Annotated in this window: 51 protein-coding genes, 1 pseudogene and 2 riboswitches (1 of these 54 cut by a window edge); of the genes and pseudogenes, 36 read left to right on the top strand and 16 right to left on the bottom strand. The window is 74.6% G+C overall.

All coding sequences use genetic code 11. The features are described from left to right. From carB to ACFO4E_RS06470, 10 genes are all read left to right on the top strand, one after another. Nucleotides 1-2,032, top strand: partial view of a carbamoyl-phosphate synthase large subunit gene (gene carB / locus ACFO4E_RS06515; RefSeq protein ID WP_378572115.1) — the 3' portion only. It extends 1,271 nt beyond the left edge of the window; the window shows 2,032 of its 3,303 coding nt (coding positions 1,272-3,303); its start codon lies beyond the left edge, outside the window; its stop codon occupies nt 2,030-2,032. 96 nt (nt 2,033-2,128) lie between these two features. Further along, nucleotides 2,129-3,025 (top strand): dihydroorotate dehydrogenase electron transfer subunit, encoded by an 897-nt coding sequence (locus ACFO4E_RS06510; RefSeq protein WP_378572114.1) that lies wholly within the window; start codon nt 2,129-2,131, stop codon nt 3,023-3,025. A gap of 35 nt (nt 3,026-3,060) precedes the next feature. Next, nucleotides 3,061-4,008 (top strand): dihydroorotate dehydrogenase, encoded by a 948-nt coding sequence (locus ACFO4E_RS06505; protein WP_378572113.1) that lies wholly within the window; start codon nt 3,061-3,063, stop codon nt 4,006-4,008. Between the two features lie 251 nt (nt 4,009-4,259). Beyond that, the gene (gene pyrF, locus ACFO4E_RS06500; RefSeq protein WP_378572112.1) at nt 4,260-4,961 is read left to right on the top strand and encodes an orotidine-5'-phosphate decarboxylase; all 702 of its coding nucleotides are present in this window, start codon (nt 4,260-4,262) and stop codon (nt 4,959-4,961) included. Nucleotides 4,962-5,284: 323 nt separating this feature from the next. Further along, nucleotides 5,285-5,605, top strand: coding sequence for an integration host factor, actinobacterial type (gene mihF / locus ACFO4E_RS06495; RefSeq protein WP_378536730.1), 321 nt, complete (start codon nt 5,285-5,287; stop codon nt 5,603-5,605). 353 nt (nt 5,606-5,958) lie between these two features. Beyond that, nucleotides 5,959-6,555 (top strand): guanylate kinase, encoded by a 597-nt coding sequence (gene gmk / locus ACFO4E_RS06490; RefSeq protein WP_378572111.1) that lies wholly within the window; start codon nt 5,959-5,961, stop codon nt 6,553-6,555. A gap of 91 nt (nt 6,556-6,646) precedes the next feature. Then, nucleotides 6,647-6,913: a DNA-directed RNA polymerase subunit omega gene (gene rpoZ, locus ACFO4E_RS06485; RefSeq protein ID WP_378536727.1), complete on the top strand. Its 267-nt coding sequence runs from the start codon at nt 6,647-6,649 to the stop codon at nt 6,911-6,913. A gap of 46 nt (nt 6,914-6,959) precedes the next feature. Further along, entirely contained in the window at nt 6,960-8,186 is a 1,227-nt protein-coding gene (gene coaBC / locus ACFO4E_RS06480) for a bifunctional phosphopantothenoylcysteine decarboxylase/phosphopantothenate--cysteine ligase CoaBC (RefSeq protein ID WP_378572110.1), read from the top strand. 348 nt (nt 8,187-8,534) lie between these two features. Further along, complete coding sequence (gene metK / locus ACFO4E_RS06475) at nt 8,535-9,728, top strand: methionine adenosyltransferase (RefSeq protein WP_378572109.1); 1,194 nt, start codon at nt 8,535-8,537, stop codon at nt 9,726-9,728. 203 nt (nt 9,729-9,931) lie between these two features. Beyond that, nucleotides 9,932-11,464: an OFA family MFS transporter gene (locus tag ACFO4E_RS06470; RefSeq protein WP_378572270.1), complete on the top strand. Its 1,533-nt coding sequence runs from the start codon at nt 9,932-9,934 to the stop codon at nt 11,462-11,464. A 35-nt stretch (nt 11,465-11,499) separates the two neighbouring features. Here the strand turns inward: ACFO4E_RS06470 and ACFO4E_RS06465 are convergent, their stop codons facing one another. The 5 genes from ACFO4E_RS06465 to ACFO4E_RS06445 form a co-directional block, all read right to left on the bottom strand. Next, a complete protein-coding gene (locus tag ACFO4E_RS06465) occupies nt 11,500-12,708 on the bottom strand; it encodes a DUF418 domain-containing protein (RefSeq protein ID WP_378572108.1) in 1,209 nt (402 codons plus the stop codon). A 226-nt stretch (nt 12,709-12,934) separates the two neighbouring features. Further along, complete coding sequence (locus ACFO4E_RS06460; protein ID WP_378572107.1) at nt 12,935-13,402, bottom strand: nitroreductase/quinone reductase family protein; 468 nt, start codon at nt 13,400-13,402, stop codon at nt 12,935-12,937. 162 nt (nt 13,403-13,564) lie between these two features. Beyond that, nucleotides 13,565-14,755 carry an acyl-CoA dehydrogenase family protein gene (locus tag ACFO4E_RS06455; protein ID WP_378572106.1) on the bottom strand — a complete coding sequence of 397 codons (1,191 nt, stop codon included), beginning with the start codon at nt 14,753-14,755 and terminating at the stop codon, nt 13,565-13,567. 88 nt (nt 14,756-14,843) lie between these two features. Next, entirely contained in the window at nt 14,844-16,115 is a 1,272-nt protein-coding gene (locus ACFO4E_RS06450) for a CaiB/BaiF CoA transferase family protein (RefSeq protein ID WP_378572105.1), read from the bottom strand. 51 nt (nt 16,116-16,166) lie between these two features. Next, nucleotides 16,167-16,541 carry a DUF3870 domain-containing protein gene (locus ACFO4E_RS06445; RefSeq protein ID WP_378572104.1) on the bottom strand — a complete coding sequence of 125 codons (375 nt, stop codon included), beginning with the start codon at nt 16,539-16,541 and terminating at the stop codon, nt 16,167-16,169. Nucleotides 16,542-16,816: 275 nt separating this feature from the next. Continuing rightward, nucleotides 16,817-16,942: riboswitch (SAM riboswitch) on the top strand. A 71-nt stretch (nt 16,943-17,013) separates the two neighbouring features. Between ACFO4E_RS06445 and ACFO4E_RS06440 the strand changes: the two genes are divergently transcribed. The 3 genes from ACFO4E_RS06440 (at nt 17,014) to ACFO4E_RS06430 (ending at nt 19,980) form a co-directional block, all read left to right on the top strand. Next, nucleotides 17,014-18,369 carry an aminotransferase class V-fold PLP-dependent enzyme gene (locus ACFO4E_RS06440; RefSeq protein WP_378572103.1) on the top strand — a complete coding sequence of 452 codons (1,356 nt, stop codon included), beginning with the start codon at nt 17,014-17,016 and terminating at the stop codon, nt 18,367-18,369. Nucleotides 18,370-18,578: 209 nt separating this feature from the next. Continuing rightward, a complete protein-coding gene (locus ACFO4E_RS06435; RefSeq protein WP_378572102.1) occupies nt 18,579-19,361 on the top strand; it encodes an SAM-dependent methyltransferase in 783 nt (260 codons plus the stop codon). A gap of 58 nt (nt 19,362-19,419) precedes the next feature. Next, nucleotides 19,420-19,980, top strand: coding sequence for a DinB family protein (locus ACFO4E_RS06430; RefSeq protein ID WP_378572101.1), 561 nt, complete (start codon nt 19,420-19,422; stop codon nt 19,978-19,980). A gap of 164 nt (nt 19,981-20,144) precedes the next feature. Here the strand turns inward: ACFO4E_RS06430 and ACFO4E_RS06425 are convergent, their stop codons facing one another. Further along, nucleotides 20,145-20,936 (bottom strand): nucleotidyltransferase domain-containing protein, encoded by a 792-nt coding sequence (locus tag ACFO4E_RS06425; RefSeq protein WP_378572100.1) that lies wholly within the window; start codon nt 20,934-20,936, stop codon nt 20,145-20,147. Between the two features lie 342 nt (nt 20,937-21,278). Here ACFO4E_RS06425 and ACFO4E_RS06420 point away from each other — a divergent pair, with 342 nt between their 5' ends. Then, nucleotides 21,279-21,443, top strand: coding sequence for a hypothetical protein (locus ACFO4E_RS06420; protein ID WP_378572099.1), 165 nt, complete (start codon nt 21,279-21,281; stop codon nt 21,441-21,443). 64 nt (nt 21,444-21,507) lie between these two features. On the opposite strand, the gene ACFO4E_RS06415 is transcribed toward ACFO4E_RS06420, so the two are convergent. Beyond that, complete coding sequence (locus tag ACFO4E_RS06415) at nt 21,508-24,051, bottom strand: primosomal protein N' (protein WP_378572098.1); 2,544 nt, start codon at nt 24,049-24,051, stop codon at nt 21,508-21,510. Between the two features lie 523 nt (nt 24,052-24,574). Between ACFO4E_RS06415 and fmt the strand changes: the two genes are divergently transcribed. The 12 genes from fmt (at nt 24,575) to ACFO4E_RS06355 (ending at nt 36,406) form a co-directional block, all read left to right on the top strand. Continuing rightward, nucleotides 24,575-25,504, top strand: a complete 930-nt coding sequence (gene fmt / locus ACFO4E_RS06410; protein ID WP_378572097.1) for a methionyl-tRNA formyltransferase — start codon at nt 24,575-24,577, stop codon at nt 25,502-25,504. A gap of 532 nt (nt 25,505-26,036) precedes the next feature. Beyond that, nucleotides 26,037-27,491, top strand: a complete 1,455-nt coding sequence (locus ACFO4E_RS06405; protein ID WP_378572096.1) for an RsmB/NOP family class I SAM-dependent RNA methyltransferase — start codon at nt 26,037-26,039, stop codon at nt 27,489-27,491. Nucleotides 27,492-27,706: 215 nt separating this feature from the next. Continuing rightward, nucleotides 27,707-28,378: a ribulose-phosphate 3-epimerase gene (rpe, locus tag ACFO4E_RS06400; RefSeq protein WP_378572095.1), complete on the top strand. Its 672-nt coding sequence runs from the start codon at nt 27,707-27,709 to the stop codon at nt 28,376-28,378. A gap of 224 nt (nt 28,379-28,602) precedes the next feature. Then, nucleotides 28,603-29,601 carry a phosphatase PAP2 family protein gene (locus ACFO4E_RS06395; RefSeq protein WP_378572094.1) on the top strand — a complete coding sequence of 333 codons (999 nt, stop codon included), beginning with the start codon at nt 28,603-28,605 and terminating at the stop codon, nt 29,599-29,601. Nucleotides 29,602-29,666: 65 nt separating this feature from the next. Then, nucleotides 29,667-29,797, top strand: a riboswitch (FMN riboswitch). 110 nt (nt 29,798-29,907) lie between these two features. Next, nucleotides 29,908-30,522 carry a riboflavin synthase gene (locus tag ACFO4E_RS06390; RefSeq protein WP_378572093.1) on the top strand — a complete coding sequence of 205 codons (615 nt, stop codon included), beginning with the start codon at nt 29,908-29,910 and terminating at the stop codon, nt 30,520-30,522. Further along, nucleotides 30,522-31,190, top strand: a complete 669-nt coding sequence (locus tag ACFO4E_RS06385; protein ID WP_378572092.1) for a nicotinamide mononucleotide transporter family protein — start codon at nt 30,522-30,524, stop codon at nt 31,188-31,190. The genes ACFO4E_RS06390 and ACFO4E_RS06385 overlap by 1 nt, the downstream gene beginning before the upstream one ends. A gap of 185 nt (nt 31,191-31,375) precedes the next feature. Continuing rightward, nucleotides 31,376-32,668: a bifunctional 3,4-dihydroxy-2-butanone-4-phosphate synthase/GTP cyclohydrolase II gene (locus tag ACFO4E_RS06380; RefSeq protein WP_378572091.1), complete on the top strand. Its 1,293-nt coding sequence runs from the start codon at nt 31,376-31,378 to the stop codon at nt 32,666-32,668. A 30-nt stretch (nt 32,669-32,698) separates the two neighbouring features. Next, nucleotides 32,699-33,193 carry a 6,7-dimethyl-8-ribityllumazine synthase gene (gene ribH / locus ACFO4E_RS06375; RefSeq protein ID WP_378572090.1) on the top strand — a complete coding sequence of 165 codons (495 nt, stop codon included), beginning with the start codon at nt 32,699-32,701 and terminating at the stop codon, nt 33,191-33,193. Nucleotides 33,194-33,290: 97 nt separating this feature from the next. After that, complete coding sequence (locus ACFO4E_RS06370; RefSeq protein WP_378572269.1) at nt 33,291-33,716, top strand: PH domain-containing protein; 426 nt, start codon at nt 33,291-33,293, stop codon at nt 33,714-33,716. Nucleotides 33,717-33,829: 113 nt separating this feature from the next. Next, a complete protein-coding gene (locus ACFO4E_RS06365; RefSeq protein WP_378572089.1) occupies nt 33,830-33,952 on the top strand; it encodes a hypothetical protein in 123 nt (40 codons plus the stop codon). Between the two features lie 519 nt (nt 33,953-34,471). After that, nucleotides 34,472-35,617, top strand: a complete 1,146-nt coding sequence (locus tag ACFO4E_RS06360) for an XdhC family protein (protein ID WP_378572088.1) — start codon at nt 34,472-34,474, stop codon at nt 35,615-35,617. Between the two features lie 165 nt (nt 35,618-35,782). Further along, the gene (locus ACFO4E_RS06355; RefSeq protein ID WP_378572087.1) at nt 35,783-36,406 is read left to right on the top strand and encodes a nucleotidyltransferase family protein; all 624 of its coding nucleotides are present in this window, start codon (nt 35,783-35,785) and stop codon (nt 36,404-36,406) included. A 68-nt stretch (nt 36,407-36,474) separates the two neighbouring features. Here ACFO4E_RS06355 and ACFO4E_RS06350 read toward each other — a convergent pair whose 3' ends face one another. From ACFO4E_RS06350 to ACFO4E_RS06335, 4 genes are all read right to left on the bottom strand, one after another. Then, nucleotides 36,475-37,386, bottom strand: coding sequence for an aldose 1-epimerase family protein (locus ACFO4E_RS06350; RefSeq protein ID WP_378572086.1), 912 nt, complete (start codon nt 37,384-37,386; stop codon nt 36,475-36,477). A gap of 336 nt (nt 37,387-37,722) precedes the next feature. Next, nucleotides 37,723-40,377 carry a protein kinase domain-containing protein gene (locus ACFO4E_RS06345; protein WP_378572085.1) on the bottom strand — a complete coding sequence of 885 codons (2,655 nt, stop codon included), beginning with the start codon at nt 40,375-40,377 and terminating at the stop codon, nt 37,723-37,725. A gap of 378 nt (nt 40,378-40,755) precedes the next feature. Further along, nucleotides 40,756-41,019: a DUF2470 domain-containing protein gene (locus ACFO4E_RS06340; protein ID WP_378572268.1), complete on the bottom strand. Its 264-nt coding sequence runs from the start codon at nt 41,017-41,019 to the stop codon at nt 40,756-40,758. 270 nt (nt 41,020-41,289) lie between these two features. Beyond that, nucleotides 41,290-41,832 (bottom strand): YceI family protein, encoded by a 543-nt coding sequence (locus ACFO4E_RS06335; protein ID WP_378572084.1) that lies wholly within the window; start codon nt 41,830-41,832, stop codon nt 41,290-41,292. Between the two features lie 251 nt (nt 41,833-42,083). Between ACFO4E_RS06335 and ACFO4E_RS06330 the strand changes: the two genes are divergently transcribed. After that, nucleotides 42,084-42,788 (top strand): SseB family protein, encoded by a 705-nt coding sequence (locus ACFO4E_RS06330; RefSeq protein WP_378572083.1) that lies wholly within the window; start codon nt 42,084-42,086, stop codon nt 42,786-42,788. Between the two features lie 64 nt (nt 42,789-42,852). Further along, nucleotides 42,853-43,698 carry a prepilin peptidase gene (locus tag ACFO4E_RS06325; RefSeq protein WP_378572082.1) on the top strand — a complete coding sequence of 282 codons (846 nt, stop codon included), beginning with the start codon at nt 42,853-42,855 and terminating at the stop codon, nt 43,696-43,698. Between the two features lie 171 nt (nt 43,699-43,869). On the opposite strand, the pseudogene ACFO4E_RS06320 reads toward ACFO4E_RS06325, so the two are convergent. Continuing rightward, nucleotides 43,870-44,223: pseudogene (locus ACFO4E_RS06320) on the bottom strand (DedA family protein); the annotation flags it as partial. A 208-nt stretch (nt 44,224-44,431) separates the two neighbouring features. On the opposite strand from ACFO4E_RS06320, the gene aroC reads away from it, so the two are divergent. From aroC to ACFO4E_RS06290, 6 genes are all read left to right on the top strand, one after another. After that, complete coding sequence (gene aroC / locus ACFO4E_RS06315) at nt 44,432-45,610, top strand: chorismate synthase (protein ID WP_378572081.1); 1,179 nt, start codon at nt 44,432-44,434, stop codon at nt 45,608-45,610. A 99-nt stretch (nt 45,611-45,709) separates the two neighbouring features. Further along, nucleotides 45,710-46,234, top strand: a complete 525-nt coding sequence (locus tag ACFO4E_RS06310; RefSeq protein WP_378572080.1) for a shikimate kinase — start codon at nt 45,710-45,712, stop codon at nt 46,232-46,234. After that, nucleotides 46,231-47,325, top strand: a complete 1,095-nt coding sequence (aroB, locus tag ACFO4E_RS06305) for a 3-dehydroquinate synthase (RefSeq protein ID WP_378572079.1) — start codon at nt 46,231-46,233, stop codon at nt 47,323-47,325. The genes ACFO4E_RS06310 and aroB overlap by 4 nt, the downstream gene beginning before the upstream one ends. Before the next feature lie 129 nt (nt 47,326-47,454). Beyond that, a complete protein-coding gene (gene efp, locus ACFO4E_RS06300) occupies nt 47,455-48,021 on the top strand; it encodes an elongation factor P (RefSeq protein WP_378572078.1) in 567 nt (188 codons plus the stop codon). Nucleotides 48,022-48,064: 43 nt separating this feature from the next. Further along, nucleotides 48,065-48,478, top strand: a complete 414-nt coding sequence (gene nusB, locus ACFO4E_RS06295) for a transcription antitermination factor NusB (RefSeq protein ID WP_378572077.1) — start codon at nt 48,065-48,067, stop codon at nt 48,476-48,478. A 55-nt stretch (nt 48,479-48,533) separates the two neighbouring features. After that, on the top strand, nt 48,534-49,325 hold the full coding sequence (locus tag ACFO4E_RS06290; protein WP_378572076.1) for a methyltransferase domain-containing protein: 792 nt from the start codon (nt 48,534-48,536) through the stop codon (nt 49,323-49,325). 17 nt (nt 49,326-49,342) lie between these two features. Here ACFO4E_RS06290 and ACFO4E_RS06285 read toward each other — a convergent pair whose 3' ends face one another. Further along, the gene (locus ACFO4E_RS06285) at nt 49,343-49,771 is read right to left on the bottom strand and encodes a protein-tyrosine phosphatase family protein (RefSeq protein WP_378572075.1); all 429 of its coding nucleotides are present in this window, start codon (nt 49,769-49,771) and stop codon (nt 49,343-49,345) included. Between the two features lie 148 nt (nt 49,772-49,919). Here ACFO4E_RS06285 and dinB point away from each other — a divergent pair, with 148 nt between their 5' ends. Together dinB and ACFO4E_RS06275 are read left to right on the top strand one after the other, a co-directional pair. Then, nucleotides 49,920-51,191, top strand: coding sequence for a DNA polymerase IV (gene dinB, locus ACFO4E_RS06280; RefSeq protein ID WP_378572074.1), 1,272 nt, complete (start codon nt 49,920-49,922; stop codon nt 51,189-51,191). 359 nt (nt 51,192-51,550) lie between these two features. Next, nucleotides 51,551-51,946 carry a DUF3040 domain-containing protein gene (locus ACFO4E_RS06275; RefSeq protein ID WP_378572073.1) on the top strand — a complete coding sequence of 132 codons (396 nt, stop codon included), beginning with the start codon at nt 51,551-51,553 and terminating at the stop codon, nt 51,944-51,946. Between the two features lie 229 nt (nt 51,947-52,175). On the opposite strand, the gene ACFO4E_RS06270 is transcribed toward ACFO4E_RS06275, so the two are convergent. The 3 genes from ACFO4E_RS06270 to ACFO4E_RS06260 are packed head-to-tail and all read right to left on the bottom strand — an operon-like array spanning nt 52,176 to nt 56,762. Beyond that, complete coding sequence (locus tag ACFO4E_RS06270) at nt 52,176-54,512, bottom strand: transglutaminase TgpA family protein (protein WP_378572072.1); 2,337 nt, start codon at nt 54,510-54,512, stop codon at nt 52,176-52,178. Then, entirely contained in the window at nt 54,509-55,744 is a 1,236-nt protein-coding gene (locus tag ACFO4E_RS06265) for a DUF58 domain-containing protein (RefSeq protein ID WP_378572071.1), read from the bottom strand. The genes ACFO4E_RS06270 and ACFO4E_RS06265 overlap by 4 nt, the downstream gene beginning before the upstream one ends. Before the next feature lie 25 nt (nt 55,745-55,769). Beyond that, nucleotides 55,770-56,762, bottom strand: coding sequence for an AAA family ATPase (locus ACFO4E_RS06260; RefSeq protein WP_378572070.1), 993 nt, complete (start codon nt 56,760-56,762; stop codon nt 55,770-55,772). Nucleotides 56,763-56,800 lie beyond the last annotated feature (38 nt).

Genomic DNA, 56,800 nt, shown 5'->3' with positions numbered 1-56,800 from the left:
GCGGGTGCCCACCGAGGTCCGGCTGCGCCTGGTCCAGCAGGCGCTGCGCGCCGGGGCGACGGTGCGCGAACTGCACGAGTCCACCCGGATCGACCCGTGGTTCCTCGACCAGCTGCTGCTGCTGGAGGAGACCGCGCGCACCCTGGCCGCCGCTCCGGAGCCGACCGCCGACCTGCTGCGGTCGGCCAAGCGCCTGGGCTTCTCCGACATCCAGATCGGCGAGATCACCGGCCGCACCGAGGACGACGTCCGCGCCCTGCGCCACACCCTGGACATCCACCCCGTCTACCTCACGGTCGACACCTGTGCCGCGGAGTTCGCCGCCCGCACGCCCTACCTGTACTCCAGCTACGACGAGGAGACCGAGGTCCCGCAGGGCACCCGGCCCAAGGTGCTCATCCTCGGCTCGGGCCCCAACCGCATCGGCCAGGGCGTGGAGTTCGACTACAGCTGCGTGCACGCCTCCTTCGCGCTGTCGGAGGCCGGCTACGAGACCGTCATGGTCAACTGCAACCCCGAGACCGTCTCCACCGACTACGACACCAGCGACCGGCTCTACTTCGAGCCGCTCACCCTGGAGGACGTGCTGGAGGTGGTCCGCGCCGAGCAGCTCAGCGGGCCGCTGGCCGGGGTGATCGTCCAGCTGGGCGGGCAGACCCCGCTCGGGCTGGCCCGCCGCCTCAAGGAGGCCGGCGTGCCCATCGTGGGCACCAGCCCCGAGGCCATCGACCTCGCCGAGGACCGCGGCGAGTTCGGCAAGGTCCTGGCCGACGCCGGGCTGCCCGCGCCCAAGCACGGGACCGCCTACTCCTTCGCCGACGCCAAGCGGGTCGCCGACGAGATCGGCTACCCGGTCATGGTGCGCCCCTCCTACGTGCTGGGCGGGCGCGGCATGGAGATCGTCTACAACGACGACATGCTCGCCGGATACATCGAGCGCAACGCCCAGGTCAGCCCCGAGCACCCGGTGCTGATCGACCGCTTCCTCGACGACGCCATCGAGATCGACGTCGACGCCATCTACGACGGCACCGACCTCTACCTGGGCGGCATCATGGAGCACATCGAGGAGGCCGGCATCCACTCCGGCGACTCCGCGTGCGCCCTGCCGGCCATCACCCTCGGCAACGAGGACTTCGAGCGCATCCGCCACTCCACCGAGGGCATCGCCCGCGGCACCGGCGTGCGCGGGCTGCTCAACGTGCAGTACGCGCTCGCCTCGGGCGTCCTCTACGTCCTGGAGGCCAACCCGCGCGCCTCGCGCACCGTGCCGTTCGTCTCCAAGGCGACGGCGGTCCCGCTGGCCAAGGCGGCCGCCCGCGTGATGCTCGGCACCACCATCCGCGAGCTGCGCGCCGAAGGACTCCTGCCCGCCGAGGGCGACGGCGGCACGCTGCCCATGGACGCCCCCGTCTCGGTCAAGGAGGCGGTGCTGCCGTTCAACCGGTTCATCGACCGCAAGGGCGAGGGCGTCGACACCGTCCTGGGCCCCGAGATGCGCTCCACGGGCGAGGTCATGGGCCTGGACTCCGCGTTCGGCGCCGCCTACGCCAAGTCCCAGCTGGCGGCCTACGGGTCGCTGCCGACCTCGGGATCGGTGTTCGTCTCGGTCGCCAACCGCGACAAGCGCTCCATGGTGTTCCCGGTCAAGCGCCTGGCCGACCTGGGCTTCGAGATCCTGGCCACCGAGGGCACCGCCTGGGTATTGCGGCGCAACGGAGTGGCCGCCAGGGTCGTGCGCAAACTCAGCGACGGGCCCGGGACCGACGGCGAACCGACTATCGTGCAACTGATCCACGACGGCGAGGTGGACCTGATCGTCAACACGCCGTTCGGCAGCGCCGGCCAGGCCGGCCCGCGGCTGGACGGCTACGAGATCCGCACCGCCGCCGTGGTGCGCGGCGTGCCCAGTGTGACGACCGTGCAGGGACTGGCCGCGGCCGTCCAGGGCATCGAGTCCCTGGTCCGCGGTGACATCGGCGTGCGCTCCCTCCAGGAGCACGCCGCGGCCCTGCGCGGCGCGTCGGGCTGAGCGCACGCGCGACCATGCACGCCGACGGCGGCGGGCCGGCACCGGCCGGCCCGCCGCCGGGGCCGACGTACGACGTGATCGAGGCGGGACCCGCGGGTGAGTGATTTCGGGCCGGTGCAGATGCGGAGCCCCGTGCTGACCGTGCGCCGCGTGGACGCGTACTACGCCATCACGGTCGTCGCGCCGGGCATCGCCGAGCGGTTCCGGTCCGGGCAGTTCGTGTCGGTGTCGGTCGGCGGGGAGCACTCCGGCATGCTGCTGCGGCGCCCCTTCGCCATCCACGACGTCAAGCCCGACTACGGCGGCACCGTCGAGTTCCTGTTCTCGGTGCGCGGCCCCGGGACCGCCTGGCTGGCCGAGCGCCGATCGCGCGACCTGCTCGACCTGGTGGGCCCGCTGGGCCGGCCCTTCCCGCTGCCGCGCGACCCCGTCAACTGCGTCCTGGCCGGGGGCGGGTCCGGCAGCGCCCCGCTGTTCCCGCTGGCGCAGTCGCTGCGCCGGCGCGGCTGCCGGGTCGACTTCGTCCTGGGCGCGGCGTCGGCCGACCGCGTCTTCAGCGCCATCACGGCGCGCCGGGTCGCCGAGACCGCCACGTTCACGACCGACGACGGCTCGTTCGGCGTGCGCGGGCGCGTCACCGACGCGCTGGGCGGGGTGATCGAGGACGCCCGCTCCGACGTCGTCTACGCCTGCGGGCCGATGCCGATGCTGCGCGAGGTCACCGCCGTGGGCGCCGCCCACGGGATCCCGGTGCAGGTGTCGGTGGAGGAGACCATGGCCTGCGGCACCGGGATCTGCATGAGCTGCGTGATCCCGGTCGTGGGCGACGACGGCATCACCCGCATGGTGCGCTCCTGCGTCGACGGCCCGGTCTTCCGGGGCGAGCGGGTGCGCTTCGACGACGTCGGCACCATCCCCTTCGACGCCCTCGGCGCCCCCGGCTGGAAGGCGCGCGCCGACAAGGACGGCATCGCCGACCGCGAGGCCGGCTGAGCGGTGCCGCCGATCACGATGGAGGGCATGCCCCGATGACCCCGGACCTGCGGACCCGGCTGAGCCACGTGGAACTCGACAACCCCGTCATGACCGCCGCGGGGTGCGCCGGGACGGGCCGCGAGCTGGCGCAGTTCTTCGACATCGCCCGCATCGGCGCGGTGATCACCAAATCGGTCATGCTGGAACCCCGGGCCGGGCGGCCCGCCCCGCGCATGGCCGAGACCCCCAGCGGGATGCTCAGCGCGATCGGCCTCCAGGGGCCCGGCGTCGAGGTCTTCCTCCAGCGCGACCTGCCGTGGCTGCTGTCGCGCGGGGGGCGCGCGGTCGCCTCGGTCGCCGGCGGGAGCGCCGCCGAGTACGCCGAGCTGGCCCGCCGCCTCTCGGCCGTGCCCGGGGTGCGGATGATCGAGGTCAACCTCTCCTGCCCCGACCCCGCGGCCCAGGGCCGGCACTTCACCGACGACCCGGCCGGGGCGGCGGCCATCGTGCACGCGGTGCGCTCGCACGCCCGCTCCGACATCCCCGTCTTCGCCAAGCTCGCCGCCGACGTGCCCGACCTGATCGGCCTGGCGGAGGCCTGCGTGGAGGCGCGGGCCGACGGCCTGTCCATGATCAACAGCATGCGGGGCATGGCCATCGACCCCCGCACGCTGCGCCCGGCCGTCGCCGGCGGCATGGGCGGGGTGTCGGGGCCGGCGATCCGGCCGATCGCCGTGGGGTGCGTCTACGAGGTCCACGCGGCCCTGCCCGAGGTCCCCATCATCGGGATGGGCGGCGTGCGCACCGGCGCCGACGCCCTGGAGTTCCTGGCCGCGGGCGCCTCGGCCGTCGCCGTGGGCACCGTGAACTTCTCCGACCCCTCGGCGTGCGTGCGCGTCCTGCGCGAGCTGGAGGAGCTCCTCGTCGAGCGCGGCGCCTCGGTCGGCGATCTGATCGGCGCCGCGCACCGCCCCATGGGGGCTGCGCTGGGGCGACACTGATCCGGCGCGCTCAGGCGGCCTGTAACGGGCCGTCGCCTCTCCGGTGCCCGTGTCCTGCCCGGCGGCCTGAACGGGTCGCTGCGTGCGACTGGGGGCCGCGGGGAGACATCGTGCCGCCACATGCATGAACCGGCCGCAAAGGGGAATCGCAGGTTGCAGTGTGTCCATGCCGATCATGTGCGAGCCACCCCACCGGCGGCCCGGACATGCCCGCTCATCACATCGACACGTCACACGTAAGGAGACCGATCGTGGCCGCGCCCATCGCCGTCGCCATCGACGCGCCCGACATCGAGACCGCGGCCCGCTGGGCCTCGGCCGTCGCCCCCCACGTCAGCACCGTCAAGGTGGGGCTGGAGCTGTACCTCCGCTACGGCCCCGAAGTGGTCGCCACGCTGCGCGGCGGCACCAAGGTCTCCGTCTTCCTCGACCTCAAGCTGCACGACATCCCGGCCACGGTGGCCGGCGCCGCGCGCAACATCGCCCGGCTCAAACCGTCGATCCTCACCGTGCACGCCGCGGGCGGGCGCGACATGATCGCGGCCGCCGTGGAGGCCGCGCCCGACACCGCCATCGCCGCCGTGACGGTGCTCACGTCCCTCGACGACGCCGCACTGGAGGGCGTGGGGATGCGCGGGCCGTCCCTGGACGCCGCGCGGCGCCTGGCGGTCCTGGCGGTCGAGGCCGGCGCCAAGGCGCTCGTCTGCTCGCCGCAGGAGGCCGCGTCGCTGCGCGCCGAGGTGGGCCCCGGCATCACGCTGATCACTCCCGGCGTGCGCCCGGCGGGCGCGGACAAGGGGGACCAGGCGCGCGTCGCGACGCCCGAGCAGGCGCTCGCGGCAGGGGCCGACCTGCTCGTGATCGGGCGGCCGATCACCCGCGCGGCCGACCCCGGCGCGGCGGCGGCGTCCATCGCGGCGGCGTTGCGCCGGGCGGAGTCGGCGTCGGCGTGAGAAGTGTTTTTCCTCGCCTGACGTGACCGATTTCGGACTTATAAAGGTGTCGGAAAGTGATGACCCGAAATTCGACGAAGGACGGCCGCGGTGACCTGCGCGGCCCGCGCGATGTGCTCTTTTGCGGTCGCCGCCGGAGTGCGTTCAACAGGGTCCAACGTCCTGAATTTGCCACCTCTCCGCAATCGGATGATGACAGAGTGTAATTAGTTGGATGAAATAGCGTTTGAAAGGCCACTTTGCGTTGCCGAACGGGGTCGGAACCTACTAACTTGCGCAGGCGTCCGCCCTCTACATACGAGAGAAAACCGAGGTGACCCGGCGTGGCCCTTCCTCCCCTCACACCTGAACAGCGCGCCGCGGCTCTGGAGAAAGCCGCGAAGGCCAGAAAAGAGCGCGCGGAAGTCAAGAACCGGCTGAAGCACGGTGGCGTGTCCCTCTCCGAGGTGCTCGCCGACGGTCAGGCCGACGACGTCATCGGCAAGATGAAGGTCTCGGCTCTGCTCGAATCGCTCCCCGGCGTCGGCAAGGTCCGCGCCAAGCAGATCATGGAGCGGCTGAACATCGCCGAGTCCCGCCGTGTCCGGGGCCTGGGCGCCAACCAGCGCGCGGCCCTGGAGCGCGAGTTCGGCGGCGGCGAATAGCCGGTACGGCCGGCACCGGCGGCGCCGCCTCCCCCATTTGAGGCGGCGCCCGCCGCGAGCGGCGGACCCCCGGACCGGGCGCCTTCACGGGCGCCCGGTCCGGGGCCCGGCCGCCGCCACACGACGTCCCGGCGGGCCGCGCACGCGGCCGGCCGGTGACGGTGCGGACACACGGCCGCGGTGCGACCGGTGCGACCCCCACGGGGCGGACCACCGGCCGCACCGCGGCTCAGTGGTATAAAAGACCGACCATCCCGGGCCCGGCCCCGCCGGAGACCGCGCCCGCGGGCGCCTCCGGCCGCCGCCCCGGGAGGCCCGTCCGTCCCGCGCCGTCCCGAGAGTCTGATCCGCACGTGTCCACTGCCTCCGGCACCGGGGCCGACCCCGTCGGCCCGGCCACACGGCTCATCGTCCTGTCCGGCCCATCGGGCGTGGGCAAGAGCACGGTCGTCCGGGAGATCCGCGACCACCACCCCGAGGTGTGGCTGTCGGTCTCGGCGACCACCCGCCCCCCGCGCCCCGGCGAGACCGACGGCGTCGAGTACCACTTCACCGACGACGACGGGTTCGACCGGCTGATCGCAGAGGGCGAGCTCCTCGAATGGGCCGAGTTCGCCGGCAACCGCTACGGCACCCCCCGGCGCCCCGTCGAGGACCGCCTGAGGACCGGGCGTCCCGTGCTGCTGGAGATCGACCTCCAGGGCGCGCGGCAGGTCCGCGAGAACATGCCGGGGGCGCTGCTGGTCTTCCTCGCCCCGCCGTCGTGGGAGGAGCTGGTCCGCCGCCTCACCGGGCGCGGTACCGAGGCCCCCGATGTCATCCAGCGCCGCCTGGAGGCCGCCCGCGTCGAACTCGCCGCCGAGAAGGAGTTCGACACCACGCTCGTCAACACATCCGTGCAGGATGTGCGGGACGAACTGCTAGCGTTGGTCCGCGCACCGCAGGTGTGAGGCCCGGCGTTCCCGGTCGCATATGCTCGGGAGCGCGAACAACCATCCCGCAGGCCCGCCGCAGGGCCCACGACCCACCAGGGGGACCCACGTGGCTGGCACCAGGCCCGTCGCCGAAGGCATCACCAACCCGCCCATCGACGACCTCCTCGAATGCGTCGACAGCAAGTACAGCCTGGTCACCATGGCCTCCAAGCGGGCCCGGCAGATCAACGCCTACTACGCCCAGCTGGGCGAGGGCCTGCTCGAATACGTCGGCCCGCTCGTCGAGACCCAGGTGCAGGAGAAGGCGCTGTCCATCGCGTTGCGCGAGGTCAAGTCGGGGCTGCTGACCGCGGAGCCCTACGAGGGTTCCTGAGGGGCGGACCGCGGGCGCCCCGCGCCCGTTGGCTAGAGTCCCTTTTGTGAACACTGACCACTCGCCCGAGGTCGTGCTGGGAGTCGGCGCGGGCATCGCCGCCTACAAGGTGTGCGAGCTGCTCCGCCGCTTCACCGAGTCCGGGCACCGCGTCCAGGTCGTCCCGACCGCCGACGCCCTGCGCTTCGTGGGCGAGCCCACGTGGGCGGCCCTGTCCGGGCGCCCGGTCGCCACCGGCGTGTGGGACCGTGTCCACGACGTTCCGCACGTGCGCATCGGCCAGGCGGCCGACCTCGTGTTCGTCGCCCCGGCGACCGCCGACCTTCTCGCCAAGGCGGCGCACGGGCTCGCCGACGACCTGCTCACGAACACGCTGCTCACCGCGCGATGTCCGGTGGTCTTCGCCCCCGCGATGCACACCGAGATGTGGGAGCACCCGGCCACCCGCACCAACGTCGCCACCCTGCGCTCGCGGGGGGCGATCGTGCTCGACCCGGCGGTGGGCCGGCTCACCGGGGCCGACACCGGCCGGGGCCGGCTCCCCGACCCCGACCACCTCTTCGCCGCGGCCCGGCGCGTCCTGGCGCGCGGGCGGGCCCCCGCGGACCTGGCCGGGCGGCGGGTGCTCGTCTCCGCCGGCGGCACCCGCGAGCCCATCGACCCGGTCCGCTTCATCGGCAACCGCTCGTCGGGCCGCCAGGGCTACGCGCTCGCCGCCACCGCCCTCGCCCGCGGCGCCGAGGTCGTGCTCGTGTCGGCCAACGTCGGACTGCCCGACCCCGCTGGCGCCGATGTGCGCCGAGTGGGCTCCGCGCTGGAGCTGCGCGAGGCCGTGCTCGCCGAACGGGCCAAGGCCGACGTCATCGTGATGGCCGCCGCCGTCGCCGACTTCCGGCCGGCGGCCAGCGCCGCGGGCAAGATCAAGAAGACCGGTGCCGGGCCCGCCCCCGTGGAGCTGGTCGAGAACCCCGACATCCTGCTGGAGCTCAGCCGCGAGCGCGCCCGCGCGGGCCAGGTGGTGGTGGGCTTCGCCGCCGAGACCGACCACGTCCTGGAGTACGGCCGCGCCAAGCTCGAACGCAAGGGCTGCGACCTGCTGGTCGTCAACCAGGTGGGCGACGGCCGGGCGTTCGGGACCGAGGACAACCAGGCGGTGGTGCTGGGCGCCGACGGCTCGGCCACCGAGATCCCCAACGGTCCCAAGGAGGACCTGGCCGACCGTGTCTGGGATCTCGTCGTACCGCGCCTGGCGTCCGACGATACCGATCGGTAGTGTTGCGCCATCAGCGACCCGGTTTCGCTGTACGCTACGGAATTCCCAGTACAGGGCCATGATCGGCACACGGCTGGAAATTGTCATGTGTCGTGCGTCACATTGTGCCCGCGGGCGTTCTGAAGAGGGCGTCTGCGGTCGCGCGGCGGCGCGGCGCCGCCCGGGCGAAGGCCGGGTCGCGAGGGCCGTACCATCGCTCTTCGAGTGCTGCCAGAGGCAGCCCACTACAGTGGAACAGCAAGAACCAACCGCGTCGGACGGTGTTCGCCGCAGGAGCCTCCCGTGCCCCTCGGTGCCGGGCCGCGCCGACAACTGTCAGCCAGCAGCCGCTGCAAGGAGTCCCTCAACGTGTCTCGTCGCCTTTTCACCTCCGAGTCGGTCACCGAAGGCCACCCCGACAAAATGGCCGACCAGATCAGTGACGCGATCCTCGACGCGATGCTCAAGGACGACCCGGCCAGCCGGGTCGCCGTCGAGACCCTGATCACCACCGGACAGGTGCACGTCGCCGGTGAGGTCACCACGCAGACCTACGTCGACATCCCCGCCATCATCCGCGACAAGATCCTGGCCATCGGCTACGACTCCTCCGCCAAGGGCTTCGACGGCGCCTCCTGCGGGGTGTCCGTCTCCATCGGCTCGCAGTCGCCCGACATCGCCCAAGGCGTCGACACCGCCTACGAGGCCCGCGTCGAGAACGAGGACGACCACCTCGACCGCCAGGGCGCCGGCGACCAGGGCCTGATGTTCGGCTACGCCAACCGCGAGACCCCCGAGCTGATGCCCCTGCCCATCAAGCTCGCCCACGCCCTGGCGCAGCGGCTTTCGGCGGTCCGCCGCGACGGCACCGTGCCCTACCTGCGCCCCGACGGCAAGACCCAGGTCACCGTCGAATACGACGGCCAGGTCCCGGTCCGGCTCGACACCGTCGTCGTCTCCAGCCAGCACGCACCCGACATCGACCTCAACGAGCTCCTGACCCCCGACATCAAGGAGCACGTGATCGAGCCGGTCGTGGCCAGCTACGGCCTCGACTCCGACAACTACCGGCTGCTCGTGAACCCCACCGGCCGCTTCGAGATCGGCGGGCCCATGGGCGACGCCGGGCTCACCGGCCGCAAGATCATCGTCGACACCTACGGCGGCTACGCCCGCCACGGCGGCGGCGCCTTCTCCGGCAAGGACCCGTCCAAGGTCGACCGCTCCGCCGCCTACGCCACGCGCTGGGTCGCCAAGAACATCGTCGCCGCAGGGCTGGCCGACCGCGCCGAGGTGCAGGTCGCCTACGCCATCGGCAAGGCCCACCCGGTCGGCGTGTTCATCGAGACCTTCGGCACCGAGCAGGTGGCCCCCGACGTCATCGAGAAGGCCGTCCTGGAGGTCTTCGACCTCCGCCCGGCCGCGATCGTGCGCGACCTCCAGCTGCTGCGCCCGATCTACTCCGGCACGGCCGCCTACGGCCACTTCGGCCGCGAGGAGCCCGAGTTCACCTGGGAGCAGACCGACCGCGCCCAGGCCCTGAAGTCCGCCGTCGGCGCCTGACCGGCCGCCGGGCCGACACCGCGACGGCCGCGCCCCGCAGGGGGCGCGGCCGTTTCACCTTTCCCGGCCGACGGCCCGAGCGGATCTGATTCGATCTTCCCAGTGGCGTGCGTCTCATGGCATGCTGTCGCGTGGCTACTGCATACGGTATGTCCGCATCGGTCGTCCGGCGGTGGCCGTAGGGAGGAGACCTCTTGTCCGCGCTGGCCGTACTGGACCGCGAGCGCTCCGTCGCATCGTGGGGATACAACCGGTGGCTGATCCCACCCGCCGCGCTGGCCGTGCACCTGTCGATCGGGCAGGCCTACGCCACCAGCGTCTACAAGAACTCGCTCGTGGCGCATTTCGACGTGGGCCAGACGGAGATCGGCGTCATCTTCTCCATCGCCATCGTCATGCTCGGCCTGTCGGCCGCCGTGGGCGGCACCTGGGTGGAGCGCAACGGCCCGCGCAAGGCGATGCTCGTCTCGGCCGTGTGCTGGAGCACGGGGTTCCTCATCGGCGCCCTGGGGATCGCCACGGGGCAGCTGTGGCTGCTCTACCTCGGCTACGGCGTGATCGGCGGCATCGGCCTGGGCATCGGCTACATCTCCCCGGTCTCCACCCTGATCAAGTGGTTCCCCGACCGCCCGGGGCTCGCCACCGGCATGGCGATCATGGGGTTCGGCGGCGGCGCCCTGGTCGCCACCCCGGTCTCCGACCAGCTCATGGGGTTCTACGACCCCTCCTACGACTCCGCGGTGGCCGGATCGGTCGCCTCCGGCGGAGCGCTGGTCGGGCTCTTCGTGACCCTGGGCCTGGGCTACCTGGTGCTGATGACCATGGGCGTGCTGCTCATCCGGGTGCCCCCGGAGGGCTGGCGGCCCGCCGGGTTCGACCCCGAAACCGTGCGCCGCGCCCCGATGATCACCACCGCGAGCGTGTCGGCCGCCACGGCCATCCGCACCCCGCAGTTCTGGCTGCTGTGGGTGGTGCTCTTCAGCAACGTCACCGCGGGCATCGGGCTGCTGGAGCACGCCAGCCCGCTCATCCAGGACTTCTTCCGCGACGGCACGGCCACCGCGGTCACCGCGGTCGCCGCGGGCGGGTTCGTCGGCATGCTGTCGCTGTTCAACATGGCCGGGCGGTTCGGCTGGTCGACCGCCTCCGACCGCATCGGCCGCAAGCCCGTCTACATCGTCTTCCTGGGCGCGGGCGCGATCTGCTACACGCTGCTGGCCACGGTCGGCGGCACCTCCACGGTGCTGTTCGTGGTCCTGGCCTGCGTCATCCTGTCGTTCTACGGCGGCGGCTTCGCGACCGTGCCCGCCTACCTGCGGGACCTGTTCGGCACCTACCAGGTGGGGGCCATCCACGGCCGGCTGCTCACCGCCTGGTCGGCGGCCGGGATCGCCGGGCCGCTCATCGTCAACGGATTCCTGGACGCCGAGGGCGAGCCGGGGACCCTGACCCAGAGCGCCTACCAGGCCCCGCTGTTCACCATGGTGGCGATCCTGGCGGTCGGCTTCGCCGCCAACCTCGCGATCCGCCCGGTCGCGGCGCGGTTCCACGAGCCCGAGGGCACCGCGGCCGCGCCCGGACCGGACCTCCGGGCACCCGGGACCGGGCCCCAGGCCCCCGGCGGGGGCACCCGCCGCATCCCGTGGCTGGTCCTGTCCTGGGCGGTGGTCGCACTGCTGCTGGGATACGCGGTCATCCGCGTCGCGCTGACCGCCGCCCGGCTGTTCACCGGCTGACCGCGGCCGGGGGCGGACCGCCCCCGGCGGGGCGTTCAGCGCTCCGGGAGCTTGGCGAGCGTCCACTTCTGCACGGCCTCCGAGGGGCCGTGCCGGAAGCGGCGCAGCCACAGCGTCGACGCCGTCAGCAGCACCAGGCAGACCGCGGCCCAGAGGCCCAGAACCCACCAGGGGCCGGTGCCGGCCAGCGTCGACGCCAGTCCCAGGCCGAACCCGTAGCAGGCGAGCACGCACAGCACGTTCTGCAGCACGTAGCCGCTCAGCGCCGTGCGGCCCAGCGACGACAGGGAGGTGACCAGCACCCCCGGGCGCCGCACCCGGTCCAGCGCCCAGCCGATGAGCCCGATGAGCCCGAGCGCCACCAGCGGCGCCGCCAGGTAGCGGTCGGCGAAGGTGAACGACGGCCCCGCCAGGGTCGTGGCGATGTTGAGCGGGAGCCCCAGCCCCAGGCCCCACGCCATCAGCCGTGCCCGGATGCGCCGCGCGGCGGCGTCGTCGCCGAACGCGCCCGCGCGGAAGAGCCGGACGCCCACCAGGAACAGCACCACCATCATCGCGAAGGAGATGACCGGTTCGAGTCGCAGCGGCACCGCGTGCTCCATCCGGAACGCGATCTGTTCGAGGTAGCCGCCCTGGGCGTAGAGGCCGACCACGTCGGCGGGCGCCCCGGTACCGGTGGCCTGGGCCGACAGTCCCCAGGTGAGCAGGACCATCAGCAGGCCGTGGACCACGGCGGCCGTCCACAGCGCGATGCGCCGCGCGCGCTCGGTGCGGGCGAGCAGCCAGGCCACCACCAGGGCGGTCACGGCGTAGCCCATGAGCACGTCCCACGCGAAGACCAGCGTGAAGTGGACGGCGCCCTCCGCGAAGAGGAACAGCGCCCGGCGCGGGTAGGCGCCGGGCCAGGCGCGGCCGTGCCGCTCGGCCGACCGGTACTGGATGGCCAGGCCCACCCCGAAGAGCACGGTCAGCAGGGCCAGGAACTTGCCGTTGGCCGCGAAGCGGACGATCGCCTCCAGCACCGTCGCGACCGACGGGTCGGCCGCAACGGCGGCGACCGGCGCGAGCGCGGCCCCGTTGAACAGGACCGCGGCCTCGGCGCCGGGCGCCGCGAAGAGCCACACGTTGGTGCCGAGGGTGCCCAGGACGGCCGTCCCGCGCAGGACGTCGAGGAGGGGCAGCCGCGCGCCCCCGTTCGGCCGCCCGGGCGGTGACTCTGCGGAGCGGGTCGCGGTCGGGTCCATCGTGTGCTGCCCCCTGATCGGCCGGTGCGGCCGCCGCCTCGGCGGCCGCGCAGGTTCTCAGGGTGGCCGCGGCGGGGGGCGCCGCGCGTCCCCCGGACAGCCGATCGGCCATGATGCTTTGGATGTAGACCCCGGCCTCGGGACGGCCACCGCCCCCGCGCGAGCCGCGGTCCGCCCGGCGGCACCAGGGCGCCGCCGGCGGCCCGGCTCCTGCCGGGCCGCCCGGTCAGATCCGGATGGTGGTGCTGCGGATGATCTCGAAGACGGGGTGGGCGGCCGCCTCCTTCTCGAACTCCTCGACGGGGGAGTCGGGCGACGCCTCGAAGTAGGGGGCGACCACCAGCGCCGTGCCCGGATCCTGCACGTACTCGCGCAGTACCGGGGCTGCGCGCTCCGGGCCGACCTCGACGACGCTGACCAGCTCGATCCACCCGCCGTGGCGCAGCGTGGCGAAGCCGTCGCGGCGGATGTTGCGCACCCAGCCCACCACGCCGTACGGGGCGACCAGGAACCGGCCCTGCTCGGTCTCGGCCAGGGCGACCGGGGTGGTGCGCAGGAAGCCGGACTTGCGTCCGCGCGTGGTCAGCAGCTGCACCCGGGACGGGCCGACCCCGTACCGGATGAAGCCTCCCAGGACGGCGTTGGCGGTGCGCCTCAGCTTCGTCATCCGGAAGTGAGTGGCTTCGTTGCCCATCGGCATCTCCCTCGTTCGGCTCCTCACCATATTGTGCTTTGTGGTGTTAGCGCCGCGAGCCGGAACGGCCCGCGGCGCGGCGCGCCGCGGGCCGCCACCTGCGGTCGCTCCGGCCCGGCCGCACAGGCGCCCGCGCGGCGCCGGGCCCCGCGGTCACGGGGATCAGCGGAACGCGGAGATCCCCGTGACCGCCTGGCCCAGGCTCAGGGCGTGGATCTCCTCGGTCCCCTCGTAGGTCGCCACCGTTTCCAGGTTCAGCATGTGCCGCAGGACCGGGTACTCCAGGGTGATCCCGTTGGCGCCGTGCACCGACCGCGCGGTGCGCGCCACCCGCTGCGCGGCGGCGACATTGGCGAACTTGCCGAAGCTGACCTGGTCGCGGTGGCAGTCGCCCCGGTCCTTGAGCCGCCCGATCTGGAGCGCGGTCAGCGCGGACTGGTTGACGTCGACCAGCATGTCGGCCAGCTTGCGCTGGGTGAGCTGGAAGGCGGCGATGGGGGACCCGAACTGCTCGCGGGTGAGCGCGTAGTCGCGGGCGGCCTCATAGCAGGCGCGGGCCGCCCCCGCCGCTCCCCACACGATCCCGTACCTGGCCTCGTTGAGGCACGACAGGGGGGACCCCAGGCCGCGCGAGCCCGGCAGCAGCGCGTCCGCGGGCAGCCGCACGCCCTCAAGGACGAGTTCGGCGGTGATCGAGGCGCGCAGCGACAGCTTGCGGTGGACCACATTGGCGGTGAACCCCGGCGTCCCGGCGGGGACGAGGAACCCACGGATGCCGTCGTCGGTCGCGGCCCACACCACGGCGACGTCGGCGATCGACCCGTTGGTGATCCACATCTTGGTGCCGTCGAGCACCCAGTTGGATCCGTCGCGGCGGGCGCGCGTGCGCATGGAGCCCGGGTCGCTGCCGGAGTCGGGCTCGGTGAGCCCGAAGCAGCCGATCGCCTCCCCGGCGGCCATGCGCGGCAGCCAATCGGCCTTCTGCTTCTCGGAGCCGAACTTGTGGATCGCGGCCATGGCCAGCGACCCCTGGACCGACACGAAGCTGCGCAGCCCGGAGTCGGCCGCCTCCAGTTCGCGGCAGGCCAGCCCGTAGGCGACGGCGCCCGCCCCGGCGCAGCCGTACCCCTCCAGGTGCATGCCGAACACGCCGAGGTCGCCGAAGGACTTGGCCAGGCCGCGCGGGTCGGGGATGGTCCCGGCGTCGAACCAGTCGGCGACCCGCGGCACCAGTTCGCGCGCCGCGAAGTCGCGGACGGTGTCGCGGATGTCGCGCTCTTCGGGCGAGAGCGTGCCGTCCACGGCGAGGAAGTCGTGGGGGTCGGGGGCGGCGGCCTTGCGCGGCTCACTCATGGGGTGGTGGTCCTTTCGGGTCCGGGTGTCCTGCGGTCGGAGCGGATGCGGATGGGGGCGCGGTGCGGTGCGGTGGCCCGGGGCGGGATCACTCGACGCCGTGCTGGTAGGCGGCCCCGCGCGCCAGCATCGCGTCGATCCGATCGGCGGGCAGGCCGAGTTCGGCCAGGACGCGGGACGTGTGCTGGCCCAGCAGCGGGGGAGGGGCGGCCGGTGCCCCGGCCGCCCCCGCCGGCGCGGAGTCCGTCCGGAACCCCGCGCGGACCGTCTCCAGCCGCCCCGCGAGCGGGTGGTCGGTGGCCAGCAGGACGTCGTCGCCGGCGGCCTCGGCGGTGCGCACGGCGTCGAGCACGCCGCGCACGCGGCCCACCGGGACCCCGGCCTCCAGCAGCAGGCCCGTCCAGGCCGCGGCGGGGCGGGTGCGCAGCGTCGCGCTGATCTCGCCGACGAGTTCGGCGCGGTGGGCGACGCGCTCGGGGTTGGTGGCGAACCGGGCGTCGGCGGCGAGGTCGGGGCGGTCCAGGACCTCGCACAGCCGCCGGTAGAGGGCGTCGTTGCCCGCGGCGATCACGATCTCGGAGTCGGCGGTGGGGAACGCCTGGTACGGCACGATGCTGGCGTGGGCGTTGCCGAAGCGCCCGGGCTCCTCCCCGGTCACCAGGGCGTTCTGGGCCACGTTGACCAGGCTCGACAGGGCGGAGTTGATCAGCGACACGGTGACGTGCTCGCCCCGGCCCGTGGCGCGGGCGCGCACGAGCGCGCCGAGCACCGCGACGGCGGCGTTGAGTCCGGTGAGGACGTCGGTGATCGCGACCCCGACCTTGGCGGGCGGCCCGTCGGCGTCGCCCGTCACGGCCATCAGCCCGCTCTCGGCCTGCACGATGAGGTCGAAGCCGGGCCGGCCCTCAGGGGTGTGCCCCGGGCCGAACCCGGTGATCGAGCAGTAGACCACGGCGGGGTTGCGCCGGGAGACGGCGGCGTGGTCCAGCCCGAGGCGCTCGATCACGCCGGGCCGGAAGTTCTGGACCACCACGTCGGAGCCGGCGCACAGCTCGCGCACCGCGGCCAGTCCGTCGGGGTCCTTGACGTCGACGGCAAGGCTCCGCTTGCCGCGGTTGACGGCGAGGTAGTAGGCGGCCTCGCCCCCGGCCGAGGGGGGTCCCCAGGCGCGGGTGTCGTCGCCGTGCCCGGGGTGCTCGACCTTGACCACCTCGGCGCCCATGTCGGCCAGCAGCATGGTCGCGTACGGCCCGGCCAGGACCCGGGACAGGTCGGTGACCCGGACCCCCGCCAGCGGCGGGGGCGTGCCGGACGGGGGCACCGCGCCGCCGCCCGCCGCGTCGTCGTTCGTCGTCTCCACCTGTGCGCTCCTCGTCTCCGCTGGGGGTCGGTTGTGAGCCGGTGTGGCGCGTCAGGGCCGGTCCGCGGGTGCGGCGGCCCCTTCGCGCAGCTGGTGGTAGGTCTCCAGGCAGCGGCGGAGCGCGGTGGTGAGGGCGGCGCCCGACTGCCCGGCGTAGCGGGTCTGCACGCGCTCGACGATCTCGGCGAGGTCGGAGGTCACCGAGAGCCCCTCGACCAGGGCGCGGAAGAAGTCCTTGGCGAGGTCGGTGAGCAGCGTGGTGTCGGCGGCGACGATGCGGCCGTCGGACAGCTTCACCGCGAGGACCACGCCCAGGCGCTCGTACTGCGCGTGGCTGGCCACGCCGTCGGGAAGCCGGGCGTAGCCGGAGACGAGGACCACATCGGGGTCCTGCAAGAGCTCGGATGTGCGATCGGGACGGCGCACGGGTCCCCCTCCATTGGGCAGCGTGAAACTCCGGTGTGCTGGAGTCTCGCGCCTGGCAGGGCGGCCGGGAAGAGCCGGGCGTCCTCAGCGGGAGGGCAGACGAGGCCAGTATCACCGATGGGCTCCGCCCATTGTCAATTCCCCCCGCCGATCCGCCCCGCGGCGCCTCCCGCTCGGCCTGCGGGGCGCCTCCAGGGCCCACAGGCACGCTCGATCGGGGGTCCCGGGTGCCCGGGTTGCGTGGGTTCCGGGCGGGTGCGATATAGTCCACCGCAGGTCATGAGCGCCAGCGTCAAGCCCCGGCTTGCTGGCCGGCAACCCTCCTTCCGCGGTGGGGTGCCCCGGGTGAGGACCAGGTCGAGACACGACCGCTTCGTAACCGTGTCAGGCAAGCGCGGACCCCGTCCGGTCCGGAGCCGCAGTGCTGCTGTGCGCTCCTCCCGGGGTCCCTGAGGGCCCTGGAGGTGCCACCATGACTGCCGTCGCCGAAAACCCGACCATCGATCCCCTCCCCACCGCCGGCCTCGCCGTAGTCGGGGCCGGCGTGCGTATCCCGCTGGTAACCGGCGAAGAGGTCGACTACGCCAACTTCGACTACGCCGCCAGCGCCCCGTGTCTGACCGCTGTGCGCGACGTGCTCGGCGACGCCCTGCCCTACTACGCCAGCGTGCACCGGGGCGCCGGGTTCCACTCCCAGGTCAGCACGGCGGCCTACGAGCGCGCTCGGCGCACGGTGGCGGCCTTCCTCGGCGCCCGGGACAACGACGCGGTGGTGTTCGTCCGCGGCACCACCGACGCCCTCAACCTGCTGGCCCGCTCCATCCCCGACCAGTGCACCGTCGTGGTGTTCGCCGGCGAGCACCACGCGAGCCTGCTGCCTTGGCAGCACCGCGGCAGCAGGGCCGGGCGCGTCGTGCGGCTGCCGCTGCCCGAGAGCCCGGCCGCGGCCGTCGAGGCGGCACGGGAGGCACTGCGGTCGGCGCCGGAGGGGCCGCGCCTGCTGTGCGTCACCGCGGCCTCCAACGTGACCGGCGAGATCTGGCCGGTCGAGGAGCTGACCGCCGTCGCCCACGCCGCAGGCGCGCGCATCGCGGTCGACGCCGCCCAGCTCGTCCCCCACCGGCGGTTCAGCCTGGAGGACACCGGCGCCGACTACGTCGCCTTCTCCGGGCACAAGCTCTATGCCCCCTTCGGCGCCGGGGTGCTGGCCGGGCGCACCGACTGGCTCCAGGCCGCCACCCCCTACCTCGCCGGCGGCGGCGCGACCGGCAACGTCACCGAGGACGACGTCCGCTGGAACGACCTGCCGGCCCGGCACGAGGCCGGCAGCCCCAACGTGCTGGGGGCGGTCGCCCTGGCCGCGGCCTGCGACGCGCTGACCGCGGCCGGGCAGGAGGCCCTGCACGCCCGCGAGCAGGCGCTCCTGGACCGGCTGCGGGCCGGGCTGGCCGCCGTTCCGGCGGTGCGCGATCTGAGCCTGTGGGACGCCGGCCACCCGCGCGTGGGCATCGTGTCCTTCGTCGTCGACGGGCTGCCCAGCGACCTCCTCGCGGCGGCGCTGTCGGCGGAGTACGGCATCGGGGTACGCGACGGCCTGTTCTGCGCGCACCTGCTCACGCGCTGCCTGCTGCCCGAGGGACACGCCCAGGCGGTGCGGGCGAGCCTGGGGCTGGGGACCACCGAGGAGCACGTCGACCGGCTGATCGGGGCCGTCGCCGAGCTGGCCGCGCGCGGGCCCCGCTGGGAGTACGAGGACGACGACGGGCGCATCGCCCCGGTGCCCGACGGCCGCGGCTTCCCCGATGTCCTTCCGGGAACTCCGGCATAAAGGGTCATAAATCTACAAAACGGTCAAAACGCGATCTTCTCCGTAAAGGTTGCATTCGACACCGTTAAATAATTCAATGGTGAAACACATCACTCACGACCGGTAACATCGGGCGCTAATGGGGGGCGGCGTACGTTCGCTCGCGGGGCACGGCCCCCGCGCGGCCGACCGGCGCCGCCCGGCACCGGCGACGGCCCGGGGGGCGCATCGTGACCGACAAGCGGCGGGCACTGCACATCGGCGAGGACCAGCCCCTCGCCGATATCCCCACGCCGCGCGTCATCCGCATCAGCGACCACCGCGCCCGTTCCCGGCCCTCCCGCCCCGACCCGTCCGGCGGCGCCGATACCGCTCCGCCGGCCCGGCTCGCCCAGTCCCGCCGGGGCTTCCTCCGCCGCGTCGTCGGCTACCTCGCCGCCGATGCCGGCATCCGCCAGTTCATCGACCTCGGATCCCGGCTGCCCGCCGGTGAGGGCATCGCCCAGACCGCGCGCGCCCACGACCCCGACGCCCGCGTCGTCTACGTCGACACCGACACCGCCGTCTCCCTGCACGGCACCACGCCGCCCGCCGGAAGCGCCGCCGTCCCCACCGTGGCCGTCGAGAGCATGCGCCCCGAGCTGATCGTCACCCGGCTCAGAGCGCGCGGGCTCATCGACTTCGGCGCCCCCGTCGCCGTCCTGCTCACCGACACCGCCCCCCTCGCCCTCGGGCACGGCGGCGACCCGCACCTCCCGCACGACCTCGTCCGCGCCCTGCACGCTGTCCTGTGCCCCGGCAGCCACGTCGCCATCGCCCAGCGCGTCTCCCCGGACCGCTCCGGCACCGCCCCCGCACCCGACGCGCACTCCCGCGAACTCGCGGCCGCGGTGTTCGAGCCGTTCACGGTGATCGAGCCCGGTCTCGCCGACCTCGCCTGGTGGCCCTACCCTGACGAGGAGGTCACGGCCGAGGGAACCGGGGTGCTGGCCGGCGTCGGGCGCAGGGACTGAGCCCGCCGCCCACGCGGGACGCGCCGGGCACCTTCCGGCGCCGGGGGGAGGAGACGGCATGAACTGGACCGGGGAGATACTTGCCCAGCTGGAGTTCCACTGGGACACCACGCTGTGGCCCCGCCTCCGGGGCCTTGGCGACGACGAGTTCTTCTGGGAGCCGGTCGACGGCTGCTGGTCGGTCCGGCCGCGCCCCGACGGCTCCTTCGCCGCCGACTGGGAGTGGCCCGAACCCGTCCCGCCGCCCTTCACCACCATCGCCTGGCGGCTCGGCCACATCGTCGTGGCCGTCCTCGAACTGCGCGTCAACCGCCACTTCGGCGACCGCACGCTCGACCTGGCCGATGCCCCCTGGCCCGGCAGCGCCGAGGAGGCGCTGACCCGGCTGCACGACGGCTACGAACTCTGGCGGGCCGGGGTGCGCGGCGTCGACATCGACGGCCTCGCCGCGCCCGTGGGCGAGGCCGAGCCCCCGCAGTGGGCCGACTTCCCGTTCGCCATGCTGGCGCTGCACGTCAACCGCGAGATCATCCACCACGGCGCCGAGGTCGCCTGTATGCGCGACCTCTACCGCGCCCGCCTCGCACCCGACGCGGCCCGCGTCCCCGACCCGGTGTGAGCCGGGGGTGTGATCCCGGACCCGCCCTTGCCGCGTGCGGCCGGCTCCGAGCCCGTTCACGGGACCGGAGCCGGCCGCACGCGGAATCGGGCCGGGCGCGGTGCCCGAACGGCCCGGTCGCGGCGCCCGCATACGGGCCGGCGGGCGGCCCCGCGAACCCGGGTCTAGGCGGGGACGGCTCCGGCCTCCCGCCGCCACGCCCGCGCATAGGCGTCGACCAGCCACCGGTCGGCCCACTCCTCGTCGGGCCGCTCCCGCAGCGGCGAGGTCCGCACCAGGCCGGTCAGCCTCCCCTCCATCTCCGCGGCGGCCTCCAGCGCCTCCTCCATGGTGTGCTCGCCGCGGCGCAGCTCCCGCAGCCACGTCGCCCACGGGTCGGGCATCGGCAGGGTGACCCGGCCGGTCTCCAGCATCTCCACGCCCTGCACGCCGAGCCGCACCATGTGGTAGGCGAACTTGACGTCGAACCCGTGCACCTCCACCAGTTCGGGGCGGTTGGTGTGCCGGCCGCCGCGCCGCCCCAGCATGCTGTCCCGCTGGGCGCGCAGGTAGCCGAGGAACCGGTGCCCGGCCCGGCGCGACAGGATGCGCTCCGCGGACGCGCGCAGCTCGCGGCCCAGCGGCGTCGCGGCGACGATCTCCTCCTCGGGCACGAAGAGGGGGAGCAGCACCGTGGGATTGCCGTCCAAGGCCAGGCGCAGCCACTTGCGCAGCGAGTACACGGTCAGGTCGAGGTCGCCCGCCCCCGAGCGGACCCCCTCGGGCTGGGTGCGGAAGATGTACTGCTCGAAGGAGCGCAGGCCGACCACGTACTCCGGGGGCTCCACGCAGATCCCCATCTCGTCGCGGTCGTCCTGCCCGGCGACGGTGATCCCGTGGACCCCCGAACCCACTTGGCAGCGCAGGATCGTCCCCCGCTCGGCGATCGCGGCGTGCTCCGGGCTCGAATGCCTCATCCGCGGAGTCCTTTCCCATCCGGACGCGACGGCCTCGCGCCGGGCACCTCCCGCGGCAGGGAAGTCGTCGAACGTACCGCGCACCGCCCGCCGGCCGCGACGGGTTTTCCGGGCGTTCCCGACATCGTCCGGTCCAGGGGCGGCCGTTCGCCTGGATGCCGTTTCCGGCCGAACCCGTTCACCGACCACCGGCCTGTGCCCTTCGCTGAGAGCACGGCAGGGCTCGATCGCGGACCATCCGGACCATCCGGACCAAGGCGCGCGGTTCACAGCCGTGTGCGACCGGCTGCGGGCGTGGGCGGCGGGCCCGGCGGAATCGCGGAAGAGGATCGCGGCGATCGCATGAGGTGCCTCCGGAGCACCTACGCCATGGCCTCCGGAGGCCGCGTCGGAGGCACGGAGGGCCCGGCGATCCGCATGCGCGACACGCGGCACCGGGACCAGGCCGCCACCACCGTCCCGGCCGCGGAACGGCCGGCGTTCGACGGCCGTGTCGACGAGCTGTGAGCGTCCGCCGGCGGCCGCCGGGGCGTCCGAACCCCGCCGGGATCCGGGGCCCGGCAGCCGGCGGTCAGACGACCTCCAGCGGGTCCATGCGGACCTGGGTCAGGTGTTCGTCCTTGCGGGCGCTGCGCGCCGACGCCGCGGCCTTCAGGGCGGCCGTCAGGCCGCGGATGTGCGAACGCGGCACCCGGAGCAGCGCGCGCTCGGTGCGGTCGTCCTCACCCCCCTGGGGCACCGGTACCGGTCCCAGCAGCTCCGCCGAATCGGGGAGGCGGAGCGCGTCCAGCAGCTCACGCACGTGCGGGGCGCCCCCGGTGACCGACGCCATGGCGACGGCGGGCGGGAAGCCCAGCTCGCGCCGGTCGGCCAGCTCCCGCTCGGCGAAGACGCCCGGATCCCAGCGGATCAGCGCCTGCGTGGCCGGCACGTTCGCGTCGGCGACCACCACCACCTCCCCGCCGTCGTCCGCGGCGCGCACCAGAGCGGCGGCGTTCAGCCAGCGGCGCAGCGCCTCCTCACCCGCCCGCAGATCGGCGCGGCCCAGCAGCGCCCAGCCGTCGAGCAGCACCGCCGCCGTGTAGCCGCCATCGGCGACCGGCTCCGCCCCGGGCGTGGCCACGACCAGAGCCGGACGGCCGTCCACACGGGTGAGGACGTCGTCGCGGCCCGAAGTGCGGACCTTCAGCGACGGGAACGCGCGCCCCAGCTCCTCGGCGGTGCGGCGGGCGCCGACCACGCCCGCGCGCAGCCGGGTCCCGCCGCAGGACCCGCACGCCCACCCGCCCGAGATCCGCCCGCACCAGCGGCAGTACGGCATGGCGTGCGCGCTGCGGAGGGCCAGCGGCCCCTGGCAGGACTCGCACCGCGCGGGCTCACGGCAGGACGAGCAGGCCAGCGACGCGATGTAGCCGCGCCGGGGCACCTGGATGAGCACCGGGCCTTTGGCGGCGGCCGCGCGCGCCACGCGCAGCGCCAGGCTGGGGATGCGCGCCGTGCGGGCGGCCTCGTCGCGGGACAGCTCGCTGTCGTCGTCGGTGGAGCGCACCCGTGGGGCGCGCCGGCGCAGGGTCTCCCGGTCGGCGGCGATGGGGTGTGCCCAGCCGGACTCCACGAGCTGGGCGCCCTCGGCGGTGGTGGTGAAGCCGCCGATCAGCGCGGCGGCGCCCGCTCGGTGGGCGCGCATGGACAGCACCGTCCGGGCGTGCGGGTAGGGGGCGCGCGGCTCGCTGTGGACATCGGCGCCGTCGTCCCAGAGCACCACCAGCCCCAGGTCGTGCACGGGGGCGAAGGTCGCGGCCCGGGTGCCCACCACGGCCCCGATCTCGCCGCGCAGCAGCGCCAGCCACCGGCGGTAGCGCTTCGTCGGGCCCAGCTCCGCGGTCAGCGCCACGTGCCGGTCGGCGCCCAGGCGCGCGGTCAGCGCGGCGTCGACCGTAGCGACATCGCGCCCGTCGGGCACCACCACAACGGCGCCCCGTCCCGCGTCCAGCGTGACGGCGACGGCCGCCGCGATCGCGTCGGCCCACGCCGGCCCGGGCAGCGCCCGCCACACGGCCCGCGGGGCCTGGCCGCTGCGCAGCGCGTCAAGGAACGACGGTCCGGCGGGGTAGTCGGCCCACGGGGCGGCGCCGGACGCCTCGGCGGATGGGACATCGGGCGAGATCGTGTCGACCGACGGGGCGGGAACGGCGTCGGCCTCCGGAGAGGCGGGCCCGAGGGGTTCGCTTTCGACGCCGATCGCAGGGTCCACGGTTTCAGCGGGTGGAGTACCCGCGTTGCCGGTAGCGGTGGAAGGCGTTTCGCCATCGCCGACCTGGGGGGGCGGAGCCCCCGTGCCGGAAGCGGGGCCGGGAGGCGCGGTCTCCGTGCGTCCGGGCTCTGGGGGATCGGCGAGAAGGCGCGTCGCAGCGGCGCCCGCCCCTTCCGGCGACACGTCCTCGGCAGCGGACCCACCGACACCGGGATCGGCGGCCGGGGCACCGGAGGCGATGCCGCTGGTCTCCGAGTGTGCGGCAGAGGGTGGGGACGGCCCGTCTCCGTCCTCGTGGCCGGACGTCTCCGCGCCGGATGCGTCATTTCCGGTGGGGTCCTCGACCGCCTCGGCCACGGCCTCCACAGCGGCGTCGGTCGCGGCCGCCGCGGCCCGCGCCGCCTCGGCCGCCTTCGCGGCCTCCTGCTCGACCCGGGCATGCCGCGGCGGGATGGCCAGCCGCAGTACGTCGTTGAGCGTCCCGGCGTAGCGGTCGGCGACGGCGCGGGCCAGCTCGCGGATCTCAGGGGTCAGCACGGGCTCGGGCGACACGACGTCGCGCAAGTAGGCCAACTGCCCTTGGAAGTCGGTGGTGTCCGCCCGCTCCAGCAGGTAGCCGGAAAGCACCTGGCCGCTGAAGGGCACGCGCACCCGGCAGCCCGGCACGGCGGACTCGTGCATGCTCTCCGGCACGTGGTAGTCGAACGGCCGGTCGAGGTGGGGGAGCGGAGTGTCGACCACGACCCGCGCGACCGGCAGCTCCGCGGCGGGCCGCCGCTTCTCGGGCGGCTTCCACGCGGCCACGGCGGCACGCGGCAGGTCGAACAGCATCCCGTGGCCGGGGTCGGACCGCTCGCTCAACAACACCTCCGGGTAGGAACCGTTCACGGGCGGCCGGGAGCGGCCGTCCACGCTCGGGCGGACCGTGCCGCGCGCGGGCGCGGTGGCGCGGCCGGTGCCCCGGGCCTGTCAGGGCCGACCGGAGCCTTCGGCGTCCGCGGCCGGCACCCGCGGCCGGAACGAGGCACGATGGCCGGTGCGCCGCGCCGCCCTGCCGACGCACGAGTCGACGCCACCAGGTTTACCAGAGCGCACCGACCGTCCCACCGGGTCCGGCCGGGCGCATCCGAGGGCTCGACGACCACGCGCCCGCGCGCCGCGCTCGCGCACCCGGCACGTCCGCCGCCCACCGGATGCGGGGACACGCCCCGTGGCCCACCCCTCGCACTGTCCCCCGGTCCGTCCCGCCGACCCGCCTTCGCCCCGTCCCGTCCGTCCATCGGCCGGCCGGTCGGGTCCACTGGGCGCGGGACGGCGGTGCGGCGGCGGGCTGCTGGTAGACATGAGCGGGAACACCCCCGATGTTGAGTGAGAACGGTCGCCGATGAAGCTGGTCTTCGCTGGAACCCCGGAAGCCGCGGTGCCCTCGTTGCGGGCGCTGCTGGGCTCCGCGCATGAGGTCGCCGCCGTCGTCACGCGGCCCGACGCCGCCTCCGGGCGGGGACGGAAGGTCTCGGTCAGCCCGGTCGCCGAAGTGGCCGCCGAGGCCGGGGTCGAGACCCTGAAGCCCGCGAAGGCCGACGACCCGGAGTTCCTGGACCGGCTGCGCGCCATCGCCCCCGATTGCTGCCCCGTCGTGGCCTACGGCGCGCTGCTCCGCCAGGAGGCACTGGACATCCCCCCGCGCGGGTGGGTGAACCTGCACTTCTCGCTGCTGCCGGCCTGGCGCGGGGCGGCGCCCGTTCAGCACGCCATCCTCCACGGCGACGACGTCACCGGCGCGGCGACCTTCGAGATCGAGCGCGGCCTCGACTCCGGCCCGGTCTACGGGATGGTCACCGAGACGATCGGCCCCCGCGACACCAGCGGCGACCTCCTCGAACGGCTGGCGCACTCGGGGTCCGAGCTGCTCCTGCGCACCCTCAACGGCATCGAGTCCGGCACGCTCGCCGCCCGGCCCCAGACCGCCGAAGGCGTGTCGCTGGCCCCCAAGCTCACCCCGGCCGACGCCGAGACCGACTTCACCGCCCCCGCCATGCGGGTGGACCGGGCGATCCGCGCCTGCACCCCCGCCCCCGGCGCGTGGTCGACCTTCCGCGGCACCCGCATCAAGCTCGGCCCCGTCACCCCCGTTCCCGACGCGCCGCAACTGCCGCCGGGACGGCTCGACGTCGGCAAGGGCCGGGTCCTGGCCGGCACCGCCACCCACCCCGTCGAACTCGGCGAGGTCCAGCCGCAGGGCAAGCGCCGCATGCCGGCCCTTGACTGGGCCCGCGGTGTCCGCCCCACCGGCGACGACCGCCTGGGCGGCTGACGGACCCCAGTCGCCGGGAGCGGGGCCGAAGGCGTCCCGGCGCACATTTCGGCACGGGGCCGCGCGCCCCGCCGCGCGAGCGGCCTCTGCTCGATACGGGCGGGGCCGGCCGCCCGCATCGCCGCGCTCGGGCACGGCGATCGGCCGGCATCGGCGGTCGGAGAAGGCGCCGGGCCGGGCTTCGCGGAGTCGAGTTCGCCTCCTGCCACCGGCGGCGTCCGCGGCACCCGCCGGGGCCGGGCGGCGGGCCCGCCCGCCTCCCGCTCGGAGGGCCGGCGGCCGGACCGAACCCCGTCCGTGCCCCGTGGGTTCGCGGTGCGCCAACGGCGGTGTCGATGCCCGCTCCCGCCGCCCGGCCCTTCACCGAGCGCGCCGATGCGAACCGGCACCCGGCGCCGCCGGTCGAGGCGCGGATGCCGCGTCACCGGGCCCAGGGGCTCGCGTATCCTCTGGACCGGGCCCGCTCCAGGCCGTTGCCATGGTGCCCGGCGGCGGGCCGTCCCGGTTTCCTGTGCCTGAGGCGGATCTTCACGTGACCGACCGTTCCCACTCCCCGTACCGTCCCGCCCGTCGCGGCAAGGGCCGCAAGGGGAGCGGCGCCAAAGGCCCCGCGGCGGCCGCCGCCCCCACCACCCCCAAGGACCCCGCGCGCCGGGTCGCCTACGACGTCCTGCGGGCCGTGCAGGAACGCGACGCCTACGCCAACCTGCTGCTGCCGGCCATGCTGCGCGAACGCGGCGTCACCGGCCGCGACGCGGCACTGGCCACCGAGCTGACCTACGGCGCCCTGCGCCGCCAGGGCACCTACGACGCCATCCTCGACGCCTGCGTCGACCGGTCGCTGGCGTCCGTCGACTCCGAAGTGCTGCCCGTCCTGCGGCTCGGCGCGCACCAGCTGCTCAACACCAAGATCCCGCCGCACGCCGCCGTGAGCGCCACCATCGACCTCGCCCGCCGCGTCATCGGCCACCACCGGTCGCGCTTCGCCAACGCCGTGCTGCGCAAGGTCAGCGTCCGCGACCTGGACGAGTGGACGGCGGTCGTCGCGCCCGACCGCGCCACCGACCCCGTCGGCCACCTCGCGGTACTGCACAGCCACCCGCGCTGGATCGTCGAGGCGCTCGCCGCCGCCCTCGGGGAGGCCCCCGGCTCCGCCGACCTCGAACGCCTGCTGGCCGCCCACAACGAACGCCCGAGGGTCACCCTGGTCGCCAAGCCCGGCCGCGCCTCGGTGGCCGACCTGGTCGCGGGCGGCGCCGTCGAAGGACGCTACTCGCCCTACGCCGCCTACCTCACCGAAGGCGACCCGGCGGCGGTACGCGAGGTGCGCCAGCGCCGCGCCGCCGTCCAGGACGAGGCCAGCCAGCTCGTCGCGCTGGCGCTCACCCGTGTCCCCGTCGAGGGCACCGACACCCGGTGGCTGGACATGTGCGCCGGGCCGGGCGGCAAGGCCGCCCTCCTCGCCGGGATCGCCGGGCAGCGCGACGCGCGGCTGCTCGCCGCCGAAGTCCAGCCCGCACGGGCCGGGCTGGTGGCGGGGGCCGTCGAGCGGTCGGTCCGCGACGCCGGGCGCGCCGTGGTCGCCGACTCCACCCGGCCCGCCTGGCGCGACGGCTCCTTCGACCGCGTGCTCGTCGACGCGCCGTGCACCGGCCTGGGCGCGCTGCGCCGCCGCCCCGAGTCGCGGTGGCGGCGGACAGACGGGACCGCCGCCGAGCTCGCGCCCGTGCAGCGCGACCTGCTGGAGCGTGCGCTGGACGCCACCCGTCCCGGGGGCGTCGTCGCCTACGTGACCTGCTCGCCGCACCTGCCGGAGACCGGCGAGATGGTCGCGTCGGTGCTCGCGGACCGCTCCGACGCCGCCGTGGTGCGCGCCGCCGACCACCTGCCCGAGGTCCCCGACGTCGCAGCGGGCGACCACGTCCAGTTCTGGCCGCACCGCCACGGCACCGACGCGATGTTCCTGGCCCTGCTGCGCAAGCTCTGAGACGGCCCCGGTCCTGGCAGTGGGCGGAGCCGGACCGCCGTTCGGCGTTCCGGTACGCGGGCGACCGGTTCCCTTCGGCCCCCGGATGTCGTGTCCGGCCGGAAGGGGACCGGCGCCGCCCCCGCCGTCGCCGCGCCGCCCGCCCGCGCGGACGGCATGCCGCCTCCGCCCACCGCGAGCAGGGGCGATGCCGCAGCGGCCCTAGACTCGGGGCCGTGGCAATCCAGATCTCACCCAGCATCCTCTCCGCCGACTTCGCCCGTCTCGCCGACGAGGCGGCGGCCGTCGCCCATTCCGCCGACTGGCTGCACGTCGACGTCATGGACAACCACTTCGTGCCGAACCTGACCCTCGGCCTGCCGATCGTCGAATCGCTGCTCAAAGCGGCCGCACTCCCGCTGGACTGCCATCTGATGATCGAGGACCCCGATCGGTGGGCCCCCGCCTACGCCGAAGCCGGCGCCGGAAGCGTCACCATCCATGCCGAGGCCGCCCGCGCCCCCGTCCGCACCCTCCGCGAGATCCGCGGCCGGGGCGCTCGCGCCGGGCTCGCGCTCAACCCCGCGACCCCGCTCGACGCCTACGCCGACCTCGCCCCGGAGGTCGACATGTTCCTGCTGATGACCGTCGAACCCGGATTCGGCGGGCAGAAGTTCCTCGACCTGGTGCTGCCGAAGATCCGCCGCGCGCGCGAGCTGATCGGCCGCACCGGCGGCGACATCTGGCTCCAGGTCGACGGCGGCGTCTCCGGCGAGACCATCGAACGGGCGGCCGAGGCCGGCGCCGACGTGTTCGTCGCCGGATCCGCCGTCTACGGCGCGGGGGACCCCGCCGCCGCCGTCGACGCCCTGCGCGCACAGGCCCGGAAGGCGGCCGCCGCCGGCTGACGCCGGCGCCCGCCGGCAACCCCCCGGGCCCGAGCACGGTCGACTTTGTGCGCCCGGCTCCCGTCCGATGGGCCGCCCACGTGACCGACGCTCCCGATCCCGTGTGCGCGCCCCGTTGCGCGGGTACACGGGCGTGTCCAGACTGGTCCACCGGCCCGGCCCGGCCCTCTCCGGCCGAGCGGGCCGGGCGGACGTGGCGGCGGACAGTGAGGAACGGAGGCCGGATGGACGCGGTGTGGGGTAGCGAGGTCGGCGTCAACCTGTGGTTCCAGGCGCTGGGGGACCGGCTGCAAGGCCCCATGGAGGTCCTCACGGTCCTGGGGTCGCAGATGCTGCTCATCCCCCTGCTCTCCCTGCTGTTCTGGTCGGTGGACGCCCGGACCGGATCGCGGGCCCTCGTGGTCCTGGCGGGGTCGTCCCTGGTCAACGGTGTGCTGAAGGTGGCCTTCCACGGGGCCCGCCCCTACTGGTTCGACACCCGCGTCAGCCCGATGTCGGAGGAGTCCACGTTCGGGGTGCCCTCGGGCCACACGCAGAACTCCGTGGCCGGGTGGGGCTACCTGGCGGCCCGGTGCGCGCGCCGCCGGGCCTGGTGGGCGGCGGCGGTCCTGGTCGCGGTCGTCGTCGTCACCCGCCTCTACCTGGGCGTGCACTTCCTCAGCGACGTGGTGGCCGGCCTCGCCGTCGGCGGGCTCCTGCTGTGGCTCGCCCTGCGCTACGAGGACGCCGCTGTGCGCTGGTGGCGCCTGCGGCCCCTGGGCGCGCAGATCGGGCTGGCGTTCGCCGTCGCCGCGGCCCCCGCCCTCCTCGCCGCAGCCTGGCAGCTCCTGGTCTTCCCCGGCTGGACCCCGCCCGCGCAGTGGGCCGGACCCGTGCCCGCGGATGTGGCGGCGACATCCCTGGTCCGGGCGTTCGCGGCCGCCGGCGCCCTCTTCGGTGTCCTCACCGGGTTCTCCGTCCTCGCCGCCCGCGGCTGGTACAGCGCGGCCGGGTCCCTCGCGGCGCGGGCGGCCCGCTTCGCGATCGGGATCGCCGGAGTCCTGGTGCTGTTCACGGCGGTGGACCGGCTGCCCGCCATGGGCGCCGGGGCCGACGCGGCGGCGCAGTTCGCGGGCGCGGCGGCCGTCGCCCTGTGGGGCGCGCTGGGGGCTCCCGAGCTGTTCGTCCGGACCGGGCTCGCGGGACGCCGCCCCGCCGCCGCGGCCGAACGCCCCGACGCGTGATGTGCCACACCTCCCGTGGCCCGGGAATGGCGCGCATGGCAGACTTGTTGATCGAGTAGCAACGAACGCGTGCTCCGGGGTCGGTGTAATTCCGAACCGGCGGTGACAGTCCGCGACCCGGCCGAATCCATCGGCCGGTTGAACCGGTGGAATTCCGGTACCGACGGTGAAAGTCCGGATGGGAGGCAGTACGCGTGGGATCGTCGGCACACCCGGCTCTAGCGGCCGGTGCGTCCCCGGTCCTTGCGGCGGTCCGCCCGCCGTCCGTCCCCGGAGCCCGCCCAGGGTGAGGGAAAGGGTTCGGACGTGTTCACCGGAATCGTGGAAGAACTGGGCGAGGTCACCGCCATCACGCCGGTCGGCGACACCGCCGGCGACGCCGCCAGGATCACCCTCCGCGGCCCCCTGGTCGCCTCCGACGCCGCCCACGGCGACTCCATCGCGGTCAACGGCGTCTGCCTGACCGTCACCGGAGCCACGGGCGAGGGCTTCACGGCCGACGTCATGAAGGAGACCCTCGACCGCTCCAGCCTCGGCGCGCTTGCCCCCGGCTCCCCGGTCAACCTCGAACGCGCCGCCAAGGTGTCCTCGCGGCTCGGCGGGCACATCGTCCAGGGCCACGTCGACGGCACCGGCCACATCCTGGAGCGCACCCCCGGATCCCAGTGGGAGACCGTCCGTATCTCCCTGCCCGCCGGACTCGCCCGCTACGTGGTCGAGAAGGGCTCCATCACCGTCGACGGCGTGAGCCTGACCGTCGCCGCCGTCGGCCCCGACTCCTTCACCGTGAGCCTGATCCCCACCACGCTCGACCTCACCACGCTCGGCCGCAAGGACGCCGGGGCGCCCGTCAACCTGGAGGTCGACGTCATCGCCAAGTACGTGGAGCGCCTCATGGGCGCCCGCGAAGCGGGCGCCTGATGGGCGGCGCGGCCTCGGGCGTGTGGTGGCTCGACTGGGCCTACGCCGGATTCACCGTCCTGGGCGAACACGTCCGGTGGGCGGACCTCATCGGCAACATCGCCGCACTCGCCACCGTCGCCCTGGCGATCCCGCGCTCCCTGTGGACCTGGCCGGTCCAGCTCACCGGGGCGGTGCTGCTCTTCGCCGTGTCGATCGACGCCCAGCTCCTCGGCAACGCGCTCAAGCAGGCCATGTTCATCGGCCTGGTCGTCTACGGCTGGACCCGCTGGGCACGGCGCACGCGCGGCGGGACCCCGTTGCGCGTCCGCCCGGCGACCGCCCACGAGCGCGGTCTCCTCATCGGCCTGCTCGTCGGCGGCACCGTCGCCGTGGCGCTGCTGTTCGAGGCGACCGGGATCTCCTGGGCCCCCTGGCCCGACGCGTTCATCTTCGTCGGCAGCGCCATCGCGACGTTCGCGCAGAGCAGGGCGCTCGTCGACTTCTGGTTCGTCTGGATCGCCGTCGACCTGGTCGGCGTCCCGCTCGCCCTGATGTCGGGCCTGTGGGTCACCGGCCTGGTCTACGGCGTGTTCTTCGTCCTCGCCGTCATCGGCATCCGCGACTGGATGCGCCGGTACCGGGCGCAGGCGGGGCCGCCGACCCGTGAAGGCGCGGTGAGCGCATGAGCCCGCCCGGACCGGCCCGGACGCCGCCCCCGGGCGCGGCTCAGCCCGCCCCGCCGCGGCGACGCGGGGCACCGCCCGGCCGCGGCGACGGCAGCGCCGCCGCCCACGGCACCCGCGGATCCGGCAGATCCGGCAGATCCGGCAGTAGTGGCAGTACCGGCAGCACCCGGCAAGGAGACACCGACATGACGAGCAGCGCCACCGATCGCACGGCGGCCGGCACCGGATCCCCGGCGCCCGTCGAACTCGACGACATCACCGACGCCATCGCCGCCATCGCGGCCGGGCGCGCCGTGGTCGTCGTCGACGACGCCGACCGCGAGAACGAAGGCGACATCATCTTCGCCGCCGAGGCCGCGACGCCCGAACTGCTCGCGTTCACGATCCGCTACACCTCCGGCGTGGTCTGCGTCCCCCTGCCCGGAGCGGACCTGGACCGGCTGGAACTCCCGTTGATGACCGCTGTCAACGAGGAGAGCATGCGCACCGCCTACACCGTCACCACCGATGCCCGCACCGGCGTGACCACCGGGATCTCCGCCGCCGACCGCGCGCACACCATCCGCCTGCTGGCCGACCCCGGCAGCGTCCCCGGCGACTTCGTCCGGCCCGGCCACATCCTGCCGCTGCGCGCCCGCCCCGGCGGAGTCCTGGCCCGCCGCGGCCACACCGAGGCCGCCATCGACCTCGCCCGCCTCGCCGGCCTGCGCCCCGCCGGCGTGCTGGCCGAGGTGGTCAACGACGACGGGACCATGGCCCGCCTGCCGCGGCTGCGCGAATTCGCCGACGAGCACGGCCTGTGCCTGATCTCCGTCGAACAGCTCGTCCGCCACCTCCAGGACGCCGGCGAAACCGCCCCGGACACCCCCCGGGCGCTGGCCGAACGAGTGGTGGAGACCCGCATCCCCAACCGCCACGGCGAATGGCGGGCCGTCGGCTACCGCGCCGCCGACGGGGCCGAGCACGTCGCCCTCGTCCTCGGCGACCTCGGCGACGGCACCGGCGTACTCGCCCGGCTGCACTCCGAATGCCTCACCGGCGACGCCTTCGGCTCCCAGCGCTGCGACTGCGGTACCCAGCTCGACGCCGCCATGGAGCACATCGCCGCGGAAGGCCGCGGGGTGGTCGTCTACCTGCGCGGCCACGAGGGGCGCGGCATCGGCCTGCTGCACAAGCTGCGCGCCTACCGCCTCCAGGACGCCGGAGCCGACACCGTCGACGCCAACCTCGAACTCGGCCTGCCCGCCGATGCCCGCGAGTTCGGCACCGGCGCGCAGATCCTCGCCGACCTCGGGGTCCGATCGGTCCGGCTGCTCAGCAACAACCCCGGTAAGACCGAGGGGCTGGTCCGGCACGGGGTGGCCGTGAGCGAGCGCGTCGCCATGCCCACCGTCGTCACCACCGACAACCTGCGCTACCTCCAGACCAAGCGCGACCGGATGGGCCACGACCTGCCCGGTATCGCCGCCGCCAACTGACCCCCCGCACCCAGTGAAGGACCCTGCGAAATGAGCGGAACCGGACGCCCCGAGGACCAGGTGCCCGACGCGGCCGGCCTTACCGTCGGGATCGTCGCCACCCGGTGGAACGCCGAGGTCGTCGAGCCGATGCTGCGCCGCGCCCTCGACGCCGTCGAACAGGCCGGCGCGGACGGGCCCACCGTCGTCCACGTGGCCGGGGCGATCGAGATCCCCGTCGTCGCCCAGGAGCTCGCCCGGACCCACGACGCCGTCATCGCCCTCGGCGCCGTCATCCGCGGCGGCACCCCGCACTTCGACTACGTGTGCCAGTCGGTCACCCACGGCCTGACCGAAGTGGCGCTGCGCGCCGGCACCCCCGTGGCGAACGGCGTCCTGACCTGTGATACCCAGGAGCAGGCGCGCGATCGCGCCGGCCTCCCGGGCAGCCGGGAGGACAAAGGACACGAGGCCGCCGTCGCGGCGCTGGACACCGCGCTGGTACTGCGCGGCCTGCGCGCGGCAGAGCGCCGGCCCGCCGGATAGGCGGGATCCGACGGAGAGGACACCAGTGCGGCAGCACGACCTGAGGGATGGGGACACCGTGGACGACGGAGCCGATCGCGAGCCCGCTCCGCTGCCGATGACCTGGCGGCCCCGGAACATGCGCCTGGTCGCCTACGGCCTGGCCGCGGTCGTCGTGGCCACCCTGGTGATCCTGGCCGCGGTCCTGCCGCCCACCTGGCAGCTGTCGGACCGCGTCGGGCTGGCCGCGCTCGGGCTGGTCGGCGCGGGCGCGCTGCACCTGCTCGGCCGGCCCCGCCTCGTGGCGGCGCCCGGCCGCGTCACCGTGGTCAACAGCATCCGCACCCACGTCCTGGAGTGGGCCGAGATCGTCGACATCCGCATGCCGGTCGGCGAACCCTGGCCGTCCATCGACCTCTCCGACGGCACCACCCTGGCGGTGATGGCCATCCAGAGCAACGACGGCGGCCTCGCCACCGCCCAGCTCGCGGAGTTCCAACGGCTGCTGCGCGCCCAGGGAGAGGGGCGCGAGCCCGCGCGCTGACCCGGCCGTCCTCCGGCCGCGTGCGGCCGGGCGCCGGCCCCCGCGCGATCACTGTCGGTGATAGCCCGTTTAAACGGGTTGAACTCCGGGCCGATTCGCTGCGTCATAGTGATATGGACATCGAAACGAGGGCCTCGGAGAGGTCCGGGCACCGCGACACCAGCCTCGGCACGGTCGCGGCCGCCGTCTGGGTCGTCATCGTGGCGATCGCGGTCGTCTCGCTGGTGGTCTTCTGACCTCCGGTCCGCAGACGGCACCGCCGGTCCCGGCCTCCTCCGATCCCCGCCTCCACCACCGGTACGGTCCACCACCCCCTCCCCGACCTCCCCCATCCGGCTCCGAACCCCCTTCCCACCACACCCCGCAGGCCGGGCGCCGCACAGCGGCCGGCCTGCGGGGTGCCTGTTCTCCTGTGGCCGGACCCGGTCCGCCGCACGGAATTCGGGCGGATCAGGGTTCGGCACGCCGCCCCTGAAGCACATAGCCTGACAACAAGGGGATCGGGGGAGCACATGAGGACGACGACCGGCACCGCCCACCCGTGCACCGCATCGTGTGTACCCGACGAAGCGGCCGCCGCGGCCCCACGTCCGGGCCGGCCTGCGCGAAGAGAGACCCGAGTGTGAACCACCGACCGCGGGGATGCGGGCGCCGACCATCGCCCCACCTCGACGTTTCCGCGTCCGCGTACGCCCCGGGCGCGCCGGAGAGGGACGCCGCCGCCGTACACCGGCGGACGGGCCCTAGGAGGAACCATGCGTGACATCCGCTCCGCTGTCGCCGACTTCTACGCCTCGGGCGAGACGTTCGCCCTGGCCACAGTGGTCGACACCTATCAGAGCTCCCCTCGCGACGCCGGCGCGGCGATGGCGGTCGACGCCTCCGGCGAAGTCGCCGGCAGCGTATCCGGGGGCTGTGTGGAGGGCGCGGTCTACGAGCTGGCCCAAGAGGTCATCGCCACCGGCCGCCCGGTCCGCCAGAGCTACGGCGTGAGCGACGACGACGCCTTCGCCGTCGGTCTGACCTGCGGTGGAACCCTGCACCTGCTGGTGGAGCCGGTCGACCCGACCCGCTACCCGGAACTCGACGACGTGCTCGCCGCGATCAGCGGGCACCGGCCGGTGGCCGTCGCCACCATCGTCGGCGGCCCCGGGCGGCTGGGCGCACGCCGGGTGATCTGGCCCGAGCGCGCCGACGGCGGCCTGGGCGGCGCCCGCCTCGACGCCGCCGTGGACGACGACGCGCGCGGCATGCTCGCCCAGGGCAGCACCGGCATCCTGCACTACGGCGCGGACGGCCAGCGCCGCGGCGACGACCTGGAGGTGTTCGTCCAGTCCTTCGCGCCCGCCCCCCGCATGCTCGTCTTCGGCGCCATCGACTTCGCCGCCGCGGTCGCCGACATCGGCGCCTACCTCGGCTACCGGGTGACGGTCTGCGACGCCCGGCCGGTGTTCGCCACGACCAAGCGCTTCCCGCAGGCCGATGAGGTCGTGGTGAAGTGGCCGCACGTCTTCCTCAGCGAGATCGAGGGGCAGATCGACGAGCGGACCGCCATCTGCGTCCTCACCCACGACCCCAAGTTCGACGTCCCGGTGCTGGAGGTCGCCCTTCGCACTCCGGCCGGCTACATCGGGGCGATGGGCAGCCGCCGCACGCACGACGACCGCATCGAGCGGCTCCGCGAGGCCGGGGTGTCCGAGGAGCGCCTGGCCCGGCTGCGCTCTCCCATCGGGCTCGATCTGGGCGCGCGTACCCCTGAGGAGACCGCGGTCTCCATCGCCGCCGAGCTGATCCAGAGCCGCTGGGGCGGGACCGGCCGGCCCCTGCACGCCACCCGGGGGCGCATCCACATCGACCCGGCCCCCCACGCCAGGGTCCCCGCCGCAGCGCGCCGTGACTGAGGCGGCCACACGCGACCGGGCGGCCGGATCCGGCCAGCGGTGCCGGGGGACTTGGGCGGTACGGTGCCCGGATCGCCCCATCCACGGGGTGTTTTCGGCGATGCGATGGCAGATGCGGGAGTGTGCCCGGCGGCGCGGTCACCGGTGCCGTGACATCATCGCGTCATGACGACACGCGAGCGCGGCGCGGCCGGAATTCCCCCAGCCGGCCTCCTGCTGGCGGCCGGAGAGGGCAGTCGGCTCGGCCGCCCGAAGGCCCTTGTCGAGCTGGCGGGGGAGCGGCTGGTCGATCGCGGCGTACGCATCCTGCGCGAAGGCGGGTGCGGGCCGATCTACATCGTGACCGGCGCCGCCGAGGTCGCGGTCGACGGGGCCGAGTCCATCCACAACCCGTCGTGGGACACCGGCATGGGCTCGTCACTGCGCGCCGGGCTCGATTCGCTGCCCGATGACGTCGACGCGGTCGTGGTGGCCCTCGCCGACCAGCCGCTGGTGACCTCGGCCGCCGTCCACCGCCTGCTGGCCGTCCACCGCGAGGACGGCGCGCGCGCCGCGGTGGCGACCTACGCCGGCAATCTGCGCAACCCCGTGCTGCTGGGCCGCGAACACTGGCCGAGCGTGCACGCCCTGGCCGAGGGCGACGTCGGCGCCCGGCCGTTCCTGCGCGCCTACTCCCACCTTGTCACCACGGTGGCCTGCGACGACATCGCCAGCCCCGACGACATCGACACCCCCGAGGACCTCGCCCGCCTGCGCGAACGGGTGAACGGAGGCCCCGCCGACGGCTGACCCGCCCCGAGCCCTCCGGTTCCACTGCGGCCCGGCCGCCGGGGTCGCAGGGACCCGGAGCGGCCCGCTCAGCCGCGGGGGGCCGGCAGGGCCCTGATCCCGAACCGCGAATCCGCGGTCGCGCCGGGTGCCAGCACCGCGAGGTCGGTCCCCGTCGCGAACGCGTTGGGCGGGCAGGTCATGGGCTCGACCGCCAGCCCGCTGCGGTGCAGGCCGCCGGGCAGGCCGTCGGCGCTGAACACCTGGAGCCACCCGTAGGATCCGTCCGCCCACAGGCCCACGGACCGGCCGGCGCCCGACAGCACGGTCCACGCGCGGCCCTGGGGATCGCGCCGCAGATCGGTGAACGCGGTGTCGAAGACGGTGGCCCCGATGCGCCGGGCGGCGCCGAAGTCGTGCTCGGTGCCCTCGACGGGCTCGGGGGCGCCGACGGGCAGCAGGCGGCCGTCCACGGGCAGCCGCGACCGGGCGGGCAGCCGCAGCACGGCGTCGTCCAAAGTGCCCCCGATCCGCAGGTAGGGGTGGGCGCCGGTCCCGTAGGGGGCGGCGGTGCCGCCGGTGTTGCGTGCCGTCATGTGCACGTGCAGCCCCTCGACGGGGTCGATCCGGTAGGCGGCGGTGAGCTCCAGCCGGAAGGGGTAGCCAGGGGCGCCGTCGAGGAGGAACGTGAGCCGGGCGAGATCGGGACCCGTCTCCACCGGCAGCCACGGCTCGGCGTGCACGAGGCCGTGCAGGGCGGTGTTGCGGGCGGGCTCGGTGATGGCGAGGCGGTGCTCGGCTCCGGCGAAGACATAGTGTCCGTCGGCGACGCGGTTCGGCCACGGGGCCAGCAGCAGTCCTTGGAAGGCGACCGGGGCCGCGGGTTCGTCGCACGGCCATACGAGGTCGTGTCCGCGCCACTCCAGCCGCAGCAGCCCGGCCCCGCGCCGGCCGATCACCGCCCGGTACTCTCCGGCGGCCAGCTCGATCGAATCGCCCACAGCCCACCGTCTTCCCGATCGCGAGTGATCCCGAGCGATCATAACCGCCCGCATCCGGGCGATCCGATGGGCGTACCCGCGGACCCGCGTACCCGTGTACCCGAGATCCCGTCACGGAGCGATCCCCCCGCCGTCCCGCTCGCGGTGGTCACCCCGCCGGAGCCGCGCATGACCGTCGCACGCTGGAACACGCCGGATCCGGGGAGGAACCCGTGGTGCGTGGGTGTGCGGGTCGACAGAAGACAGAAGGGAGCGGGCAGGCGGCCACGACGGCGCACCACCGGGCGACATGGGCGGCCCCGTGTACCGTTGCCCGCCGGTTTCCCGGCGGGGCCGTCACGCCATCAGGTTGTGCAGCGGGATGAGGACGCCCGCGGCGAGCGTGAGGAAGCCGGTGCTGAGGAGGAGCACGAGCATGGCCACCGAGCCCGCCACGCTCAGGCGGTAGGCGACCAGCTGGGTGCGTGCCTTGCGCTTGCGGCTGGCCGCGGTGCGGCCCAGCAGGTACAGCAGCACCCCCAGCACGACGGGCGTCCACCAGGCGTGCTCGATGCCGGCGGGCAGCAGGCCCACGACCGCCTCGGCCGCGGACGCCGGCGCCGACACCGGCGGGCTCTGGCTGAAATCGACCGCGCCCTCATAGGCCGACACCATCGGGGTGGTGGTATCGGGGAAGAAGCCGTCGGCGCGCAGCCACCGGCCGAGGCCGTCGAGCACGCCCAGCAGCGCGGCCGGATAGGCGAACCTGCGGCAGCGCCCCGCACCCATGGCACGCTGGATCTGCGCCATGCCGCGGTCGACGCGCTTCTGCTCGCTCTGGCGGCGGCGCAGATGGCGCCTTTCCTCGGGGGTGCCGGTGGGCGGTGCGTAGGGGTCGTAGGGCGGCGGAACCCCCGGGGTGCCGGTCCCGGGCCCGCGGTGGCCGGCGACACCGGCGACGTGGCCGCGAACCCGCGCCCACCCCGCGCCGAGCGCGCCCGTTGCGGCGTCCCATCGGCCCCGGAGGCGTTCACGGCTGTCGGCGCGGTCGCGGTCGCGCTGCACGGCTCCCGACCGCGTGGCCGCCGGCAGCAGCAGGGTCGCGGTGACCAGCGCGGCGATGGCCGCGGTCTCATTGCGGCCCCGGAGCCCCGCGCTGCGCTGCTCGCGCCACCATTGGGCGTGCGGCGCGCTGCTGCGCTGGGCCGGGTGCCACGACTGCGCCCGCAGCGTCCGCCGGGCCCGCACGGCCGCGTCGGGGTCCAGGACCAGCTCGACGGCGTGTGCCCAGGCGGAGTCCCATGCGTGGGCGGGCAGGTCGCGTGCGTCGCTCACTCCGCCGCCGCCGATCCGGTCGACGGCGGCGCGCACCTCGGTCATGATCAGCGGAGCCTCGTGCTGGACCCGCTCCAGCAGCGCGCACCGCCCCGCACCGTCGGCCCGGCAGGAGGGGTGGCCGCACCAGTGGCGGGCCGCCAGGCCGAGCGCGCCCAGCTCGACGGCCTCGCGCAGCACACCGTGCCGGCTGCGGTCGCCCGCGGCCAGCGCCAGCACGCCGTCGGCGCTGACCTCGTGGCCCCGGTAGCGCGGCGGCATCCCCGGGACGAACCTGGCCCCCAGCGCGCTGATGGCGAGGTGCACCCGTTCGGGGCGCGCGTCGAGTTCGGTCAGGTAGGCGCGGTCGAAGGTGTAGTCGTTGACCTCGCGGTCGAGCCAGGTGCGCAGGGTCGGCCAGTGCGTGCGCAGCCACACCTCGCCCTTGTCGGAGCGGTCGAGCAGGTCGAACGCCAGGCTCGGCGCGTCCTCGTGGGTGACATCGGCGAACCGGATCGGCGCGTGGGAGCGCGCCTTGACCAGGCTCGGCCGCTCCCCGGCCAGCCACTGCCGCACCTCCGCGTACCCCCACCGGGCCGAGGGCGCCGGGGTCAGCAGGCCGCGCGCCAGCAGCCGCCATTCGTCGTCGGCGATGGCGGAGACGTCGACCTCGGTGCTGCGGGCCGTCAGCCAGTTCTCGCCGCGCTCGGGCCGCCGCCCGGTCATCATCTCGTGCGCCATCACGCCCAGCGACCACCAGGCGGCGGGCGCCTCGCGCCGCCCCTCGACCACCTCGGGGGCGGCGTAGTCCTCGGTGATGGCCAGCCCGCCGTAGACGCGGCTCATGGTGGCGCGGACCGCGCCGCCGAAGTCGGTGAGCGCGAACACCGGCGGGTCGAGGCTGCGCACGAGCAGGTTCTCGGGCTTGACGTCGGTGTGGTTGTGCTGGAGCGAGTCCTGCCAGTGGTGCAGGCACGCGGCGACCGCCTCGACCACCCCGCGGGCGCGGGCGGGGTCCAGAGGGGCCTCGTCCATCAGCGAGCGCAGCGACCCGTGGGCGAAGTACTCCTGCGCCTCCCACGCGACGTCCTCCCCCCACGAGCTGCGGGCGGTGCCGTAGCCGTCGATCGCGGGGGTGTGCGGGTCGGCCGCGCCGCGGGCGCGCAGGCGGTCGAGCAGTTCGCGGTTGATGTCGTGGCCCGGCCGGTACACCTTCAGCGCGATCCGCCGCCCCGGGCCGGAACCACCCTGGCCGCCGCCGCGCGGCTGCGCCGCGGGTTCGGCGAGGTAGACCACGGCTTCGCCGCCCGACCCGATGTAGCCGAGAACGTTGTACGAGCGGCGCAGCTCGGTGGGGATCGCGTAGTCGATCTCGCCCGCCGGGCCCACCACGACCCGCGCGATCAGCCGGGAGAACCAGCTGATGAGCGGCCCGAACGCCCGCTGCCACCAGGACGGCCCCGGCGAGCCGGAACCGGAGGAGGGGGCGGTCGCCGCCCCGGCGGGCCGGCGCAGCCGCGCGGTGGCGTCCGCCGTGGCCCTGGGCACCGTGGCCGTGACCTCGGTATCGGAGCCCGGGCGCAGGATACGGGTGGCCCAGCGCGTCCGCGCGCGACCGGGGTCGAGGCGTGCCGTCGGCGAAGACGGCTCGACTCGGCGGGTGGGAGACGCGGGGTCCGAGGGCTCGGGTGTGACCATCGTGGAGGCGGTGTCTTTCAGCGGTCGGCGGTTCCCGCGGGGCGGGCGCTGTGCCCTCCAGACTAGGCGAGCCCCGCCGACCCGTGCAGGGCGGACGGCACGGGTATTTCCCCTAAGGGATATGAGCGTCCGTGTGGGCGGCCGCCGCCTCGGAGGCGCTCCGCAGACTGAGCGGGGAGCACCGGGCGTGCCGAAGGGGGCGCGCGGCGCCGGGTGGACCGCGGAGCGGTGTGCGACCGGGGAGCGCGCCGCGACGAGGACCGTCTCCCCGGACGGGCGCCGCCTTGAAGCGCCCCCGCGGCCGGGCGGGAAGCACCGGGCGTGCCCGCGGAGCGCCGGCGGCGGCTCGGCCGTCCCTCCCCGCGCGTGGGGGTTCGTTCAGTGCTCCGCTGCGCCGCGCGGGGCGACGCCCATGAGCCGGCAGGACTCCTGGTACATCCGCACGACCTCGCGGCGGATCTGGGCGCGCTCGGTGAGCGGCTCCGACCAGGGGATGCGCACGGGGACCTCGGCACCGCCGACCACGGCGACGTAGTCGCCGCCCTCGCCGTCGAGGCCCGTCATCCGCGCCGACACCGCGTCGGGCCGGTCGCCCAAGGCGCGGCAGATCAGCAGGGTGTCGTCGGCGTGGTCGTCGTTCATGTGCGCGGTGACCGCGCGGACGACATCGGGCGGGAACGCGGACGCTGTCACGGGACCCCTTCTCGGGCGGGGCGGGACCGGGAGCACGGGGCTGCGCCGGGGCCGCCACCAGGGCGGGCGGAACGGTTCCACGAGCCTACGGCAGGCGGGCGCGCGGGGCCCGGCGGCCCGTGCCGGACCCGCCCGCCCGTCCGGCGCCGCCGCCCGCGCGGACGAGTCGGCGGGGGCGGGGAGGGCGGGCGGGGAGGGCGGGCCCTGGAGCGGCGCGGGCTACTCCTTGAGGGTGAACTCGGCGTCGAGCTCGACCTTGATGCGGTCGCCGACGACCACGCCGCCGCCGTCCATGGGCATCTCGATGTCGACGCCGAACTCCTTGCGGCTGATCTCGGTCTCGGCGTGGAACCCGGCCCGCGTCAGGCCGTAGGGGTCCTTCGTGACGCCGTTGAACTCCAGCTTCAGCTCGACCGGGCGGGTGTTGCCCTTGATGGTGAGGTCGCCGCTCAGGATGAAGTCGTCGCCCGCCGCACGCGCGCCCGTCGAGACGAAGGTCCACTCCGGGTGGTCGGCGACGTCGAAGAAGTCGGCGGAGCGCACGTGGTCGTCGCGCTGCTGGTTGTCGGTGTTGATCGACGACGCGTCGATGGTGGCGCGCACCGAGGACGCGAACGGGTCCTCCTCGACCGTGAGCACCGCGTCGAACTTCTCGAACCGGCCGCGTACCCGGCTGACCATCATGTGCCGCACGGAGAAGCCGACCTCCGAGTGGGCGGTGTCGATCTGCCAGATGCCGGGCGCGAGCTGCTGTTCAGGCATGATTCCCCCTATCGTCCCCGCATGGGGCGCTGGTCCAACTGTAACGTTCCGTGACATGGCGGTCATGGAAGGATGTCTCGCTGAGAAACAACTTCAGCGCAAGAGATTTGATTCCGCCTCCCTGAAAGCCGTCGTCCCCGCACGCCCCATCCGCAGCTCACACGGGCGCGGCCGCCGTTAGGCTGGTCCCCGATGATGCCGAAACGGGCGGTTTTCCGCCGGAGCAGTAGATCAGGAGCGCTGAGCCCGTCGTGACCGGCCCCACCATCCTCGGCGCCCAGCGCTTCCGCGACGACGACGGCTCCGCCGACCCGCTCGTCGCCGAACGGCTCTCCGCCTACGCCCAGGGCACCGCGGGGGACCGGCAGGTCCTCGCCGCCCTCGGCCCCGCACGCCTGCTCGTCCCCGTCGTCGCGGTCCCCACCGAGGTCGAGACCGGCGCCGACGGCCTCAAGCGCGACAAGCACAGCGAGGTCGCCGTCCCCGTGCTGACCAGCGCCGACGGCCGCCGCGGCGTCCTCGCCTTCACCAGCGTCGACAGCGTCCGGCGGTGGCGTGCGGACGCCCGCCCGGTGCCCTTCACCGCGGTCGACGCCTGCCGCGCCGCCGTCGACGAGGCCGCCGACGCCGTCGTCGTCGACGTCGCCGGCCCGGTCACCTACGCCATCCAGGGCCGCTTCCTCACCGCGCTCGCCGAGCACGGCGCCGTCCCCGAGCCCAAGGACGACCCCGACGTCCTCGCCCGCGTCTACCGCGTCACCCACACCGAGTTCGGGATCCAGCGCGTGCGCATCCACGCGTCCGAACGCGCCGACCTCGGGGTCCGCCTCGAACTGGGCCGCCGCGACGACGAATCGCTGCGCCGCGTCGCCCAGCGCCTGGCCGAGGAGCTGGGGCCCGTCCTGCCCGGCGGCGTCGAACTCAGCGCCGTCGTCCGCGCCCGGCGCGACACCTGACCGCACCGCCCCCGCCCCTGCCCCGGCGCGCCCGCCCCCCCACGAGTCCGCGAGGCTTCCGCACATGTCGTTCGACGTGATCCCCGCCGTCCTGCCGGCGCTGATCCTCTTCCTGGCCGGCGTGCCCGCAGGCCGGACCGCGGGCCGGCTCGTCCCCCTCTTCGCCCGGCACGACCCCGCCCCCGACGACGACGGCCCGCCCCCGCCGCCCAGGTGCCCGCACTGCGCGACGGAGATCGCGTTCTCCCGGTGGCTGCCCGGCCTCCCCCTGGCCCCCGGCTTCTGGAGGCACGGACGCTGCCCGGGCTGCGCGCGGGAGATCCGCCCCTCGGCGACGGCCGCCTGGGCGGTCCCCGTCGCGTTCGCGCTGGCCGGGGCCGTCCTCGCGGCCGGCCCCGCGGAGCCGGGCATCGGGATCCCCGCGCTCCTGCTCTTCGGCTACGTCGGCGTGGTGCTCACCGTCGTCGACGCCCGCGTCCACCGGCTGCCCGACGTGCTCGTCCTGCCGGCCTACCCCGTGGCCCTGCTGCTGGTCGGCTACGGCACGTTCGAACCGGTCCTGCTGGGCTCAGCGGCCGGCCCCGCGTACGGGAACCTCGTCACCGCGCTCGCGGGCATGGCAGCCCTCGCCGCCTTCTACTGGCTGCTGTGGTTCATCTACCCCGCCGGAATGGGCTGGGGCGACGTCAAGCTCGCCGGGCTGCTCGGCCTCTACATGGGCTGGGGCGGGCTCGGCGGTGTGGTGTCGGGCACCTTCCTGACCTTCCTGTGCTCCGCCGCCTTCGGCCTGACCCTCATGGCGGCGGGCCGCGCGACCCGGAAGACGCAGATCCCCCTCGGCCCCTTCATGCTCGGCGCCGCTTTCGTCGTGGTGCTGTTCGGCGACCCCGCCGCCCTCCTGCCCGGCTAGCCGCCGGCGCGGGGTCCACCCGATCAGCATCAGCAGCGCGCCGCCGACCAGCACCGCGGCCGTCACCGCGCCGAGGCCGCCGGCGCCGGTTCCGTAGGCGGCGCGGACCGTGGCGCCGATCCCCACGTGCAGCAGGGCCCACAGCGTGCTCCCCAGCATGGCCCACGCGATGAAGTGCCGGTAGGGCACCCCCACCGTGCCCGCCAGCACCGGCACGATCGCGTGCACGACCGCCACGAACCTCGACCCCACGATCGCCAGCCCGCCCCGCGGCCGGCCCAGGACCTCCTCCGCGCGCAGCCACCGCTCCTCGCCGATCCACCGCCCCATCCGGCTCCGCCGGAACCGCACCCCCGCCCAGCGCCCGATCAGGTACCCGGCGGTCTCCCCGATGAGCGCCCCCACCAGGGTCGCCCCGGCCACCCGCACGAAGCCCGGCGCATCGGTCACCGTGGCCCCCGCCACCAGCACCACCGGGTCGCCGGGCGCGAACAGCCCGATGAACGCCGTCGTCTCCAGCGCCATGAAAACCACCACGGTCGCGGCCACGATCCACGGCGGCAGGCCGGACAGGGACGCGAGGAGGTCGTCCGTGAAAGAGGTCATGACCGCGATTGTCCAACCTGCGCGCGGCGCCCGCGTACCGGAACGCGCCCGATGCGGGAACGCCGGGGCGCATCCGGGCTTCTCCCGGATGTGCCGGCACCACCCGGTCCATGGGAAGATCAAGGGCATGATGCGCTGGCTGACCGCAGGGGAGTCCCACGGACCGGCACTCGTCGCGATCTTGGAGGGCCTACCGGCCGGCGTCGCCGTCACCTCGGACGACATCGCCGCCGCGCTGCGCCGCCGTCGCGCCGGGTACGGCCGGGGCGCCCGTATGAAATTCGAGCAGGACAAGGTCTCCCTCATCGGGGGCATCCGGCACGGCCTGACCCAGGGCGGCCCGATCGCCATCGAGGTCGGCAACACCGAATGGCCCAAATGGGAGCAGGTCATGTCGCCCGACCCCGTTCCCGCCGAGGAACTCGAAGGGGTCGCGCGCAATGAGCCCCTGACCCGGCCCCGCCCGGGCCACGCCGACCTCGTCGGCATGCAGAAGTACGGGCACGCCGAGGCCCGCCCGGTCCTGGAGCGCGCCAGCGCCCGCGAGACCGCCGCGCGCGTCGCCATCGGCGAGGTCGCGCGCGCCTTCTGCCGCCAGGCACTGGGCGTGGAGATCCTCAGCCACGTGGTGTCCATGGGCCCGATCGAGGTCCCCGAGGGCACCCTGCCCCGCCCCGGCGACCTGGAGCGCATCGACGCCGACCCCTTGCGCTGCGCCGACCCCGAGACCAGCGTCCGCATGGTCGCCGAGGTCGACGACACCAAGAAGAGCGGCGACACCCTGGGCGGCGTGGTCGAGGTCCTCGCCTACGGGCTCCCGCCCGGGCTGGGCGGCTACACCCACTGGGACCGCCGGCTCGACTCCCGCCTCGCGGGGGCGCTCATGGGCATCCAGGCCATCAAGGGCGTCGAGGTCGGCGACGGCTTCCGCACCGCGGCGAGGCGCGGCTCGGCCGCCCACGACGAGATCGAGCCCGGTCCCGGCGGCGTCCGCCGGCGCACCAACCGCGCCGGCGGCATCGAGGGCGGCATGACCACCGGTGAGCCGCTGCGGGTGCGCGCCGCCATGAAGCCGATCGCCACCGTCCCGCGCGCCCTGGACACCGTCGACGTCGCCACCGGCGAGGTCGCGCAGGCCCACCACCAGCGCAGCGACGTCACCGCGGTCCCCGCGGCCGGCGTCGTGGCCGAGGCCATGGTCGCGCTGGTCCTGGCCGAGGCCGCCGTCGAGAAGTTCGGCGGCGACTCCGTCGCCGAGACCGGCCGCAACCTGCGCACCTACCGCGAGGCGCTGGCCATCCGGTGACCGGCCGCGGTCGACGCGCCCGCGGCGACACCCCCACGAATCGATGACCCCGCAACGGCCCGGCGGCAGGGCCCGGGGCAGCAGCAGGAGGAGGAACGGATGGGCACACCGATCGCGGTGCTCATCGGCGCGCCCGGCGCCGGCAAGACCACGGTCGGCCGGGCCCTGGCCGCCCGGCTGGGTGCCGACCTGATGTGCACCGACACCGAGATCGAGGCGCGCGCCGGAAAGCCCATCGGCGACATCTTCATCGAGGACGGCGAGCCCGCCTTCCGCGCGCTGGAGCGCGAGGTCGTGGCCGAGGCGCTGGCCGACTGGCCCGGTGTCGTCGCCGTGGGCGGGGGCGCGGTCCTCGACCACGACACCCGCGCCGACCTCCAGGGCCTCAACGTCGTCTACCTCCAGGTGGACTTCGCCGACGCCGCCAAGCGCGTCGGGCTCGACCAGGCGCGCCCGCTGCTCGCCGGCAACCCGCGCGCCCGCCTGCGCAAACTCCTGGAGGAGCGGCTGCCGGTCTATGAGTCCCTGGCCGTCACCACGGTCGCCACCAGCGGGCGCCTGCCCGAGGAGGTCGTCGACGTCATCGTCGGCACGCTCCCGCAGCACCAGGGCGGCGCCCGGTGACCGCCACCCGCATCGCGGTCGGGGCGGCCGGGGAGGACTACCACGTCGTCGTGGGCAGCGGGGTGCTCGCCGAACTTCCGGGGCTCGTCGGCGCCCGCGCCGAGCAGGTCGCCGTCATCCACCCCGAGGGGCTGACCGCGATCGTCCACCCCGTGGCCGGCGCGCTCAAGGCCGCCGGCTACACCGTGCACACCATGGCGGTGCCCGACGGCGAGGCCGCCAAGGACGCCGCCGTCGCCGCCGGGCTGTGGGCGCGGCTGGGCGAGGCCGGGTTCACCCGCAGCGACGCCGTCGTCGGCGTGGGCGGCGGCGCGACCACCGACCTCGCCGGGTTCATCGCCGCCACCTGGCTGCGCGGAGTCCGCGGGGTCCTGGTGCCCACCACGCTGCTGGCCATGGTCGACGCCGCGGTGGGCGGCAAGACCGGCATCAACACCGCCCAGGGCAAGAACCTCGTCGGCGCCTTCAGCCCGCCCGCCGGCGTGCTGTGCGACCTCGCCACCCTGCCGACCGTGCCCACCGCCGACTACATCGGGGGACTGGCCGAGATCATCAAGGCGGGCTTCATCGCCGACCCGGTCGTCCTGGACCTGGTCGAGGACGACCCCGCCGGTGCGACCCGGCCCGAAGGCCGGCACACCCGGGAGCTGATCGAGCGCGCCATCGCCGTGAAGGCCGAGGTCGTCTCCGCCGACCTGCGCGAGAGCCACCGCCGGGAGATCCTCAACTACGGCCACACTCTGGGCCACGCCATCGAGCGGGCCGAGGACTACCGGTTCCGGCACGGGTACGCGGTGTCCATCGGTATGGTGTTCGCCGCGGAGCTCGCCCGGCTCGACGGCCGCATCGGCGAGGCGACCGTGGCCCGCCACCGTTCGATCCTCGCCTCGGTCGGCCTGCCCACGACGTACGCGGCCGAAGCGTGGCCGCAGCTCAAGGCGGCCATGCGCGTCGACAAGAAGGCGCGCGGCGCCACCCTGCGGTTCGTGGTGCTCGACGGCATCGGGGAGCCCGCGATCCTGGCCGGCCCCGGCGGCGGGCTGCTGGATTCCGCCTACGCGGCCGTGAGCGGCGGAACCCCCGCACCGTGAGAAGCCACTAGACTGACGAGAGAACACCGAACAGTGCCGGCCGTACCCGCGTCCCCGCCGAGGGTCGACGCAGCCGGCGGGGGCACATCCCCCTTCGACTTCGCCTGACCCCTGGGAGAGACGACCGACGTGGCCACGACGAACGACCTCAAGAACGGCACGACCCTGAAGCTCGACGGCGGTGAACTCTGGAACGTCGTTGAGTTCCAGCACGTCAAGCCCGGCAAGGGCGGCGCGTTCGTCCGGACCAAGCTGAAGAACGTCACCTCGGGCAAGGTCGTCGACAAGACGTTCAACGCCGGTGCCAAGGTCGAGTTCGCCAACGTCGACCGGCGCGAGATGCAGTACCTCTACTTCGACGGCGACTCCTACATCTTCATGGACACCCAGGACTACGAGCAGCTGCCCGTGAGCGCCGCGGTGGTCGGCAAGAACGCCGACTACCTGCTGGAGGAGGCCAAGGTCACGGTCGCGGTCAACGAGGGCAACCCGCTCTACGTCGAGCTGCCCGCCGCCGTCGAGATCGTGATCTCCCAGACCGACCCCGGCGTGCAGGGCGACCGCTCCACGGGCGGCACCAAGCCCGCCACGCTGGAGACCGGCGCCGAGATCCAGGTCCCGCTGTTCATCACCACCGGCGAGCGCGTCAAGGTCGACACCCGCAATGGCGACTACCTCGGCCGCGTCAACGCATGACCCTGCGATCCGAGCACCCCGGACACGGGCGGGGGACACGGCCATGAGCGGAGCACGGCGCAAGGCCCGCAGACGCGCGGTCGAGGTGCTGTACGAGGCCGAGCTGCGCAACACCACAGTGGCCGCGGTCATCGACCGCCGCCGCGCGCAGACCGAGCCGCCCATCAACGAGTTCACCGAGCAGCTGGCCGCCGCCGTCGACGAGCGCCGCGGCCGCATCGACGAGCTCTTGGACGAGTACGCGATCGGCTGGACCCTCGAACGCATGCCGGTGGTCGACCGCAACGTCCTGCGCATGGGCGCCTATGAACTGCTGTGGGCCGACGACATCCCCGACGGCGTGGCGATCGCCGAGGCGGTGGCCGTCGCCAAGGAGCTGTCCACCGACGACTCCCCGGCGTTCATCAACGGGCTGCTGTCGCGGCTCATGGAGAACAAGGCCGAACTGGCCCTGTAGCGACCGCCGCGCGCCGCGGTACGCCTGCGGCGACCGGCGAGGGGGAGGATCCGCCGTGACTGACAAGGCCGGTGGCACGGGCGCCGAAGGCGCCTCGGCGCCGACGGGGCCGCAGAGGGCGGCCAGCACCGCCCGCACCGCCGTGGTGTGGGAGGCGCTGCGCGCCCTGCTGACCGGTCTCGGCGACACGTCCGACTCCCCGCTGGAGATCGTGGACGTGGGCGGCGGCACCGGGGGAGCCGCGGTGCCCCTCGCCGAACTGGGGCACAGCGTCACCGTGGTCGACCCCAGCCCCGATTCGCTCGCCGCGCTGGAGCGGCGGGCCGCCGAGGCGGGCGTGCGGGTGCGCGCGCTCCAGGGCGAGACCCGCGACCTCGCCGACCTGCTGCCCGCCGGGCACGCCCACGCGGTGCTCGTGCACAACGTCCTGGAGTACGTCGACGACCCCGCCGCGGCCCTCGCCGACGCCGTCGCGGTCACCCGCCCGGGAGGAGCCGTCAGCCTGCTGGCGGCCAACGCCGTGGCGGGCGCGCTGCACCGCGCCCTGTCCGGCCACGTCGGCGACGCCCAGCGCCTCCTCGCCGACCCCGAGGGGCGGTGGGGCGCGGGCGACCCCATGCCGCGCCGGTTCACCGCCGAGCGCCTGGTGGAACTCGTGCTGGAGGCGGGCCTGATCGGACCCGAGGTCCGCGGGGTGCGGGTCTTCGCCGACCTGCTGCCCGGCCGGGTCTTCGAGGGCGACCCCCAGGCCCGCAGCCGACTGGTGGAGCTGGAGAAGACCGCTGCCGTCCACCCGGCGCTGTCGGGGATCGCCACCCAGCTGCACATCCTGGCCCGCCGCCCCTAGACCGCCCCGGGCCGCGGCTAGGAGAAGCGGGACACGTAACGGCGCTGCCACGGGGTCTCGACCGCGTGGCGGGAGTAGTTCGCCCGCACATAGGCGACCGCCTCGCGCGCCGGCACCCCGTCGATCACGGCGAGGCAGGCCAGTGCCGTGCCGGTCCGCCCCCGCCCGCCGGAACAGGCGACCTCCACGCGCTCGGTGGCGGCGCGCCGCCACGCCTCCCGCAGGGCGCCCGAGGCCGCCGCACGGTCCGCCGGCAGCCGGAAGTCGGGCCAGCGCAGCCACCGCGACTCCCAGGACACCTGGGGCGGCTCGTGGCCCAGCAGGTACAGGGCGAAGGTGGGCAGCGGGGGCTCGGGAAGCGGGTGGCGCAGCCCCCGGCCGCGGACGAGCCGCCCCGACGGCAGCCGCAGCACACCGGGGGCCCCGGGGGTCCAGGGATCGGTCATCCGGTGATCGTAGTGCCCTCGGGCGGAGGCGGGACGCCCGCCCGCGTGCCCGTACGGCACGGGTGCCCGCGGCGGCGCGACGCCCGATCGGCCGGGGCGGCGACGTGCGGATTCGCACTGGTCACCGGGGGCACGGCACACTGTTCGCATGAGTCGACGCCAGCTTGAGCGGGGAACCGCGCTGCGGGGGATGATCGGTGCCGGCGGCATCGAGCCGCTGGATGCCGCGTCCGGCCACGACACGGACTGCCACATCCTGCACATCGACATGGACGCGTTCTTCGCCAGCGTCGAACAGCTCGAACACCCCGAGGCGCGCGGCAGGCCCGTCATCGTGGGCGGGACCGGCCCGCGGGGGGTCGTCTCCTCCGCCGACTACATCGCCCGCACCTACGGCGTGCACTCGGCGATGCCCATGGTGCGCGCCCTGCGGCTGTGCCCCGACGCCATCGTCTTCCCGCCCGACGGCACCGCCTACCGGCGGGCCTCCGAGGCGGTCATGGACATCTTCCGGTCCGTGACCCCCGAAGTGGAGCCGCTGTCGTCCGATGAGGCGTTCCTCGACGTGTCGGGTGCGCGGCGCCGCCTGGGCGGCCCGGTGCGCATCGCCGAGATGATCCGCGAACGCGTGCGCACCGAGCAGCGGCTCACCTGCTCGGTCGGGGTCGCCGCGACCAAATTCATCGCCAAGCTCGCGTCCACGCAGTGCAAACCCGACGGCCTGCTGCTGGTGCCCACCGACCGGGTCGGCGGCTTCCTGCGCCCGCTGCCCGTGGGCGCCCTGTGGGGGGTGGGGGAGAAGACCGAGCAGGCGCTGACCCGGCTCGGCCTGCACACGGTGGGCGATGTGGCCGCGGTGGATCCCGCGACCCTGCGCCACGAGTTCGGACAGGCCCTGGGCACCCGCCTGGCGGAGCTGTCCCGGGGGGTCGACGGCCGCCGTGTCGTGCCCACGACGCCCGACAAGAGCATCGGCGCCGAGGAGACGTTCCCGCGCGACGTCGACGACCCCGGTCTGATCCACCGCGAACTGCTGCGGCTGTCGGAGAAGGTCGCGCGGCGCCTGCGCGCGAGCGAGCAGGCGGGCCGCACCGTGGTCGTGAAGCTGCGCAGGGCCGACTTCAGCACCATCACCCGGTCGCGCACCCTGGCCGAGGCCACCGATGTGGCCCGCGAGATCAACGCCGCGGCCCGGGAACTCTACGCGGGAGCCGGGCTGGAACGCGTCCGGCTGCGGCTGGTGGGGGTGCGGGTCGAAGGGCTCATCGCGGCGTCGGAGGCGCACCGCCAGATGGCGTTCGGCGAGCCCGAGAGCGGTTGGCGCGAAGCCGAGCAGGTGATGGACCGCGTAGCGCGCAGGTTCGGCCCCGGGGCCATCCTGCCCGCGGCTTTGGCGAAGCGTGACGAGGATGACGTATAGTACGGCAACCTCAGGGCGCCCTCGCGCGTTGTAACCGGTGCGGGGCAAGGCTTCGCGGGCGCGGTGTGCGCGGCGGCCGCGCCCATCGGGCCTTTGCCGAGGGATGGTCCTGAACGGTCGCGGATGGTCTGGATGGAACCGAATGAAACGTCGAATGAACCCGGCGGGGCCCCGGAGTGGGCGTGAACCGGTGTTTCGGTCGGACAGTGAGGGTAATGTGACCCATGTGGGTCAGCTACATGCGCATCTTTTCTTTTCAGTAGGCGCTAAGCCACCGTATTCTGGGCATATCACTGACCATCGAGTCGTTGTTCAGTACCCGTCACCCCACCACCCGGGGACTGTCATTGGGAGGCGTCGTGCCGCTCTCTGAACACGAGCAGCGCATGCTCGACCAGATCGAGCAGGCGCTGTACGCCGAGGATCCGAAGTTCGCCAACACCGTTCGCCAGACGAACCCGTCGATCCACTACAAGCGCTGGATCGTCAAGGCGTCGATCGGTTTCGTCATCGGCGTCGCGCTGCTCATGGGCGGGGCGGTCTTCCAGCAGGTGGCGATCGGTGTCATCGGGTTCCTCGTCATGCTGGCGTGCCTCCTGTGGGGCCTGTCCGCGTGGCGGCGCGTGGTGGGGGGCGGCGGCGAGGCCGCGGCACCCGCGACCGCCGAGCCCAAGCAGCGCCGCCAGCAGCGCCAGGGCTTGATGAACCGCTTCGAGGAGCGCTGGCGCCGCCGCCAGGAGGGCGACGACCGCTGAGCCTCTCCGGCCGCCCGGGCCGGGCCGCCCCTTAGCGGCGCCCACCGCCCCGCGGCCACCACGGACACAACGCGCCCCCAGGCGGAGCCTGGGGGCGCGTTCCGTGTCCCGGCCTCTGGCACGGCCCGCCGGGCCACCCGGTCGCGGCGGGACACCGCCGTCCGCGCTCGCCCCCGCTCGCCCGCACGGCGACCCGCGGACCGCCCCGGAGGGGCACCGGCTCAGGGGGTCAGGCGGGCTCCGGGCCCGCCGGCCGGGGCGCGGCGGCCCGCGGGGGCAGCAGCGACCTCGGCAGCAGCACCGCGCGCAGCAGTGCCGCACGGCCCAGTGACGCGCGCAGCGCCGCGCGTACGACGCGCACGTCGCGGTCCAGGTCCGGACCCGGCGGCACCCCCGTTGGGTCCGGCGCGTAGCACGCGCTCTCCTGGGCCATGGCCGCCCGCCACAGCGCCTCTCGCGCGCCGGCCGGCAGCGAGCGCTCCGCGGCGATCCGCGCCGCCGCCGCCCGCGGGCTCTCGGCGGGGTTCCAGCCGACCCCGGCGTCACGGGCGTCGTCGCGGACCTCCCGCCAGGCGGCGGCCGCCAGCGCCCGCGGTGTGGCCGCACGCATCCGGACCACCCGCCGCACCAGGATCCGGGCCAGCGCCGGCGCCGCCGCCAGCAGCGCGATCCCCGCCGCGGCCGGCAGGACCGGCCACCACGCGGCCAGCGCGCCCCAAGACGAGCCGGACGCGTCGTTCCCGGCGTCGTCCTCGGCGTCCGCGGCCTCGGGCGCCGCGGACGCGTCCTGGGCCGGGGCGGACTCGTCGTCGGCCTCGGCCTCCTCGGTGTCCTCGGGCTCCGGGCCGGCGGTGGGGGCCTCCTCCGGCTCCGGGGCCGCCTGGGCGTACGGCGGGACCGTCGCGGTGCCCTGGCCCCCGGCCGACGCCGGGGTGGGCTCGAACCGCAGCCAGCCCTCGCCCGGGAAGTACAGCTCCGGCCAGGCGTGGGCGTCGGACTCCGACACCTCCCACCGCTCCCCGCCGGCGGAACTGCCCGAGGTGTAGCCGATGGCCACGCGCGCGGGGATGTCCAGCTGGCGGGCCATCAGCGTCATCGCGGCGGCGAACTGCTCGCAGTACCCGATCCGGCTCTGGAAGAGGAAGTAGGGCAGCGGGTCCGACCCGCTGGGCAGCGGCGGGGGCCGCAGGTCGTACTCGAAGCGGTTCCCGCCGGTGAACCAGCCCTGGAGCGCCACCGCCCGTTCGTGCGGGGAGGTGGCGTCGGCGGTGATCGACTCCGCCAGTTCGGCCACGCGGGGGTCGATGCCGTCGGGAACCGCGAGGTAGCGGCCGTCGACGCCCGCCGCGGGGGCGGTGCGGCCCTGCAACGAGGCGGCGTCGGGCAGGGGGCGCAGGCTCTCCACCTCGTAGTCCAGGCCGGGGGCCTGCGGGGTGGTGGTGAAGACCATCAGGCTTTCGGGGTCGGCGAACCAGTCGCCGCCGATGTCGACCCGGGCGGGGGGATAGGGCAGCGGCAGGAAGTCCACCGATGCGCCGGGGGCCAGGGAGACCCGGGTGGTGATCCGCTCCCCGTCCTGGTCGGCGAGCCCGGCGGGGACGGGCAGCGGGTCGCCGCCGACCCGGGTGTCGCCCGATGCCTCGACCGGCGACATCGTCCAGTTCACGCCGTCGAACTCGTCGAGCACGTACATCCGCAGGTAGTCGGGCTGCTCGGCGGTGGTCTGGTAGGACAGCACCGGGCCGTCGCCGGTGGAGGCGAGGTCGCGGCGCAGGCTGACCAAGGGGTGGGTGGTCGTGACGGTCGCGCCGCCCAGCCGGGCGCCGTCGGCCAGCCCGTACAGGGCCGAGGACGTCAGCCCCGGAAGGGCCGTGGGGAGCAGCAGCGCCGGGACGATGGCGGCGGCCGCGACCCCGGCTCCGGTGAACGCGTGCCGCAGCCCGCCCAGCACCGGGGCGGCGGTGTCGTGGTCGGCGTGCGCGTAGACCCCCCACGCCGAGGAGCGCGTCCAGGCGTCGACCGCCAAGAGCAGCGCGTAGCCCGCCGCGGCCAGGGCGAACGCACCCCAGCCCGCACCGGCGTCGTCGACCACCAGCGGCACCACGAGCAGGCCCGCAAGGGGCAGCCCCACCAGCGCGGGGGCCCGCGCCGTCACGGCGCAGAAGTCCGCGATGACCGCGGCAAGGCCGACGCAGACCGCGATGAGCAGGCTGACGCCGGGCCCGGAGGAGACCGGCGGCGGGTTGGCGTCGATCTCGGCGCGCCCCTCGGCGAACACCGCGAGCAGCGCCTCCAGCGAAGCCGGGGTGGGGACGAACCCGGCGAGCGCCAGGTCGGCGGTGAACACCGCGGTCAGTGCGGACAGGGCGATCAGCGCCTGCGCCAGCGGCAGTACCGCCAGGGTCAGCCGGGTGGACCGCAGCGCGGCACCGCCCACCGCGACCAGCCCCACCACCAGGACGCAGGTATGCCACCAGCCGTCCCCGGTCACCAGGGGCGCCAGCAGCGGCAGCGCCAGCAGGACCGCCAAGGCGGCGGCGACGGTGAGCGATACCTTCGCGATCATCGGACGCCTCCCCGGCGGATCGGGCGCCGGCCCAGGCGCGCCCAGGCGTCGGCGAGGTCGCGGGCCGACCCGACCTCCGCCACCAGCCAGCCGGCGGCCGACAGCGTCTCGGCGGCCGCGCGCGCCGCGTCGGGGGACGGCCACGCGGCCGTACGGCACAGCACCGCGGTGCAGTCGTGGCCGCGTCCCGCGCGGGCCCGGCCGAGGGCCTCGATGTCGGCGGCGCCCACCGCCCCCAGGACCGCCACCAGCCGCCCCCGGCCGGTGACCGGGGCCGCGGCCAGCAGCTCGGCGGCACCGTGCAGCCCCGTGCCGTCGGAGGGGCGGGCCATGGCCAGGGCGTCGAGGAGCCCGCTGCCGCGCGGCGCCGCGATCTCGTTCTCGTCGGTGAGCAGCCGGACCTCCTGGCCGCGGCCGCTGAGGTGCAGGGCGATCGACGCCGCCGCGCTGACCGCGGTCTCCAGCGACGCCTCGGCACCCGTCCCCGCGTGCGCCCGCGCCCGGCCGTCCAGCAGCACCACGCTGCGGTCGCTCCACTGGTGCTCTTCGCGGCGCACCATCAACTCACCGTGGCGGGCCGTGGAGCGCCAGTGCACGCGGCGCAGGTCGTCGCCGTGGCGGTAGGCGCGCGGAATGGGGTCGTCCTGGCCCCCGGCGGACATGGTGCGGGCGGTGCTGTCGCCGCCTTCGGCCGCCCCGCCGGGCAGCGGGGCGTCCGCGAGCGGGACGACGGGCGGGGTCACCAGGAGCGACGTGGGCGTGCCGACCTCGCGCCGCAGGCACACGCACCCCAGCGGGTCGGTGAAGGACAGCAGCAGCGGGCCCACCGCATAGCGGCCGCGGACGTGGGTGCGCACCCGGTAGGTGAGGTCGCGCACGCCCCGGGGCCGCAGGTAGCCGATGGTGAACCGGGGCTGCTCGCCCAGCGTGTAGGGCAGGGTGTCCTCGGCGAGCAGTCCGCCGATCGGTGCCAGTGCCGCGGAATTGGCCACCCGCACGAGGACGCGCGCGTCGGAGCCCGCCGCGACCCGCGCCGGCTGGAGCGCCCGGCTGTGGGCGACCGAGCGGGGCCCGCCGGCCACGGTCAGCAGCGAGAGCACGGGCAGCAGCAGGACCAGCACCCCCAGGCCCACCAGGTCGCGCTCCCCGATCACCAGGCCCGCGCCGATGACCGCGGGCCCCGCGCACAGGAAGCCGACGCCCCGGGCGGTGAAGGCACGCAGCGGGTTCACCGCATCTCCCAACGGTCCGGGGCTTTTAGTGGGGGGCGGGGATGGGCAGCCGCGCGACGATGTCGGAGACCACGCGTTCGGGGGTGTGGCGCTCCATCTGCGCCTCGGCACTGGGCAGGAGGCGGTGGGCCAGGACCGGCACCGCCAGCGCCTGGACGTCGTCGGGCACCACGTACTGGCGCCCCTCCAGGGCGGCGTAGGCGCGCGCGGCGCGCACGAGGTGCAGTGTGGCGCGCGGCGACGCCCCCAGCCGCAGCGACCGCGAGGTCCGGGTGGCGGTGACCAGGTCGACCGCGTAGCGCCGCATGCCGGGGGCGACATGGATCGTGTGCACGTGGTCGACCATCGACCGCACATCGGCCGCCGAGGCCACGGCCGCCAGCCCGTCGAGCGGGGAGTGCGCGCTGTGGCTGTCGATCATGTCCAGCTCGGCCTGCGCCGTGGGATAGCCCACCGAGATGCGCGCCATGAACCGGTCGCGCTGGGCCTCGGGCAGGGGGTAGGTGCCCTCCATGTCGCCGGGGTTCTGGGTGGCGACGACCATGAACGGCCGCTCCAGCCGGCGGGTCGCGCCGTCGACGCTGACCTGCATCTCCTCCATGCACTCCAGCAGCGCGGCCTGGGTCTTGGGGGAAGCCCGGTTGATCTCGTCGCCCAGCACGATGTTGGCGAAGACCGGGCCGGGGTTGAACTCGAACTCGTGCCGCTCCTGGTGGTAGACGCTCACGCCCGTGATGTCCGACGGCAGCAGGTCCGGGGTGAACTGGATCCGCTGCACCGAGCAGTCGACCGCCCGGCCCAGGGTCTTGGCCAGCATGGTCTTGCCGACGCCCGGGATGTCCTCGATGAGCAGGTGGCCTTCCGCGAGCAGGACGGTCAGCGCGATGCGCACGACTTCGGGCTTGCCCTCGATGACCGTCTCCATGGCCTGCCGGATCCGGTCGGCCACGGCGATGACACCGGCCGCGTTCCCGGGGGGGCCGTCGCCCTGGCCGTTGTACCGCGTGCCGAGTGACACGTGTCTCCCTCTCCGCGCAGTCCCTGGACCAACGAAAT

Source organism: Nocardiopsis mangrovi (assembly GCF_042653925.1).
In the GTDB taxonomy this organism is placed as follows: Bacteria; Actinomycetota; Actinomycetes; order Streptosporangiales; family Streptosporangiaceae; genus Nocardiopsis_B; species Nocardiopsis_B mangrovi.
Note: the sequence above shows the minus strand (reverse complement) of the source record. Positions and strands in the feature narration are given on the sequence as shown.

What these genes read in the sequence shown, in the direction of transcription:
- ACFO4E_RS06505 (WP_378572113.1), top strand. Translation starts at nt 3,061, where the DNA reads ATGACCCCGGACCTGCGGACCCGGCTGAGCCACGTGGAACTCGACAAC.
- ACFO4E_RS06465 (WP_378572108.1), bottom strand. Translation starts at nt 12,708, where the DNA reads ATGGACCCGACCGCGACCCGCTCCGCAGAGTCACCGCCCGGGCGGCCG.
- ACFO4E_RS06460 (WP_378572107.1), bottom strand. Translation starts at nt 13,402, where the DNA reads ATGGGCAACGAAGCCACTCACTTCCGGATGACGAAGCTGAGGCGCACC.
- ACFO4E_RS06455 (WP_378572106.1), bottom strand. Translation starts at nt 14,755, where the DNA reads ATGAGTGAGCCGCGCAAGGCCGCCGCCCCCGACCCCCACGACTTCCTC.
- ACFO4E_RS06440 (WP_378572103.1), top strand. Translation starts at nt 17,014, where the DNA reads ATGACTGCCGTCGCCGAAAACCCGACCATCGATCCCCTCCCCACCGCC.
- ACFO4E_RS06430 (WP_378572101.1), top strand. Translation starts at nt 19,420, where the DNA reads ATGAACTGGACCGGGGAGATACTTGCCCAGCTGGAGTTCCACTGGGAC.
- ACFO4E_RS06425 (WP_378572100.1), bottom strand. Translation starts at nt 20,936, where the DNA reads ATGAGGCATTCGAGCCCGGAGCACGCCGCGATCGCCGAGCGGGGGACG.
- ACFO4E_RS06420 (WP_378572099.1), top strand. Translation starts at nt 21,279, where the DNA reads ATGAGGTGCCTCCGGAGCACCTACGCCATGGCCTCCGGAGGCCGCGTC.
- fmt (WP_378572097.1), top strand. Translation starts at nt 24,575, where the DNA reads ATGAAGCTGGTCTTCGCTGGAACCCCGGAAGCCGCGGTGCCCTCGTTG.
- ACFO4E_RS06395 (WP_378572094.1), top strand. Translation starts at nt 28,603, where the DNA reads ATGGACGCGGTGTGGGGTAGCGAGGTCGGCGTCAACCTGTGGTTCCAG.
- ACFO4E_RS06385 (WP_378572092.1), top strand. Translation starts at nt 30,522, where the DNA reads ATGGGCGGCGCGGCCTCGGGCGTGTGGTGGCTCGACTGGGCCTACGCC.
- ACFO4E_RS06380 (WP_378572091.1), top strand. Translation starts at nt 31,376, where the DNA reads ATGACGAGCAGCGCCACCGATCGCACGGCGGCCGGCACCGGATCCCCG.
- ribH (WP_378572090.1), top strand. Translation starts at nt 32,699, where the DNA reads ATGAGCGGAACCGGACGCCCCGAGGACCAGGTGCCCGACGCGGCCGGC.
- ACFO4E_RS06370 (WP_378572269.1), top strand. Translation starts at nt 33,291, where the DNA reads ATGACCTGGCGGCCCCGGAACATGCGCCTGGTCGCCTACGGCCTGGCC.
- ACFO4E_RS06365 (WP_378572089.1), top strand. Translation starts at nt 33,830, where the DNA reads ATGGACATCGAAACGAGGGCCTCGGAGAGGTCCGGGCACCGCGACACC.
- ACFO4E_RS06360 (WP_378572088.1), top strand. Translation starts at nt 34,472, where the DNA reads ATGCGTGACATCCGCTCCGCTGTCGCCGACTTCTACGCCTCGGGCGAG.
- ACFO4E_RS06355 (WP_378572087.1), top strand. Translation starts at nt 35,783, where the DNA reads ATGACGACACGCGAGCGCGGCGCGGCCGGAATTCCCCCAGCCGGCCTC.
- ACFO4E_RS06345 (WP_378572085.1), bottom strand. Translation starts at nt 40,377, where the DNA reads ATGGTCACACCCGAGCCCTCGGACCCCGCGTCTCCCACCCGCCGAGTC.
- ACFO4E_RS06340 (WP_378572268.1), bottom strand. Translation starts at nt 41,019, where the DNA reads ATGAACGACGACCACGCCGACGACACCCTGCTGATCTGCCGCGCCTTG.
- ACFO4E_RS06335 (WP_378572084.1), bottom strand. Translation starts at nt 41,832, where the DNA reads ATGCCTGAACAGCAGCTCGCGCCCGGCATCTGGCAGATCGACACCGCC.
- ACFO4E_RS06325 (WP_378572082.1), top strand. Translation starts at nt 42,853, where the DNA reads ATGTCGTTCGACGTGATCCCCGCCGTCCTGCCGGCGCTGATCCTCTTC.
- aroC (WP_378572081.1), top strand. Translation starts at nt 44,432, where the DNA reads ATGATGCGCTGGCTGACCGCAGGGGAGTCCCACGGACCGGCACTCGTC.
- ACFO4E_RS06310 (WP_378572080.1), top strand. Translation starts at nt 45,710, where the DNA reads ATGGGCACACCGATCGCGGTGCTCATCGGCGCGCCCGGCGCCGGCAAG.
- nusB (WP_378572077.1), top strand. Translation starts at nt 48,065, where the DNA reads ATGAGCGGAGCACGGCGCAAGGCCCGCAGACGCGCGGTCGAGGTGCTG.
- ACFO4E_RS06285 (WP_378572075.1), bottom strand. Translation starts at nt 49,771, where the DNA reads ATGACCGATCCCTGGACCCCCGGGGCCCCCGGTGTGCTGCGGCTGCCG.
- dinB (WP_378572074.1), top strand. Translation starts at nt 49,920, where the DNA reads ATGAGTCGACGCCAGCTTGAGCGGGGAACCGCGCTGCGGGGGATGATC.
- ACFO4E_RS06270 (WP_378572072.1), bottom strand. Translation starts at nt 54,512, where the DNA reads ATGATCGCGAAGGTATCGCTCACCGTCGCCGCCGCCTTGGCGGTCCTG.